The following is a 55,919-nucleotide window of genomic DNA, read 5'->3' on the forward strand; positions in this document are numbered from 1 at the left end:
AGGGGAACATCGTCGTGTCATTGTGGTCGAAGGCCTACCACCTCGACGTGATGGACCTGGTCTGTGATCAGCTACGGGCTCGGCTGCCCGAGGGGCATCGGATCAGTGCCGCCCCTGCCTTGTACGTGTTCCCAGGCGTCGAGCGAGCGTATGGTCCCGACATTCATGCCGCACACCGAAGGACCCGCCGGACCGCAAGCAATCGTCTGGACGGCGACGGTCTCTCCTTCGTCGCCGAACTCACCTCGCCCTCTACTCGCGACGACGACCTCACCGACAAAGTCGAGCGCTACGGGAAGTCAGGTGTGCCGGTCTACCTCCTTCTCGACATGCAGGAGGAACTCGCCACCGTTTACTGGTCGCCGACCGTCAAGGGGTACGCGTCCCATCTCACCGTTCCGTTCGGCGAGAAGCTCCGCATTCCGGCGCCGTTCGACTGCACCCTCGACACGACCGGATTCCAGGCACCCGCCGAGGATGACGAAGGCCCCGACGCCTGAGGGGAGCGACAGGCGGCGGACACAGGAGAGGGGCTCCTGGCGTGGTTCTCGCCGGGAGCCCCTCTTACCGCAGTACGGCCTATGCCGACTTCTGCTCCCCCGACCCCCGGCCCCGCGAATCCCGCGGGATCAGGGTCGGGTTGACGTTGGAGAGGACCACGTCGGCGGTGATGACGACGCGGGCGACGTCCTTGCGGGACGGGACCTCGTACATCACGCCCTGGAGGACCTCCTCCATGATGGCGCGCAGGCCGCGGGCGCCGGTCTGGCGGAGGATGGCCTGGTCGGCGATGGCCTCCAGGGCCTCGCGCTCGAAGTCCAGCTCCACGCCGTCGAGTTCGAAGAGGCGCTGGTACTGCTTGACCAGGGCGTTGCGGGGCTCGACGAGGATCTTCAGGAGCGCTTCGCGGTCCAGGTTGTGGACCGAGGTGATCACCGGGAGGCGGCCGATGAACTCCGGGATCATGCCGAACTTGACCAGGTCCTCCGGCATGACGTCCTCGAAGACGTCCTTGGACTCCAGCTCGCGCTTGGAGAGGATCGTGGCGCCGAAGCCGATGCCCTTGGCGCCGGCTCGGGCCTCGATGATCTTCTCCAGTCCGGCGAAGGCGCCGCCCACGATGAACAGGACGTTCGTCGTGTCGATCTGGATGAACTCCTGGTGCGGGTGCTTGCGGCCGCCCTGGGGCGGGACCGAGGCCGTGGTGCCTTCCAGGATCTTGAGCAGCGCCTGCTGGACGCCTTCGCCCGACACGTCGCGCGTGATCGAGGGGTTCTCGCTCTTGCGGGCCACCTTGTCGATCTCGTCGATGTAGATGATCCCGGTCTCGGCCTTCTTGACGTCGTAGTCGGCCGCCTGGATGAGCTTCAGGAGGATGTTCTCGACGTCCTCGCCCACGTAGCCCGCCTCGGTCAGCGCCGTGGCGTCGGCGATCGCGAAGGGGACGTTGAGCATGCGCGCCAGGGTCTGCGCGAGGAGGGTCTTGCCGGAGCCCGTCGGGCCCAGCAGGAGGATGTTGGACTTCGCCAGCTCGATGGCGTCGTCACGGCCGCTCGCGCCGCCGTTCTCGCCCGCCTGGACCCGCTTGTAGTGGTTGTACACCGCGACGGAGAGGGCCTTCTTCGCGGCCTCCTGGCCGACGACGTAGCCCTCCAGGAACTCGTAGATCTCGCGGGGCTTGGGCAGCTCCTCCCAGCGCACCTCGCTGGTCTCCGCGAGCTCCTCCTCGATGATCTCGTTGCAGAGATCGATGCACTCGTCGCAGATGTACACACCGGGCCCTGCGATGAGCTTCTTGACCTGCTTCTGGCTCTTGCCGCAGAACGAGCACTTGAGCAGATCGCCGCCGTCACCGATGCGTGCCACGGTGTGCTTCCCCTTCGCCTGGGAGACGACCGGACGCTTTCGAGTCCAGCGGCTCCTGGTGCTGCCTTATGTCGACGGTACCTTGCCGGGCCCCGTGTTCGGGCCCCCCTTGGCAGGGTTCACTTTGACGTGCACCGTGCCAAGAGGGGCTCAGAGTATGCCGCTCCGCGTCAGCGGACCGCTTCGTTGTTCAGCTTGCGGGTGGAGATGATCTGGTCGACGAGGCCGTATTCCAGCGCCTCCTCGGCCGTGAGGATCTTGTCGCGCTCGATGTCCTCGCGGATCTTCTCCAGCGGCTGGTTCGAGTGCTTGGCCAGCATGTTCTCCAGCTGCTCACGCATCCGGGTGAACTCGTTGGCGATGATCTCCAGGTCGGAGAGCTGGCCGCGGCCGGTGGAGCCCGCCGGCTGGTGGATCAGCACGCGCGAGTTCGGCAGCGCCATGCGCTTGCCGGGCGTTCCGGCGGCGAGCAGGATGGCCGCGGCGGAGGCCGCCTGGCCCATGCAGACCGTCTGGATGTCGGGCTTCACGAACTGCATCGTGTCGTAGATCGCCGTGAGGGCGGTCATGTCGCCGCCGGGGCTGTTGATGTAGATCGAGATGTCCCGGTCCGGGTCCATCGACTCCAGGCACAGCAGCTGCGCCATGACGTCGTTGGCGGAGGCGTCGTCGATCTGGACGCCCAGGAAGATCACGCGCTCCTCGAAGAGCTTCGCGTACGGGTCGTACTCGCGGATGCCCTGGGAGGTGCGCTCGACGAAGCGCGGGACGACGTAGCGGGCGTCGGGGCGGGGCCCTTCGTACATGCCGCTGGCGGCGCCGGGGAAGCCGGAGGAATTGGTCATGGGGTTCACCGTCCTGGTGGCGTTCTGGGGGCTGGGGTCTCGGCGGTGCGTGGCGTGGCCGGGCCGGTCAGGCACCGGTGCCGCCGCCTCCCGGAACACCCGAGGCGTTCGTGATGATCTCGTCAATGAGACCGTACTCCTTGGCCTCTTCCGGGGTGAACCAGCGGTCGCGGTCGGCGTCGCGGAGGATCGTCTCGACGCTCTGGCCGGAGTGCCGCGCGGTCAGCTCGGTCATCGTCTTCTTGGTGCGCAGCAGGTACTGGGCCTGGATCTTGATGTCCGAGACCGTACCGCCCAGGCCCGCGGAGCCCTGGTGCATCATGATGTCCGTGTGCGGCAGGGAGAACCGCTTGCCGGCGGTGCCGCCGGTGAGCAGGAACTGGCCCATCGAGGCGGCCATGCCCATGCCGATCGTGACCACGTCGTTCGGGATGTACTGCATGGTGTCGTAGATCGCCATGCCGGCCGTCACCGAGCCGCCGGGGCTGTTGATGTACAGGTAGATGTCCTTGTCCGGGTCGGCGGCAAGGAGCAGCAGCTGTGCGGTGATCTTGTTGGCGATGTCGTCGTCAACCTGCTGGCCGAGGAAGATGATCCGCTCGCCGAGCAGCCGGTTGTAGACCTGGTCGCCGAGGCCACCACCGATGGAAGGCTCGCCGGCGGCGGAGGGCATCAGATTCGTCACGTATCCACCTGCTCGTCTTACGACGGCGCCGGGCCGTCTCATTGTTCTGCCTTTCATGGACCCTAACGCGATGCTCCCTCCCGGGAATCCCGCAGATGACGGTGTTCGCCGGGGGCGTAGCGGCTCCGCCGGGTGCCGGGTGCCTCTCGCCGTCGGATGTGCGGTGCGTCGGCGGCTGCGGGTCCGTCGTGGCGTGTCGCGCCCTCGCGGCGGAGCCGCACATCGATGCAGCCCCGCGCCCCATGGGGCTGGTCAGTCCCCAGGTACGACGAACGGGCCCCCGGGGCGGAAGCCGTCCCAGGGGCCCGTCGTACGTGCCTTACAGGCGCCGCAGGGCCGGCTCAGCCCTCGGTCTTCTCCTCGGAGGTCTCCGACGCCTCGGCGGCCTCGGTCTCCGTCTCCTCGTCCTCGTCGTCCAGGTCGACGATCTCGCCGTTGGTGTCCTTCACCGTGGCGGCCTCGACCACGACGGCCAGGGCCTTGCCGCGGGCGACCTCGCCGACCAGGAGCGGCACCTGGCCACCCTCGACGACGGCCTGGGCGAACTGGTCGGGGGACATGCCGGAGGAGGCGGCGCGCCGCATGAGGTGCTCGGTGAGCTCCTCCTGGTTGACGTTCAGCTGCTCCTTCTTGACCAGCTCGTCGAGGACGAACTGGGTCTTGATGCCCTTGACCGCGGCCTCCCGGGTCTCGGTCTCGAACTCCTCGGCGGTCTTGCCCTGGATCTCCAGGTACTTCGCCAGGTCGAGGCCCATCTGGCCGAGCTGGTGGTGCTCCAGGTTGTGCTTGCGGGTGTTGACCTCGTCCTCGAGCAGCTTCTCGGGGACCGGGACCTCGACCAGCTCGAGGAGCTTCTCCAGGACGCGCTCCTGGGCCTGGGTGGCCTGGTCGAACTGCTTCATGTTGGCCAGGCGCTTGCGGCTGTCGGCCTTCAGCTCGTCCAGGGTGTCGAACTCGGAGGCGAGCTGCGCGAAGTCGTCGTCCAGCTCGGGGAGTTCGCGGGCGGCGACCTGGGTGACCTTGACGGTGACCTCGGACTCCTTGCCGGCCGCGGAGCCGCCCTTCAGCTCGGAGGTGAAGGTGGCCTCGCCACCGGCCTCCAGGCCCTTCACGGCGTCGTCGATGCCGTCGAGCAGCTCGCCGGAGCCGATGGTGTAGGAGACGCCGTTCGCGATGCCGTCCTCCAGCACCTCGCCGTCGACCTTGGCCTCCAGGTCGATGGTGACGACGTCGCCGTCCTCGGCGGCGCGCTCGACCGGGGAGGTGGAGGCGAAGCGCTCGCGGAGCTGCTCGACCGACTTCTCGACGTCCTCGTCGGTGACCTCGACGGCGTCGACCTCGACCTCGATGCCGGAGTAGTCCGGGATCTCCAGGGCGGGGCGGACGTCGACCTCGGCGGTGAAGTTCAGCGTCTCGCCGTCCTTCAGCTCCGTGATGTCGACCTCGGGCTGGCCCAGCGGGTCCAGCTCGGCCTCGTTGACCGCCTCGGTGTAGAACTTCGGGAGCGCGTCGTTGACGGCCTCCTCCAGCACCGCACCGCGGCCGAACCGCTGGTCGATGACCCGGGCCGGGATCTTGCCCTTGCGGAAGCCCTTCACCGTGACCTGCTGGTTGATCTTCTTGTACGCCGCGTCGAGGCTGTCCTTGAGCTCCTCGAAGGGCACCTCGACAGTGAGCCGAACCCGGGTCGGGTTCAGGGTCTCCACGGCGCTCTTCACGGTTCGGTCTCCTTGTGGCTGACTTCTTGGTTTCTGCCGGAGCCAGACAGGTCCGGCGGATTCGTCGCCCGGAGGAGTACGTAGGCCATGGGGCCGGGACACACGGGCGCGCAGCTTGCATAGTAACCGCAGCCGGTCAGCGCCCCAAAAGGCGATCATCGCGACGGATCGTCACGACGCCGTGAGCCGGTGGTCGGGGTGGCGGGATTTGAACCCACGGCCTTCCGCTCCCAAAGCGGACGCGCTACCAAGCTGCGCCACACCCCGTCTGGTGCGACACGTAGGGTACATGCCCCAGCCGCCCGCGTCGGCCGCATTCTCCGGGGCGGCGCACGGGAGGGCCCAGGGTGGCTCGCGCAGGGCCGGCGGAGCGCCGGAGCGGAAGCCGTTGGCCTCGGCGCCGGGCGACCCGCTACGATGCCTCCAGTGCCGAGGTCACCGACCTGCGGCGCACGCTTGCGGGCGTAGCTCAATGGTAGAGCCCTAGTCTTCCAAACTAGCTACGCGGGTTCGATTCCCGTCGCCCGCTCTGTATGCCGAAGGCCCAGGTGAGAGGACGTCCTCCTCTTCCCTGGGCCTTCGCTTGTCCCGGGGCCGCTCAGAACTTGATCGAGTTGATGGACTGCGCTATCGAGTCCAGGAACCGCGTGATGGAGGGGGCCATGCCGGTGGAGGCCAGGAAGAAGCCGAACAGTACGGCGACGATGGCGGGACCCGCCTTGATGTTGCCCCCGCGGATCAGCACCACCAGGACGACCGCCAACAGCAACACCACAGACAGTGAAATGGCCACAACTGATCACACCCTAGGTCGGTCCGCTCTCCCGGCCCGGAGGTACGGCCCGCACCCCCGCCAGAACCATCGTGCCACCAACCGGGGCACGCTATGCGGCCCATGACGGAACGTCGGGGATACATCAGGGGCGGGACGCCGGATACCGGACGGGTTCGAGCGAAGCGACGCCTGGCAATTAGGCCACCGCAACCGGAGCGACTCCCCCGGTAATTACGCCACTTCGTTTCCACCTCCACACATCCTGTGCGCAGGTAATTCGAATTGATCGCACAGAGCAGCAATATGCCCCATTTAGTGGGTATGAATGGGGACATCTCGGGTGAATCGGCGATCCAAGTGCATGTAAATCATGGGACATTCGAAGACATTAACGAGGAATGACCGGGCGGGTTTTACGAAATTCCGCGGCCGAGGCTAGGGTGCCTCAGATGTTCGACGCCGCTTCGCCTCTCGGTCACTTCCGCAGGGCACTTCCTCCGTCGCGCGTGCCGGCGGACGGGGTGCCCGGTCCGCGTACCCCGGCCGGTGCGCGGGAGCGGCAGCCTCCGGCCGGCAGACCGGGCGCATCGCGCGACGCGTTCTTCGACAACGTCAAGTACCTGGCGATCGTGCTGGTGGCCGCGGGCCACTGCTGGGCGCCGCTCAAGGGCGACAGCCGCGTCCTCGAAGGCCTCTACAACGTCGTGTACACCTTCCACATGCCGGCGTTCGTCATCATCTCCGGCTACTTCTCGCGCAGCTTCGACATGCGCCCCGACCGGCTGAAGCGCCTGGTCACCGGGATCGCCGTGCCGTATGTCGTGTTCCAGACGGCGTATCTGCTGTTCCGGCGCTTCGTCGGCCACTCCCCCGAGCCGTTCGACCTCGTCTCCCCCTGGTACCTGACGTGGTTCCTGTGCGCGCTGTTCGTCTGGCGCCTGAGCAGCCCCCTGTGGAAACTGGTGCGCCGGCCCGTGCCGGTCGCGCTCGGGATCGCCATGGTCGGCTCGGTCTCCATGGGCACCGGGGGCGCCCTGGACTTCGGGCGCGTCCTGCAGTTCCTGCCCTTCTTCGTGCTGGGCCTGAGGCTGGAACCCGAGCACTTCACCGTGCTGCGCCGCAGGTGGGTGCGGATCGCGTCGGTGCCGGTGGCCGCGGTGGCGCTGGCGGTCGGCTGGTGGAGCGCGCCGCGGCTGGACGACAACTGGTTCTACCGGGAGAGCGCCGCGCAGAAGCTGGGCGCGCCGTGGTGGACCGGCCCGCTCATGACGCTGGCGCTGTTCGCCTGTGCGCTGCTGCTGACCGCCGTCTTCTTCGCGTGGGTGCCACGGCGCAGGACGTGGTTCACCGCGCTCGGCGCGGGCACCCTGTACGGCTACCTGCTGCACGGCTTCGTGGTGAAGACCGCCACCTACGGCGGCTGGTTCGACCACGCCTGGCTGCACGGCCCGCTCGGCGAGATCCTCGTGACGCTGCTGGCGGGCGCCGTCGTCACGCTCCTGTGCACCAAGCCGGTCCAGCGGGTCTTCCGCTTCGCGATGGAGCCGAGGATGGGGTGGGCGTTCCGCCAGGACGCGGCAGAACTCGCCCGCGAGCTGGAGAAGAAGGCCGCGGTCCGGGAGTCGGTCACCGCCTAGCTGCCCGGCTCACGCTTCGCCTCCCTCTTCACCTCTCCCTTCGTCTCGCTCTTCGCCGAGGCCGAGCAGCGCGCGCATCCGCGCGTACTTCTCGGTCAGCCGGCTGCGGGTCGGCTCGGCCAGGACCGCGAGGCGTTCCGGGTCGGCGTTGTGCGCCAGGTCGGCCTCCTTCACCAGGCGTGCGCCCGGGGTGGCGAGAATCCGCCGCGCGTACGCCGCCGGCTCCTCCCCCGCCCGCTTGGTGAGGGCGTCGACGACTGCCTTGGTGCGCTCGGTCAGGGCGGCGGCCGCCAGCCACTCCCGGCTGAGCGCGTCGTCCTCGACGGCGTCGTGCAGCCAGGCCGCCGCGATCTGCTCCGCATCCCCGCCGCGGACGCGCACGCCCTCGGCGACGGCGGCGAGGTGCCCGGCGTACGGCCGTCCCGCCTTGTCGGTCTGCCCCGCGTGAGCGGCCCGCGCCAGAGCCTCCACCTCGGCGAGCGTCAGCAGGGGCGCGGGAGCGGGCGTCGGCTCGGGCACGGGCACGGGCACGGATGACGAGGAGGGCGTGGACTGTGTCATCGCCCCAGTGTGCCGCGTACCCGATGCGCACGGGCCCCTGCCCGATGCCCCGCGCTGCCGTCGAACGCGGTACCGGGTCACCCACGTGTCCGGAGCAGCCGTCCGCACGTCTCCCGCCCGACGTCCTCCGTGCCCCGCCGACGGGGGCACCCGGGCACAGGACGGATCAGTGGGACGGCGTCGGTGCCGAGGGTGTCGACTGGCGGCAGATCAGGAGCAGGGCCCGGTCGTCGTTGACGTCCTTGGCCACGGCTTCGATCAGATGCCAGGCGGCGCCGTGGAAGCCGCCGGCGACGTAGCGGTCGGCCTCGCCGGTGAGGCGGTCCATGCCCTCGACGATGTCCCGGTCGGAGGTCTCCACCAGGCCGTCGGTGAAGAGCATCAGGACGTCGCCCGGGCGCAGCGAGCCCTTCACGGGGTCGAACTGCGCGCCGTCGTACACCCCGAGCAGCGGGCCCTCGGCGGCCTTCTCCTCCCAGCGGCCGCTGCCCGCGCTGAGCTGGAGGCCAGGCGGATGGCCGGCGGTGTAGAGCTCGTAGTCCCCGGAGTCGAGGTCGAGGACGAGGTGGATGGAGGTGGCGAAGCCCTCGTCCCAGTCCTGGCGGAGGAGGTAGCCGTTCGCGGCGGGGAGGAAGGCGTGCGGGGGCAGGGAGCCGAGGAGGCCGCCGAAGGCGCCCGACAGGAGGAGGGCGCGCGAGCCCGCGTCCATGCCCTTGCCGGAGACGTCCGTGAGCACGACCTCCAGGGTGCGGCCGCCGTTCGTACGGGCCGCGACGACGAAGTCGCCGGAGAAGGACTGCCCGCCGGCCGGCCGCAGCGCCATCTCGTTGTGCCAGCCCTGCGGCAGCTTCGGCAGTTTGCTCTGTACCCGGATCCGCTCGCGCAGGTCGAACAGCATGGTGCCGCCGCGCCGCCAGGGCACGCCGACCCGGCTGCGGAACTGGGCCGTGAGCAGGCCGAAGAAGCCGCAGGCCGCGACCACCAGGACCACTCCCGGGGTGACACGTGACGGCCCCTCCGTGTACGGGCCCAGGCGGACCGACTCCACGATCAGGGCGGTCGCCCCGGCCGCGTAGAGTCCGAGCAGGCTCGCCGGGCGCAGCAGCAGGCCGCCCGCGACGATCGGCAGCACCAGCGTGGCCGGGGAGCACCACACCGAGTCGACCAGGGTCATGGCCATGAGGACCGGGATGGTCAGCAGCAGTCCGGCGAACGCGATCCAGTCCGAGCCGTCGCCGCGGAAGTAGTCCACGGCGCTTCTGCGCAGGCCGGTGCGGACCCGGTGCCACTGCATCTTCCACCGGGCCGTGAACGTCTCGGCCTTCGCGCGCCGCTGTCGTCCTGCTGCCATTAGTTCGCGACCCTATCCATCGGACCGGTTGCTTGGCACGGGAGGTCCCACTTGTCCCCCCTCCGGGGCTTCTCCGGGGCTCGTCCGGTGCTCTTCCGGGGCTCCTGCGCGCAGTTGGTCCTCACAGTGAACGGCACGCGCGGCCGCCGCGCTCCCACCCCGGGCAAATTCGCTGGCTCGGGCCGGGCCGCCTTGATAGGCATGGGCCATGGGGACAGAGCGGACAGATCGCGCGACCGAGTTGACGGTGCTGCGGCCGGAGGACTTCGACCGCTGGTGGGGCGGGCTGGTGCGGGCCTTCGGCGGCGTCGCCGCGGCCGAGGAGCGCGAACTGGACCGTTCCCTCACGGAGTTCGACCGCTCGCTGGCCGCCCTGGACGGGGACGAGATCGTCGGGACGGCCGGGGCGTTCAGCTTCCGGATGACCGTGCCGGGCGGCGCCCAGGTCCCGGCGGCCGGCGTGACCATGGTGAGCGTGGCGGCCACGCACCGGCGGCGCGGGGTGCTGACCTCGATGATGCGCCGGCAGCTGGAGGACGTGCGGGCGCTGGGCGAGCCCCTGGCGGTGCTGTTCGCGTCCGAACCGGCCATCTACGGCCGCTTCGGCTACGGCGCGGCGGCCTCCCAGCTGACGGCCGAGATCGACACGAGCCGGGTCTCGCTCGCGCTGCCCGCCGGCGCGGACGACGTGCGGGTGCGGTACGCGGAGCCCGCCGACGTGCTCGACGCGTGCGAGGCGGTGTACGCGGCCCTGGTGCCGGGCCGGCCCGGGATGCTGGCCCGGCAGCCGGGCTGGGAGCGGGTGGGTCTGCTGGACCCGGAGAGCGAGCGGGAGGGCGCGTCGGCGCTGGGGTGCGTGGTCGCGGAGCGGGACGGCGAGGTCACCGGATACGCCCGCTACCGCACCAAGCTCGGCTGGGGGCCGGACGGGCACGACGGCACGGTGAAGCTGGAGGACCTGGCCGCGCTGGATCCCGCGACGGACGCGGCGCTGTGGCGCTTCCTGTTCGGCATCGACCTGATGTCGACGCTGAGCCTGCACGGACGCCCCGTGGACGACGCCTGGCAGTACCTGGTGAGCGACATCCGCCGCTGCCGCCCGCGGCTGCGGGACTCCGGTCACGTCCGCCTGGTCGATGTCGCCGCGGCCCTCGCCGCCCGCACGTACCAGACCCCGGTGGACGTCGTGCTCGACGTCGAGGACGCCTTCTGCCCGTGGAACGCGGGCCGGCTGCGGCTCACCGGCGACCCGAAGGGCGCGTCCTGCGAGCGGACCACGGACGCGGCCGATCTCGCCCTGTCGGTACGGGAGTTGGGGGCGTCCTACCTCGGCGGGGTGAGCCTGCTGTCGCTCGCGCGCGCCGGGCGGGTGGCGGAGCTGCGGCCGGGGGCGCTCACGGAGGCGTCGGTGGCGTTCGGCTCACCGGTGCCGCCGTGGCTGCCGCACGGCTTCTGACGCCGCAGCCCGGTTCAGGGCTTCTGGCAGGTGGGGCACCAGAAGAGGTTGCGGGCGGCGAGGCCGGCCGTGCGGATCTCGTCGCCGCAGATGTGGCAGGCCTGGGTGGCGCGGCGGTAGACGTACACCTCGCCGCCGTGGTCGTCCACGCGCGGCGGGCGGCCCATGGCCTCGGGGGTGTGCTCGGGCCGGACGGTGTCGATGCGGTTGTTCCGCACGCCTTCGCGCATCAGCGCGACGAGGTCGCCCCAGACGGCGTCCCACTGCGCCGGGGTGATGTCCCGGCCCGCCCGGTACGGGTCGATGCCGTGCCGGAAGAGGACCTCGGCGCGGTAGACGTTGCCCACGCCCGCGACGATCTTCTGGTCCATGAGCAGGGCGGCGATCGTCGTGCGGCTGCGGGAGACGCGGCGGTACACCGCGCTCGGGTCGGCGTCCGCGCGCAGCGGGTCGGGGCCGAGGCGGTCGTGCACGGCGGCCTTCTCGGCGTCCGTGATCAGCGCACACGTGGTCGGCCCGCGCAGGTCGACGTAGGCGGTGTCGTTGACGAGCCGGAGCCGGACGGTGTCGGCCGGCGGGGGTGCGGGGGCGTCGCCGAAGCCGACCTTGCCGAAGAGTCCGAGGTGGATGTGGACCCAGTCGGTGTCCCGGAAGCGGAGGAAGAGGTGCTTGCCGTGGGCCTCGGTGGCCGTCAGCGTGGCTCTGTCCAGAAGGGCGGCGGCGTCGGAGAACTTGCCCTGGGGGCTGGTCACCCGCGGGGCGGTGCCCCGGAAACGCTCGGCGTAGTCCTGGGCCAGCCGGTGAATGGTGTGCCCTTCCGGCAAGGCTGAGCTGTCCTTTCAGGCAGGACGGAGGGCCGGGGGCGCGGAGCCCCCGGGGTCCCTACTGCTGGGGGTGGTGGGCCGGGATCGGGGGCAGGTCGCCGGTCGTCTCGTAGGCCGACAGCATGTCGATGCGGCGGATGTGGCGCTCGTCACCCGAGAAGGGGGTGCCGAGGAAGGTCTCGACGAACTTCGTCGCCTCGTCCTGCGTGTGCATGCGCGCGCCCACGGCCACCACGTTGGCGTTGTTGTGCTGGCGGCCCAGCGACGCGGTCTCCTCGCTCCAGGCCAGCGCCGCCCGCACGCCCTTGACCTTGTTCGCGGCGATCTGCTCACCGTTGCCGGAGCCGCCGATCACGATGCCGAGGGCCTCGGGGTCCGCGGCCGTACGCTCCGCGGCGCGGAGGCAGAAGGGCGGGTAGTCGTCCTGGGCGTCGTAGATGTGCGGCCCGCAGTCGACGGGCTCGTGCCCCGCCGCCTCGAGCCAGTCGACGAGGTGGTTCTTGAGTTCGTAGCCCGCATGGTCGGAGCCGAGGTACACGCGCATGCCACGAGTGTGACATGACCCATGCGACGCAGCAGCCCCGGGTGCCGGGGGCCCGACGGGCCCCGGAGGGGACCCGAACCCGACCGGATCGCGACCCCGACCCGACCTGAACCCGACCCCCGCTCAGTCCGAAATATGTGAGCGAAGCCATAGAACCTCAAGGGAACCTCAAGTAACGATCCCGTTTCGGAGGTTCCCGAATCCGTTCGCCTCCGATTCACTGGTCCGACTCGTACACCGCTCGTGCGAATTTGCTCCACACCTGGCGTAAAGGAAACCGTCCATGACCCCTGGTTCGGGACTCCAAGCAGGACTCAAGAACCGCCACCTGACGATGATCGCGATCGGTGGCGTCATCGGGGCCGGCCTCTTCGTCGGCTCCAGCTCCGGTATCGCGACCGCGGGACCCGGCATCCTCCTGTCGTACGCGCTCGTCGGCACCCTCGTCGTCCTCGTGATGCGGATGCTGGGCGAGATGTCCGCGGCGAACCCCACCTCCGGCTCCTTCTCCGCGCACGCCGACCGTGCGCTGGGCCGCTGGGCCGGCTTCTCCATCGGCTGGCTCTACTGGTTCTTCTGGGTCGTCGTGCTGGCCGTCGAGGGCACCGCGGGCGCCAAGATCCTCGCGGGCTGGGTGCCGGCCGTACCGCAGTGGGGCTGGGCGCTCATCGTGATGGCCGTGCTGACCGCGACCAACCTGGTCTCCGTCGGCTCCTACGGCGAGTTCGAGTTCTGGTTCGCCGGCATCAAGGTCGTGGCGATCGGCGCGTTCATCGTCATCGGCCTGCTGGCCGTGTTCGGCGTCCTGCCGGGCGTGCACACCGACAAGGCGTCCTTCGGGAACCTCACCAGCCACGGCGGCTTCCTGCCGCACGGCCCGGGCACGATCCTCACCGGTGTGCTGCTGGTCGTCTTCTCGTTCATGGGCAGCGAGATCGCCACCCTGGCGGCCGGGGAGTCGGAGAACCCGCAGCGCGCGGTCACCCAGGCCACCAACAGCATCATCTGGCGTATCGGCGTCTTCTACCTCGGCTCGATCCTCGTCGTGGTCTCGCTGCTGCCGTGGAACGACCCGTCCCTCGAGAAGCAGGGCTCGTACGTCGCCGCGCTGAACTCCCTCGGGATCGCGCACGCCGGCGAGATCATGAACGTCGTCGTGCTGACGGCGGTGCTGTCCTGTCTCAACTCCGGCCTGTACACCGCCTCCCGCATGGCGTTCTCGCTGGGCGAGCGCGGTGACGCGCCGAAGGCGTTCGCCCGCACCACCGCGCGCGGTGTGCCGATGGCGGCGATCCTGGCGTCGGTCGTCTTCGGCTTCGTGGCGGTCTTCTTCAACTACGCCTACCCGGACACCGTCTTCCTCTTCCTCGTCAACTCCTCGGGTGCGGTGGCCCTGTTCGTCTGGCTGGTCATCTGCTTCTCGCAGCTGCGGATGCGCAGGATCATCCAGCGGGAGGCGCCGGACAAGCTCGTCGTGAAGATGTGGCTGTATCCGTACCTGACCTGGGTGACGGCCGGCTTCATCGTCTTCGTCCTCGGCTACATGCTGACCGACACCAAGGGCGAGAGCAGCGGCCGTACCACCGTGCTGCTGTCGTTGGGCGTGGCGGCGCTCGTGGTCGTCATCGCCGTGGTGAAGCAGAAGGTCGAGGCGGGCCGCGTCCCGGCCGCCGCCGTCGAGGAGGCCGAGAAGGTCACCACCGGCTGACGCCCCGCGCGAGGATCCGGTACATGGCCGCATGACCTGACGCCACCTGTCAGGTCATGCGGCCACACCGCGTTCCATGACCAACACCGCCTCCGCCTTCCTCCGCCCCGGCGACCGGGGCTACGACGACGAACTCGCCGGTTTCCTGCTCGGTTTCGCCCAGCGGCCCGCGCTGATCGCCCCCGCCCGCTCGGCGGCCGACGTCGTGGCCGCCGTACGCCACGCGGCCGCGCACGGCATGCCCGTGGGCGTCCAGGCGACCGGGCACGGGCTGCCCGGCGGGTACGAGGGCGGGCCGCTGGTGACGACACGGCACATGGACGGGCTGACCGTCGACCCCGCGGCCCGTACCGTCCGGGTGCGGGCCGGGGTGCGCTGAGGGCAGGTGGTCACGGCGGCCGAACCGTACGGGCTGGCGCCGTTGGGGGCACCTCCCACGCTTCAGGCAGTGGGGGAGGGTCGGCGCCGAGCGTGGGCGCGGTGTCGTACACCCTCGGCGGCGGGCTCGGCATCCTGGCGCGGGAGTTCGGTTGCGCGGCCGGCCATGTGCGCCGGCTGGAGGTCGCCACCGCCGACGGCGAGGTGCGCCGGGTCACCCCTGAGGCTGACCCCGAGCTGTACCGGGCGCTGCTGGGCGCCGGGCAGAACCTCGGCATCGTCACCGAGCTGGAGATCGGGCTCGTCCCGGTGCGCGCCCTGTACGGCGGTTCGCTCGCCTTCGACGGCCGGGTGGTGGACCCGGCGGCCCCGCTGCGGGCGTACGAGGCCTGGACCCGGACGGTGCCGGACGGGCTGACCTCGTCCTTCGCCGCCGTGCCCTACCCGGATCTGCCCGTACTGCCCCCGCACCTGCGCGGGACGTACGTCGTCTCGGTCCGGGTGGCCCACACCGGCGCCGACGGGGACGCCCTGGTCGCCCCGCTGCGGGAGATCGGGCCGGCGCTGTCGGACACGCTGCGCACGATGCCGTACGCCGAGAGCCACACCATCCACAGCGACCCGGACTTCCCGCACGCCTCCTACGGCGACAGCACGGTGCTGCGGGACCTCGACGTCGAGCGGGCCGGGGAGTTGCTGCGGGCGACGGGGCCCGGGGCGCCCGCGATGTGTGTCGTGCAGGTCAACCATCTGGGCGGGGCGCCGGCCCGGCCGGCGCCGAACGCCGTGCCGTGGCGCGAGGGACGGTTCCTGGCGCGGCTGCTGAGGGCCGGCGAGCGGGCGCGGGCGCTGCTGGACCCGGTGTTCGCGCTGCCGGCCGAGCACACCCTGGGGCGCTCGCTCAACTTCGCCTTCGGGGCGGGCGACCGGGGCGCGGGACTGTACGAACCGGAGACGCGAAAGAGGCTCGCCCGGGTGAAGGAGGACTACGACCCGGCGAACCTCTTCCGCAGGAACTACGGCGTCAGCGCTGCTTGTTGACGACCTTCCAGGCGGTGGGCAGCGCGCCCATCGCCAGGGCGGCCTTGAGGGCGTCGCCGATCAGGAACGGGGTGAGGCCGGCGGCGACGGCCTGGGAGAGGGAGAGGTGGGCGGCCAGGGCCAGGTAGGGCACGCCGACGGCGTAGATGACCGCCTCGCCGAGGACCATCGTGCCCGCCATGCGCAGCGGGGAGCGGTCGGCGCCGCGCCGGGCCAGGGCGCCGACGGCGGCCGAGGCGAGCAGCATGCCGAGGACGTAGCCGAAGGAGACCATGCCGGCACCGGAGGCGCCGTCCGCGAACCACGGCACCCCGGCCACACCGGCGAGCGCGTAGAGAGCGAGGGAGAGGAAGCCGCGGCGGGCGCCGAGCGCGGTGCCGACGAGCAGCGCGGCGAAGGTCTGGCCGGTCACCGGCACCGGGGAGTGCGGCACCGGGACGGCCACCTGGGCGGCGATGCCGGTGAGGACGGCGCCGCCGACGACGAGGGCCGCGTCGCGGACACGGGACGCCGGAAGCAGGTCGGCGAGGACGGCGCCGGGGCGGGCGAGGGCGGTGGCGGTGCTCATGGGGACTCCGCGGGTGAGTGGGCGGGCAGGCGGGAACATCGTGACGCTATACCGCGCCGCTCGCGTCGATCACCGTCATCGGTCGACAAAGGCCCCCGCCGGGCGTTGGTGGGCTCCGTACAAAGGATGTGGGTTACACCGGGTACGGCGTGATGCCGGTCACTGAGGTGGAGACGCCCGGCTCACTTCCGCACGGCGGACCGGGACTGTGGGTTCCCGCCAAAGCCCCGGCCGATACGCCGAGTCCCCGAAGCACCCGCGGGGCCCGTCTCGCCCGTCGGTCGTGCTCTGGGCAGCGCGGGGGCGTTTTGCTAGCTTCGCTCACATGGTTGCCCAGGCCCGGTACTTCACGTCGCGTCGCTACGTCGACCTGCGACGCCAGGGCGCGGCCACCTGTCGCCGCCCGGGTTAGGGCCTGCTCGGCACGCCCCGCCCTCCCGCGACGTGTCGGCCCCCGTTCCCGAGGACGGTCCTCCATGCCCCGTACCGCGGTGTCCACCCTCGACTCGCCCGTTCCGCACTCGCCCGTCCCGCGGGCCGCCGACAGCGACCGGCGGCGTACCAGCGCCAGTGTCGTCCTGCGGTCCGTGCTGGAGCACGGACCGGTGGCGCGCAGCACCGTCGCCCGGCTGACCGGGTTGTCGCCGGCGTCGGTGACCGAGCACTGCGCCCGGCTCGCCGGCCTCGGCCTGATCCGGGAGTCCGCCGCGCCGCGCCGCTCGAACGGGGTCGGCCGGCCGCATGTCCCCGTCGATCTGGACGACACCGGGTTCCTGGTCGGCGGGGTGCACGTGGCCGTGCCGTACACCACGGTCGCCCTGCTGGACCTGCGCGGCCGCGTGGTGGCCCGGCGCGAGCTGAAGCACGAACGCACCGAGCCCGGCCCGGTGTTGGCGCGGGCCGCCGAGGGGCTCGCGGGGCTGCTGGCCGGGGTGCCGGGCCGGCGGGCGCTCGGGGTCGGGGTGGCCGTCGGCGGCTGGGTGGACCGGGCGACGGGCACGGTGGTGGAGCACGAGCTGCTGGGCTGGCGGGAGGTGCCGGTGCGGGAGCTGCTCGGCGCGCGTACCGGGCTCCCGGTCCATGTGGACGGGCACGCGCGGGCGTTGGTGAACGGGGAGCGGCTGTTCGGGCGGGCCCGAGGCAGCGGGAGCGTGCTGCATCTGTTCGTGGGCAACGTGGTCGACGCGGCCTTCGCCACCCATGACGAGGTGCACCACGGGCCGCGTTCGGCGGCCGGGGCGATCGCGCATCTGCCGCTGCCGGGCGGCACCGAGCCCTGCCCGTGCGGCCGCACCGGCTGCCTCCAGGTGGAGCTGAGCGAGCGGACGCTGTGCCGGCGGGCCCGGGTGGCCGGGGTGACCGACTCGGTGAACCCGATGCACGTGGTGGCCGCGGCGACGGCCGGGGACGCGGTGGCCCGGCGGCTGCTGGTGGAGCGGGCCCGGATGACGGGGCGGGCGGCCGGGCTGCTGCTGGACGTGCTCAATCCGGAGACGGTCGTCGTCACCGAGGTCGGGGTCATCCACTTCGAGGACTGCCTCGCCGCCCTCAGAGAAGCGGCCGGAATACGTCGTACGGCGGCCGTTCTGCCGACGAGTTTCCCGGATTCCGTACTGGCCGTGGCCGGCGGTTCGGTGGCGCTGGACGTGCTGTTCCGCGATCCGCTGGGCGCGTCACCTGAGGGTATTTAATTCAGAAACTCGGAATGTTGACAGGGGGCGATCGTGGCCGGGAACATGCTGGTCATGGACCCGCTCAGGAGCTGTCGCACCCTCTGTTGCTGACACATTGCCACGCATGAAGCGCGTGTTTCCCGCTGCGTGAGCTTTCCCGTTGCCTGAGTCTTTCCCGTTCCGGCCTGCCTGCCCGGAATTCCTGCTGCGTTTCCCCCTTTTCCCCTGGGAGTTCTCCCATGCACCGTCGTGTCTTCCTCTCCTCCTTGCTGGGTGCGTCCGCAGCCGTGGCAGGCCTCAGCGGCTGCGCCAAGGGCGATGCCTCCGCCGACACCGAGGGCGCCGCCACCAGGCCCCTCGCCGACAAGGTCCCGGCCGGGACCAGCCTGAAGATCAGCGACTATCTGGGCCAGCAGCGGCTCCAGGCCCGGTTGGCGAAGCTGCCCGCGCCGCCCTTCACGGTGTCGGAGTGGCTGAACATCGGCGCCGGTCCGGATGTCATCAACGCCTTCCGCGCGGGGTCCCTCGACCTCGCGAACAACGCGGGCATTCCGCCGATCCAGGCGCACTACCAGGGCTACGACGCGAAGATCGTGGCGATCGACATCACCCGCAAGCCGAACTACCTCTTCGCCACCGGGCCCGGCAGCGACATCCGCACCGTCCACGACTTCAAGGCCAAACGGCTCGCCTTCTCACAGGGCCAGGCACAGGGCGTCGTCCTGCTGCGCGCGCTGAAGCAGGCCGGCCTGGCGTACGGCGACGTGAAGCTGGTCCCGCTGACCAGCAACCAGTTCTTCACCGCCCTGCAGTCCGGGCAGGTCGACGTGGCCCCGCTCGCCATCAGCCAGGCCCCCGCCTACCTGAAGCGGTACGGGCCCAAGGGCGCCCGCGCCGTCGACACGGACGTCGTCGACCTGCTGAACCTGCTGTGGGCCCCGCAGTCCGTGCTCAACGACCCCGCGAAGGCCGCCGCGGTCGCCGCCTACATCCCGCGGTGGGCCCAGGGCCAGGTGTGGACGTACGAGCACCCCGACGCGTGGAACGAGGAGTTCTACGTCAGGACCCAGAACCTGACCCTCCAGCAGGCGCAGGGCATCACCAGGCTGGCCAACAAGCCGCTGTTTCCGCCCCGTTGGGACGAGGCGATCAGGTGGGAGCAGGAGACCGCCGACCTGCTCGCCGAGGGCGGGTTCGTGAAGAAGTTCGACGTCTCCTCGCTCTTCGACCACCGCTTCGAGTCGATCGCCGCCAAGGCCGTACCCGAGGAGTACCGGAAATGACCGCCGTGACCACGACGACCGCCGTCCCGGCGGCCCAGGCCCAGGAACTCCCCCAGGTCCGGCGGCGCCGCCGGCTCTCCCCCGGCCGCCGGCTGCCCGCCGCCCGGCTGGTCGGCCCCCTGCTCGTCCTGGTGCTCTGGGCCGCCGCCTCCGCCGCCGGAACCCTCGACACGAGCGCCGTACCAGCGCCCTGGACGGTGCTGAGGACCGCCGGTCGTCTGTGGACCGACGGCACGCTGTCCACCGACGTCCTGACCTCCCTGAAGCGTGCCGCGTACGGCTTCGCGATCGGGCTCGCGGCGGGCGTGCTGCTCGCGCTCGCCGCCGGGCTCAGCCGGACCGGAGAAGCGCTGATCGACGGGACGGTGCAGCTCAACCGGGCGATCCCGACCCTCGGGCTGATCCCGCTGTTCATCCTCTGGCTGGGCATCGGAGAGACCTTCAAGGTCGCGATCATCGCGATCGTCGTCTACGTCCCGGTCTATCTGAACACGCATGCCGCGCTGGCCGGCATCGACAGCCGGTACGTCGAACTCGCCGAGGTGCAGGGCCTGTCGAGGCTCGCCTTCGTCCGCCAGGTGGTGATCCCCGGCGCGCTGCCCGGATTCTTCGTGGGACTCCGGCTCGGGGTGACCGGCTCCTGGCTGGGCCTGGTGGTGCTGGAGCAGATCAACGCCACCAGCGGCCTCGGCTACCTGATGTTCCAGGCGCAGAACTACGGCCAGACCGACGTGATCCTGGTCGGGCTCCTGATCTACGGCGTCTTCGGCCTGGTCTCCGACAGCGCGGTCCGACTCGTCGAACGGAGGGTGCTGTCATGGCGCCGCACACTGAGCAGCTGACCCGTCCCGCCGTACGGCTCGCGGGCCTGACCCGGTCGTTCGGCGGGCGCACCGTCCTCGACGGCATCGATCTCGAACTGCCCGCCGGACAGTTCACGGCCCTGCTCGGGCACAGCGGCTCGGGCAAGTCCACGCTGCTGCGGGCGATCGCGGGGCTGGACCACGGGGTCGCGGGCGGCGGGCGGCTCACGGCGCCGGAGCGGGTGTCGGTCGTCTTCCAGGACTCCCGGCTGCTGCCCTGGCGCCGGGTGCTGGACAACGTGCTGCTGGGCACCGACGGCAAGGACGCCGCCGAGCGGGGCCGGGCCGCCCTCGCGGAGGTCGGGCTGAAGGGGCGCGAGCGGGCCTGGCCGGGCGAGCTGTCCGGCGGCGAGTCCCAGCGGGCCGCGCTCGCCCGCTCCCTGGTCCGCGAGCCCGAACTGCTCCTGGCCGACGAGCCGTTCGGCGCGCTGGACGCGCTGACCCGGATCAGGATGCACGCCCTGCTGCGCGACCTGTGGCAGCGGCACCGGCCGTCCGTGCTGCTGGTCACCCACGACGTGGACGAGGCGATCGTGCTCGCCGACCGGGTCCTCGTCCTCGACCGGGGCCGCATCGGCCTCGACCTGACCATCGACCGCCCCCATCCGCGCTCGTACCGCGAGCCGGTCCTGGGCGAGTACCGCGAGCGGCTGCTGGCCGCCCTGGGCGTCACGGAGGACCACCAGTGACAGACAGAAGGCTCCACCTGAACGCGTTCCTGATGAACACCGGGCACCACGAGGCGTCGTGGCGGCTGCCGGAGAGCGACCCGTACGCACACGTCGACCTCCGGCACTACGTACGGCTCGCGCAGATCGCCGAGCGCGGCACCTTCGACTCGCTCTTCCTCGCCGACGGCCCCCAGCTGTGGGGCAATCTCGCGCAGCGCCCGGCCGGCGCCCTGGAACCGCTGACGCTGCTGACCGCGCTGGCGACGGCGACCGAACACATCGGCCTGATCGCCACCGCCTCCACCTCCTACAACTCCCCCTACAACCTGGCCCGGAAGTTCGCCTCGCTGGACATCGTCAGCGGCGGCCGGGCCGGGTGGAACATCGTCACCACGGCCGGAGCGGAGGCCGCGCGCAACTTCGGGCTCGACGCGGAGCCCGCGCACGCCGAGCGGTACGCCCGCGCCGCCGAGTTCCTCGACGTGGCGCTGAAGTTGTGGGACAGCTGGGAGGACGACGCGATCGTCGCCGACAAGGCGGCCGGCGTCTGGGGCGACGACAGCAAGATCCATCCGCCCGCGCACCAGGGCCCGTACTTCAGCGTCGCCGGCGCCCTCAACGTCCCGCGCTCGCCCCAGGGTTACCCCCTGCTCGTGCAGGCGGGGTCGAGCGAGGACGGCAAGGCGTTCGCGGCCCGGTACGCGGAGGCGGTCTTCACCGCGCAGCAGACCCTCGCCGACGCGCAGGCCTTCTACGCCGACCTCAAGTCCCGGACGGAGCGGGCGGGCCGCGACCCCGGACACATCAAGGTGCTGCCCGGGATCGTGCCCGTCCTCGGCCCGACGGAGGCGCAGGCGCGGGCGGCCGAGCGGCTGCTGGAGGACCACATCGTGTACGACCACGGGGTGGCCCGGCTGGAGAACCTGCTGGGACTCCCCGCCGGGGCGCTGGAGCTGGATGCCGGACTCCCCGCCGATCTGCCGCCCGAGTCGGCCATCGAGGGTGCCAGGAGCCGCTACACGCTCGTGGTCGAACTGGCCCGGCGCGAGCGGCTCACCGTCCGGCAGCTGATCGGACGGCTCGGCGGCGGGCGCGGGCACCTCACCTTCGCCGGCACGCCCGAGCAGGTCGCCGACCGGATCGAGACCTGGTTCACGCAGGGCGCCGCCGACGGCTTCAACATCATGCCCCCGGTGCTGCCCTCCGGCCTGGACGCCTTCGTCGAGCACGTCGTACCGATCCTGCGCGCCCGAGGTCTGTTCCGCGGCGAATACGGCCCCCGGCAGACCCTCCGTGAGCGCTACGGCCTGCCCCGCCCCGCCAATCAGTACCTGACCCCCGCCCCCGCCCTCGCCTGACATCCGAAAGGAACCGTCCATGTCCCTCCAGATCACCAAGGTCACCGCCCGCGTCGGCGCCCGTGTCTCGGGCGTCGACATCACCCGACCCCTCGCCCCGGAGGAGGTCACCGCGATCCGCGAGGCCCTGAACGCCCACAAGGCGCTCGTCTTCGACGCGGGCGACCTCGACGACGCCGGCCAGCAGGCCTTCGCCCGGTACTTCGGGGACCTGACCACCGCCCACCCGACGGTCGGCGCGGTCGACGGCGCGCCCAACGTGCTGCCCGTGGACAGCGAGCAGGGCCGGGCCAACCACTGGCACACCGACGTCACCTTCGTCCTCAACCCGCCGCAGGCCAGCACCCTGCGCTCGATCACGATCCCCCCGTACGGCGGCGAGACCCTGATCGCGAACGCGGCGGCCGCCTACCGCGACCTGCCCGAGCCGCTGCGCCGCCTCGCCGACACCCTGTGGGCCGAGCACACCAACGACTACGACTACGCGGTGCCGGACGAGGAGATCGACGCGGAGCAGGCGGCCCAGCGCGCCCGGTTCACGTCCATCACGTACCGCACCGCGCACCCGGTGGTCCGCGTGCACCCGCTGACCGGCGAGCGCGGCCTGTTCGTCGGCGGGTTCGCGCAGCGGATCGTGGGCCTGTCCGTCGGCGAGTCCCGCAAGGTGCTCGACCTGCTCCAGGCCTACGTCACCCGCCCGGAGAACGTGCTGCGCCACCGCTGGGCGGAGAACGAGCTGGTCCTGTTCGACAACCGGATCACCCAGCACTACGCCATCGACAACTACGACGGCCTGCCGCGCCGGCTGCACCGGGTGACCGTCGCCGGTGACGTCCCGGTCGGTGTCGAGGGGAAGGAGAGCTACTCGATCGAGGGCGACGCCTCGCACTACACACCGGTGCCCGCGGCGGCGTGACCGTCCGGACACCCTCCGTGCGGAGGGTGTCCGGATACTGGGCGGCTCCTTCGCGTCAGCGGACGGGCCGCCCAGACTGGCGGGGTTTTTGCCCGCCCATTGCCCTGCCCGGGAGAGCCGCGCCCATGCCCAGCAGCACGACCACCGAGACGCCGCCACAGCAACAGGACGGCGCCTCCCTCTCGCACGGCCTCAAGCAGCGCCATCTGTCGATGATCGCCCTGGGCGGCGTCATCGGCGCGGGCCTGTTCGTCGGCTCCGGTGCGGGCATCGCCGCCGCCGGACCGTCCATCGTCATCGCCTACACGGTCTCGGGGCTGCTGGTGATGCTGGTGATGCGGATGCTGGGCGAGATGTCGGCCGCCTACCCGTCCTCGGGCTCCTTCTCGGCGCACGCCGAGCGGGCGATCGGCCCGTGGGCGGGCTTCGCCGCCGGCTGGTCCTTCTGGATCCTGCTGTGCACGGCCGTCGGCCTGGAGGGCATCGGCGCGGCCCACATCGTCTCCGGCTGGCTGCCCGGCACGCCCGAGTGGCTGTGGGTGGCGCTGTTCATGGTCGTCTTCTGCGGGACGAACCTGGCCGCCGTGAAGAACTTCGGCGAGTTCGAGTTCTGGTTCGCCACGCTGAAGGTCGGCGCGATCTCCCTCTTCCTGGTCCTCGGCGTGCTGGCCATCGCGGGCGTGCTGCCCGGCACGGACGCGCCCGGCACCGCGAACCTGTCCGACTTCTTCCCGCACGGCAGCAACGGCCTGATCATCGGCCTGCTCGCGTCCGTCTTCGCCTACGGCGGCCTGGAGACGGTCACCATCGCGGCGGCCGAGTCGGAGGACCCGGTGCGGGGCGTGGCGTCCGCCGTCCGTACGGCGATGTGGCGCATCGCGCTGTTCTACATCGGCTCGATGGCGGTCGTGGTCACCCTGGTCCCGTGGAACTCCGGGGCGGTCGTCTCCGAGGGCCCCTACGTCGCCACGCTCGACCACCTGGGCATCCCCGGCGCGGGCCGGCTGATGAACGTGGTCGTCCTGGTCGCCCTGCTCTCCGCGATGAACGCCAACATCTACGGCGCCTCGCGCATCGCCTACTCGCTGGTCGACCGCGGCCAGGGGCCGAAGGTGCTGGCGAGGCTGTCCGGCGGCGTCCCGCGCGTCGCGGTGCTGACCTCCTCCGTGCTGGGCTTCGTGTGCGTGCTGCTCAGTTACTGGCGGCCGAACGACATCTTCAAGTGGCTGCTGAACATGATCGGCGCGGTCATTCTGGTCGTCTGGATCTTCATCGCCGTCTCCCAGCTGCTGCTGCGCCGCCGCGTCGAGAGCGAGACCCCCGAGAAGCTGGTCGTCCGCATGTGGGCGTTCCCCGTCCTCACCTGGGTCGCCCTGGCCGGCATGGCCGCGATCTTCGTCCTGATGGCCCGCGAGGCGGACACCCGCGTCCAGCTGTACTTCACCGGCGGCATGACGGCGGTGCTGGCGGCCGTGGGCTACGGCCGGCAGAAGCTACGGGCCAGGACCGGCTGATCGCCTCCGCCCGCCCGTGAAGGCCCCCGCGTCCGACACGCGGGGGCCTTTCTGTTGCCCCGACACTCTTGTTGCTAGCCTGCACTTGCAAGTACTTTGCAATAAGGTTCCGGAGGGGATCACCCATGCCCGTCTACACGCTGCCCGACCTGCCGTACGACTACTCCGCGCTCGCCCCCGTGATCAGCCCGGAGATCATCGAGCTGCACCACGACAAGCACCACGCGGCCTATGTGAAGGGCGCCAACGACACGCTGGAGCAACTGGCCGAGGCACGGGACAAGGAGAGCTGGGGCTCGGTCAACGGGCTGGAGAAGAACCTGGCCTTCCACCTCTCCGGGCACATCCTGCACAGCATCTACTGGCAGAACATGACCGGCCCGAAGGACGGCGGCGGCGAGCCGCTCGCGGCCGACGGCGTGGGCGAGCTGGCCGAGGCGATCAAGGAGTCGTTCGGCTCCTTCGCCGCGTTCAGGACCCAGCTGTCCAAGGCCGCGGCCACCACCCAGGGCTCCGGCTGGGGCGTGCTGGCGTACGAGCCGCTGAGCGGGCGGCTGGTCGTCGAGCAGGTCTACGACCACCAGGGCAACGTCGGCCAGGGCTCGACCCCGGTCCTGGTCTTCGACGCCTGGGAGCACGCCTTCTACCTCCAGTACCGCAACCAGAAGGTCGACTTCGTCGAGGCCATGTGGGCCGTCGTCAACTGGCAGGACGTGGCCCGCCGTTACGAGGCCGCGAAGTCCCGCGCGAACGTGCTGCTGCTCGCCCCCTGAGGCCCCCGAGCGTCCTGCCTCGTGATCGTCTTCTCACCCTTCACGGCGGCAGGCGGAAAGAGGAAGACCCCCGCGAGGACGTGACTCGCGGGGGTCTTCCGTCGTGGCCTACAGGTTGCTGAAGTCCGGGCCCTTGGTGCGGGTCCGCTTGATCTCGTAGAAGCCCGGCACCGACGCGACGGCGACCGTGCCGTCCCACAGCCGGGCCGCCTCCTCGCCCTTCGGGGCCGGGGTGACGACCGGGCCGAAGAAGGCGATCTGCTCGCCGTCGGGGCCCGGGACCGCGATGACCGGGGTGCCGACGTCCTGGCCGACCTTGTCGATGCCCTCCTTGTGGGAGGCGCGCAGCTCGGCCTCGTAGGGGGTCGAGTCCCAGTGGTCCATGAGGGAGTCGGGCAGCCCGACGTCCTTCAGGGCGGCCGCCACGGTCGACTTCTCCGCCCCCTCCTCCCGGTTGTGGATGCGGGTGCCGAGCGCGGTGTAGAGGTCGCCGAGCACCTCCGGGCCGTGCTCCTGCTGGGCCGCGATGACGACGCGGACCGGGCCCCACGCCTTGGTCTCCAGCAGCTCCCGGTACTCCTCGGGCAGCTCGTCGAGCCTGTTCTCGTTGAGGACGCCGAGGCTCATCAGGTGCCAGCGGACCTCGATGTCCCGGACCTTCTCCACCTCCAGCACCCAACGGGAGGTCATCCAGGCCCAGGGGCACAGCGGGTCGAACCAGAAGTCGACAGGAGTCTTGTCCGACATGTCTCTCCTCATGAGGAACCTTTTCCGCGTGAACGCCACCGGTCGCGCCGCCATTCCCTGCTGACCCGGTCAGGAGCGCATGGCAGGATCGCCCTGTCCACATACCGAACACCAGCCAAGGAGTGCCGCCCGTGCCCGGTGAGAATCTGTCCCGCGACGAGGCCCGGGAGCGGGCCGCCCTGCTGTCGGTCGACGGGTACGACGTGTCCCTGGACCTGCGGTCCGCCGTCGGGGACGGAGGGTCCGAGGGCGGAGCGCCGCGCACGTTCCGCTCGGTGACCACGATCCGCTTCCGCTGCACCGAGCCGGGCGCCGCGAGCTTCGCCGACCTGATCGCGCCGGACGTGACGTCGGTGTCGCTCAACGGGCGCGACCTGGACCCGGGCGAGGTCTTCGACGGCGCGCGGATCCTGCTGGAGGACCTGGCGGCGGAGAACGAGCTGGTGGTGGACGCCCGGTGCGCCTACTCCCGCACCGGCGAGGGCCTGCACCGCTTCGTCGACCCCGAGGACGGCGAGGTCTACCTCTACACGCAGTACGAGCCGGCCGACTCCCGCCGGGTGTTCGCGAACTTCGAGCAGCCGGACCTGAAGGCGCCGTACCGCTTCGAGGTCCGGGCCCCCGAGGGCTGGACGGTGTGGAGCAACGGCGCGGGCGAACTGACCGACGGCGTCTGGAAGTTCGCGGAGACCAAGCCGATCCCGACGTACATCACCTGCGTGGTGGCGGGGCCGTACCACTACGTGACCGACTCCTACACCCGCACCCTCGAGGACGGCTCCAAGCTGGAGATCCCGCTCGGCGCGATGTGCCGCAAGGGGCTCGCCCCGCACTTCGACGCCGACGACGTCTTCCTGGTCACCAAGCAGGGCCTGGACTTCTTCCACGACCACTTCGACTACCCGTACCCGTTCGGGAAGTACGACCAGGCGTTCGTGCCCGAGTACAACCTGGGCGCGATGGAGAACCCGGGTCTGGTGACCTTCCGCGAGGAGTACATCTTCCGCGGCAAGGTGACGCAGGCGTCGTACGAGGCCCGGGCCAACGTCATCCTGCACGAGATGGCCCACATGTGGTTCGGCGACCTGGTCACCATGGAGTGGTGGGACGACCTGTGGCTGAAGGAGTCCTTCGCGGACTTCATGGGCTCGTTCGGGAACGTCGGCGCGACCCGTTTCACCGGCGCCTGGATCACCTTCGCCAACCGCCGCAAGGCGTGGGCCTACCGCGCGGACCAGCTGCCCTCCACGCACCCGATCACGGCGGACATCCGCGACCTGGAGGACGCCAAGCTGAACTTCGACGGCATCACGTACGCCAAGGGCGCCTCGGTGCTCAAGCAGCTGGTGGCGTACGTCGGCCAGGACGCGTTCCTGGAGGGCGCCCGGCGCTACTTCAAGCGGCACGCGTACGGCAACACGCGCCTCGGCGACCTGCTGTCGGCGCTCGGCGAGACCAGCGGCCGGGACATGTCGGCCTGGGCGCGCTCCTGGCTCCAGACGGCCGGGGTCAACTCGCTGACCCCGCAGGTGCTGCTCGAAGACTCCCGCGTCCGTGAGCTCGCGGTGGTGCAGGAGGCACCCGGGACCCACCCCGAGCTGCGGCCGCACCGGGTCGCGGTGGGGCTGTACCGGCGTACGGCCGAGGGCGCGCTGGAGCGGTACGCGCGCGTGGAGACCGACGTGGAGGGCCCGCGCACGGTCGTCGCGGAGCTGGCGGGCGCCGACGCGCCGGACCTGGTCCTGGTCAACGACGACGACCTGACGTACTGCAAGATCCGCTTCGACGCGGCCTCGCTGGACACCCTGCGCGGCCACCTGGGCGAGCTGACGGACCCGCTGGCGCGCGCGCTGTGCTGGTCGGCGCTGTGGAACATGACGCGGGACGCGCTGCTGCCGGCCCGGGACTTCATCGCGCTGGTGCTGAGGTTCGCGGGCCGGGAGTCCGATATCGGCGTGCTCCAGATGCTGCACGCGTGGGCGGAGTCGGCGGCGGTGCACTACACCGCGACCGGGCGGCGCGCGGAGGCCGGGCGGGAGCTGTGCCGGGGCGCCTCGGCCGAGCTGCACGCCGCCGAGCCGGGCAGTGAGCACCAGCTGGCGTGGGCGCGGTTCTACGCGCGCGTGGCCGACGCGCCGGAGGCGTTCGAGCTGCTGACCGGGCTGCTGGACGGCACGACGACGATCGACGGCCTGGAGGTGGACCAGGAGCTGCGCTGGGCGTTCCTGGAGCCGCTGGCCGCGCACGGCGTGGCGGACGAGTCGGCGCTGGCCGCCGAACTGGCCCGCGACGACACGGCGTCCGGCAAGCGCCACCAGGTCCGCTGCCTCGCGGCCCGCCCCTCGGCGGCGGTCAAGGCGCAGGCGTGGGCGCAGGTCGTGGAGTCCGACGCGCTGTCGAACGCGCTGGTGGAGGCGACGATCGCGGGCTTCGACCGGGCCTCGCAGCGGGAGCTGACCGCGCCGTACGCCGAGAAGTACTTCGCGGCGATCGAGCGGGTGTGGCGGGAGCGGTCGATCCAGATCGGCATGGACGTCGTACGGGGTCTGTTCCCGGCGCTCCAGGACCGTCCGGAGACGCTGGCGGCGACGGACGCGTGGCTTCGGGAGCACCGCGACGCGGCCCCGGCGCTGCGCCGGCTCGTCCTGGAGGCGCGGGACGACCTGGCGCGGGCGCTGCGCGCACAGGAGTGCGACGCGGAGGCCGGCACCCGCTGAGCCTTGGCCTGAGCCTGCCCCGTAGGTGACCGTTACGAAATTCGGTCAACCGCAGCCGTAACCCCTGGTCCGCCCCCAATCGGACCAGGGGTTTTCGCTGCCTATTCGGCAACCGAACACCTGACCTTTAGTCCCGGCTTGTCCGCATTCTTCAACGGCCGTGTAACAGCGGTTAAAGGGGGGACGAGACGCGGGAATCCCGACGCCATGACGCACAACACCCCGCTCTCCCCCCGCCCCCTCCGCCATCTCTCCCAGGCCCACCGCCGCGTCATGACGGCGGGCCGGCTGCGCGCCCACGGCGTGACGACGGCCGAGCTGAACGAGCAATGCCGCCCCGGCGGTCCCTGGCAACAACTGCTCCCGCACGTGGTCCTGCTCCACCCCGGCCCGCCCACGGGCGAGGAGTGGCTGCACGGCGCCCTGCTGTACGCGGCCCGCGAGAACGCGCCCGAGAAGACGCCGGCCGTCCCGTCCCAGCCGACGGCGGACGACGCCCACCGCCCGGCCTACCCCGACGTGATGATCACCGGTCTCGCCGCGCTGGCCCTGTACGGCTTCTCGGCCACTCCGCCGCTGACCTCCCTGGACCACGTGCAGGTCCTCGTCCCGCGCCGGCGCCGGCTGCGCTCCGCGGGCTACGTCCGCGTCCTGCGCACCCCCGCCCTGCCCACGCCCCGCACGGTGACGGGCCTGCCGGTGGCGCCGGTGCCCCGGGCGCTGGCGGACGCGGTCACGGAGCTGACCGACGGGCAGACGGTACGGCGGCTGCTGACCGAGGCGGTGCGCGGCGGCCACTGCGAACCGGCGTCGGTGGTACGGGAGTTGACCAAGGCGAAGCTGCTGAACCTCCCCCATGTGATCGACGCCGTGGACTCCCTGCTGGCGGAGGGACGTTCGATCGCCGAGGACCGCCTGTACCGGATGGTCCGCGACCACGCCCTGCCCGACCCGGTCTGGAACGTCGACCTGCGCCTGCCCGGCGGCCCGCACCTCGGCGGCCTGGACGCGTACTGGCCCGACCAGGCGGTGGCGGTCGAGCTGGACACCAGGGCGCCCCGCCAGGACGACGACGCACTCTGGTCGGAGTACACGCGCAAGCGCGAGCACCTGGAACGCCTCGGGATCACGGTCGTGTACGTCACGCCGAGGAAGCTCCGCGAGTCGCCGGAGCAGCAGGCGACGGTGATCCGTACGGCCCTGATGGCGTCCGCGGACCGCGACCCGGCCGCGTATGTCGTGGTGCTCCCCCGGTAGTGACGGACCGAAGGAGCACCGACGGGGGACGCAGGAGGGGAGAGGAGGGGCCGCCGGACGGATTCCGGTGGCCCCTCCTCGGTGTCTCGTGACGCTCCGCTCTCACCCGACCGGCCGAGGCCGGCGGGCGGTGCCGGCCTCGGCCGCGGTACACCGGGACGTATGCGACACACCCGGATGGCCGCATGCTGCTCCGCCCTCGTGCTCGCCACGGCCTGCCCCGCCACCGCCCCCGCCTCGGCGTGGGGCGCGGCCCGGACGCCGGCCCCGGGCTACGTGGCCCTCGGCGACTCCTACTCCTCCGGCGTCGGCGCCGGCGACTACCTCCCCGGCCGCAGGGAGTGCAAGCGCAGCAGCCGGTCGTACCCGATGCTGTGGGCGGCGGCGCACCACGCGGCGGCCTTCGCCTTCCCCGCGTGCAACGGCGCCAGGGTGGGCGACGTCCTCGGCGGACAGCTCGGCGCGCTCGGCCCGCGCACCCGGCTGGTCACACTCACCGTCGGCGGCAGCGACGTGGGCTTCGGCTCGGCGATGGCGATCTGCGCACTGGGCGGACCCGTCCCCTGTCTCGCGGCCGTCTCCCAGGCGCGCACCGTCATGGCGCGCGAACTCCCGCGCAGCCTGGACCGGCTCTACTCGGCCATCAGGGACCGGGCTCCCGCCGCACACGTCGTGGTGCTCGGCTATCCGCACCTGTACCACCTCGAGGGCACCTGCCGCAGCGGCCTGAAGGACACCGAGCGCGCCGCCATCGACAGCGCCGTGGACCGTCTCGACGCCGTGATCGCCGGGCGCGCGACCGGCCACGGGTTCTCCTTCGCCGACGTCAGGGCCGCCTTCGCCGGCCACGAGATCTGCTCCCGCGACCCCTGGCTGCACAGCGTCGACCCGTTCGCGCCGACCGAGTCGTACCACCCGACGGCACCGGGCCAGGCGCACGGCTACTTCCCGGCCCTCGACCGGGCTTCCTGAGCCGCAGCCGGGCGGGCTACAGCTCGTCCGGTACCTCTTCGCCCACAGTGTGCTGTGCGACGATCCGCCGGCCGCCGACGTGTGAGGCGTACACCTCGTCCAGCAGCGTGGCATAGGCCGCGATCATCCTCGTCCGGCTGAAGCGCTCCCGGCTCAGGTCCAGCGCCGCCCCGAGCTCCGCGCGGGACGCGATCGCGGCGGACCAGGCCAGGGCGATCGCGGCCGGGTCCGGCGCCGTGACGAAGCCGAGGCCCTCGACGATCGACGCGCTGTCGCCGACATCGGTCGTCACCGGGACCGCGCCGCACATCATGCCCTCGATCAGGCACAGCGGAGCCGCCTCGCCCGAGACGGAGGTCAGGGCGACGGCGTCGGCACCGGCGTACACGGCCTGCATGTCGTGCCGGACACCGAGGAGCCCGATCCGCTCCGCCAGGTGCCGGTCCCCGCCGAACGCGACCTCGATGTCGGCCCGCAGGGCGGGGTTCTCGCCGGTCATGCCCGCCCCGCACATCAGCACGTGGCCCTCGGGTTCGCGGGCCAGCCAGGTGCGGGCGGCGGCGAGGAGGAGCGGGACGTTCTTCATCGGGGCGTACCGGGCCGCGAAGACGACCACCGGGGCCTGGCCGCCGATCCCCAGGGACGCCCGGAAGGCGAGGCGCGCCGCCGGGTCCGGGCGGAAGCGGAGCAGGTCCACCCCGTTGGGGATCACGTGCAGCAGGGCGGCCGGGACGCCCGCCGCCTCGTAGGCCGCCCGGGTCGACTCGGCGCAGCACACGCACGCCACGACCGTGCCGTCCGCGATGGCGGCCCTCAGCTCGTCCAGCGCGGGCCCCTGGTTCTCCGGGTCGGAGCGGTGCAGGCCGACCACGACGGGGCGGCGGGGCAGACCGGCCTGGTTCACCAGCGCCAGCGGCTGCTCCTTCAGGGAGAGGACGACGTCCGCGCCCGCCATCGCACGAGCCGTTTCGGCCAGCTCCGGGCCGCTGAAAACGTTCGCCGCCAGCGCCCCGTCCACCAGCCCGGCGCTGCGGCCGAGCGAGGTGACGCCGACCCCGGCGGCGGTCAGCGCCCGGTAGCAGGTGTCGTCCTCCATGCGCTGCCGGGTGGCCTCGCGGCGGACCTCGCCATGGATGCTCAGCACCCGGTGGGACTGGCCGCCCTCGGCCAGTCCCAGTACGACGTCGCTGTGCACGATCCGGGCGCCTCCGGAGAAGAAGCCCTCGTAGACCGACAGCACCCGCAGTCCGTGTGTCGAGCGCACACGACCACCCGCCTTGCATCAAACGATCGAGAAGATCGAGCCATCCCCGTGAACAGCGGGTTAGCCGATATGAGGCGGTACGGACATTGCGTCCGCGTTAACACGGAAGGACGGGAATGAAACGTTGGCTAACAGAATTCCCCTCGGACGACCGCTCCCGTGTCGCCGGTCCAGTCGCCGTTGAGGTTGACCGCCACGGAGTGCCGGCCGTTCTCGCTCGTGGCCGCCTCGGACGCCGAGCCGTGGATGCCGCCGGTGTGTCCCCAGACGTGGACGCCGCAGGTCAGCCTGGTGTCCATGAGGCCGAGCCCGTAGCGGATGTTGGGAGCGATCCGGCTGGCGACGGTGGTCTTCATCTCCTTCAGCTGCCGGGGCGGGAGGAGTTCCCCGCCGAGCAGGGCGCCGTAGAAGCGGTCCAGGTCGGCGGAGTCGGAGATCATCTCGCCGGCGGAGGAGGCGATGGACGGGTTGAGCTCCGTGACGTCGTACGTGGGGCCGCTCGGGTTCGCGAACTTCGAGTACGCCCGGCTGCTCGGCCGCGGCAGGGTGGTCCTCGTGCCGGGTACGGAGGTCGCGGTCAGCCGCAGCGGCCGGATGACGCGGTGCTCGATCTCGGTGGCGTAGGAGTGGCCGGTGACCTTCTCGATCACCAGGCCGGCCACGACGTAGTTGGTGTTGGAGTAGTTCCAGGAGGTGCCCGGCGCGAAGTCCGGCTGGTGCCGCATCGCGATCGCCACCAGGTCGTGCGCGGTGACGGTGTCGTGGCGGTGCGCGTAGAAGCCGTCCGGGGTGAAGTAGGCGCGCCGGAAACCGGTGTCGGCGAGGTAGTCGGGGATGCCGCTGGTGTGGTTCAGCAGTTGGCGGACGGTGACGCGGCTGCCGTCGTTGCCGTTCCCGTGGACGAGGCCCGGCAGCCATTTCGCCACCGTGTCGTCCAGGGACAGCCGGTGCTCCGCCTCCAGCTGGAGCAGCACGGTGGCGACGAAGGTCTTGGTGATGCTGGCGACGCGGTAGCGGTCGGCCGCCGAGCGCGGCTCGCCCGTGCGCAGGTCGCCCACGCCCGCCGTGGTGGACCAGGTGCCGTGGGTGTCCCTCGCGGTGGCGGTCGCGCCGGGCACCCCGGCCGTGACGGCGGCCTCGACGGCCTTGCGGGTGGCGGCGTGCCCGCCGCCCGCGAGGCCGTCACCCCCGATGCCGCCGGCGGCGGACGCCGGAGCGGCCAGGACGGCCGAGACGAGCAGGGCGGCGGCCCCCACCAGAGTCGTACGTACACGCATGTCTTCCCCCAGCATGTGATGAACGATGCGGTCGGAGGATGAAACGGGTGCCGGATGCGTGAAGGTTGCTCGGCGTTAGGCCAGTTGGGTGAGTTTCAGCTCTTTCTTGAGCACCAGCTCGGTGTTCCGGTCCGCCGCGGTGCCGCCGAGGCTCGTGTCGGCGCCGGGGGCGTTGTGGGCCAGCTCGCGGTAGAGGGCGGCGAGGCCGGTCTGGGAGAGGTCGGAGAAGTCGGTGCGGTGCGGGGCGGCGGACTCGATCAGGGTGGTGAAGACCGAGATCGTGCCGTCCTTGTTGTCGGCCAGCTCGATGACCCGGGCGAGGTGCGGGAAGTCGATGTGGGAGGCGGTGGAGATCTCCCGGAAGGAGTGGCCGCCGGAGCCGTGGTGCGGGGTGACGACGTTCTTGTGGACATGGCCGTTCACCCAGGCCAGGACGTTCGCGTGGGCGGACAGCAGCGAGAGCACCTCGGCGCCGGTGTGCCGCTGCTCGCCGGGGCGGGCCGGGTCGGGGCGGGTGTTGTTCGTCGTCGTGCTGGTGTGGTGGCTGAAGACGACGACGTGGGAGTCCCTGTTGTCCTTGAGCGTTGGAGTCGACGGGGAGCGGATCGCGCGTGGCCGGGAGCCGGTCACTCGTCGTTCATCTGCCGGGGCAGGGGCCCTGCCGCCGAGGGCCCGTGGGACGGCCGCCCATGGGGCGGGCGCTCGTGCCACAGTCCGAGGGCGATGTCGACGAGGGGTACGCGGTTGAGTCCGGGTACGGCGTCCAGCGGCTGCCAGGCGGCGAGGTCGGTGGATCCGCCGACCTCGTACCGGAGTTCGCCGCCGGTGACCTCGCCGGCGTAGACGATCCGGACCCCGTGGTGGTCCATGCGCCGGCCGACGCGCGGATGGTCGACCAGCCGGAGGGAGTGGATGCCGAGGAGGTCGGTGACCCGGATCCGGTAGCCGGTCTCCTCGGCGACCTCACGGCGGACGGTGTCGTACGGATCCTCGCCGTGCTCCATGCCGCCGCCGGGCAGCACCCACTCCGGCGTGCCGTCCGGGCCCGGCGAGCGGGCGAGCAGGAGCCGGCCGTCGCGGACGCACACGGCGTAGGCCGCCACCCTCAAGTTCCTTCGCATGCGCGGACGTTAGCGCGCGATGTCCGGATTCGCCGGTGAATATTCGGGGGCGGACCAGCGCAGCGGCAGGGCGCCCGGGGTCCACCGGGCAGCGGTGAGCGCGAAGCGCACGGTACGCCCGCCGTCGGCCGTGAACCCGGTGTGCGCCTCGCCGGTGAGCTGGAGGGTGTCGCCGGTGGTCCAGTCGAGGAAGAGCAGCCCGGCGCGCGGGTCGGCGCGCAGGTTGCCGAGGGTGAGGAACATGGCGTTGCCGGGGTAGTCGGGCCAGGTGAGTTCGCGCGGTGAGACGACCCGGACGAAGCCGGGGTTGCCGCCGCGGTGACTGGCGTCGGCGCCGCCGCCGTGCACGGTGGCGAGGAAGAAGGTGTCGGCCCGGCGGACGAACTCCTGCTGCTCCTGGCCCAGTTCGGCGAGGAGCCGCGGGGTGCCGGGCGTGCGGTCGGCGACCGAGTCGTACGACTCCCGGCGCTGGATGTACTTGGGGCAGTTGGAGAAGACCTGGTCCGCCTCGACGGCGAAGCCCCGCGCCGTGGGCCGCAGCCGGCCGTTCAGGCGCATACGGCGGCGGGTGCGGGGATCGAGGGCGATGGTGCCGATGCGGGTGCCGGGGGTGCGCAGGGCCGGGGCGAGCGGGGCGCCCGGGAGGCCGGCCGGGTGCGGGTCCCCGGCGGTGGCGACCGACATCTGCCGGGGGCCCGTCGCCCGGACGAACCCCGGCGCCCCCGTCAGCGCCGACGCCCACACCCGCCCGGTCCCCGGGTCTGCCGCGCCGACGACGAGCAGGGGCTGGAGCTCCAGGAAGGCCGCCGCCACCGGCTTGATGTCCTGGCCGAGGGAGCGGCCGACGTGGTCGGCGCGGTCACGGACGCCCAGCAGCTCCTGCACGGCGAGCGAGCCCGCGTGGTAGGCGCCCATGGCTAGAAGAATCCGCAGGTCGGAGCGGCCTCATAGGGGGCGGGGGCGCCCTCGGGGCCGAGCGGTGCGGAGATCTCCACGCGGATGCCGTCCGGGTCGTGGAAGAAGATCCCGCCCGAGGCGCCGCCCTCCCGGTGGGCGACGACGCCCTCGTGGGCGAAGTCGGTCCCGGCGGCCCGCAGCGCGTCCTCGTAGGCGCGGACCTGGTCGACGGTGTCGACGCCGAGGGCCAGGTGGTGCAGTCCGGGCCGGCCGCTGTCGTACGTCCCCTGCGCCTGCTGCCAGAGGGTGACGAGCGGAGGGCCGCCGCTCTCCCCCAGCAGCGCCCAGCGCCGGTCGTCCTCCTTGCCCTCGGCGAGCACGGCGAAGCCGAGGAGGTCGCGGTAGAGGGCGAGGGAGCGGTCGAGGTCGGTGACGTTCAGGCCGGTGTGCGCGAGGCGTGGGGCCATGACTGTTCTCCTTCGGGATGGCTAACCTTCTTCAGCAACGTTAGAAGGTTAGGTACGCGAGAGTCAACCGGTCACGTACGATTGAGGGGTTAGAGGAGAAGGAGAGTCCGATGTCCGCCGCCCCCGATCCCCGCCCGCTCACCGGCGAGCCCCTCGCCCTCGACCTGCTCAACACCCGGTGGAACCGGGAGGGCGAGACCCAGGACCTGCTCGACACCCCCGAGGGGCTCGCGGTGTGGCTCGCGGGCAACGGGCTGGCCGGCGCGTACCCGGCGGGCGCGGACACACTGCGCCATCTGCGCGAGGCCCGCGAGGCGCTCAGGGCCGCCGTGCACGGCTCACCGGGGCAGGCGGCGCCGCTCGTGGACGCCGTCCTCGCGCACGGCCGGATCCGGGCCCGGCTGACCGCCGAGGGCCCCGCCGAGGAGCCCGAGTTCGCCGACCCGGCCTGGGGCCCGGCCTGGCTCACCGCCCGGAACTACCTGGAGCTGCTCACCCGGGCCCCGGAGCGGATCCGCACCTGCTCCGGCGGCGGCTGCATCCTGCACTTCTTCGACACGTCGCGCAACGGCACCCGCCGCTGGTGCTCGATGGCCGCGTGCGGCAACCGCGCGAAGGCGTCCCGGCACTACGCGCGCTCGAAGGAGAGCTGACCGGCCCGCGCCGACGCGCCGTACCGCCTCGCCGTCGGCCCGCTACCGCCCCGCCCCGGAGGGCTCGCCCGACGGGCAGGCGAGGTGCCGGGAGGCGGGCAGCGACGCGGTGATCCAGGCCCGGCCGACGGCCACGCGGGCGTCTCCGACGGCCCACAGGTGCGCGCCCCGCTCACCCGCGAGGACCGTGACGAGCACGTGCTGCCCCGGGCGCGGGGCCGGCCGCGCGCCGCCGTCCAGCAGGAAGCCGACCTCGGCCGGGCCGTGGGCGGGCTTGTAGGAGCGGGTCACGGTGAGCGTGACCCGCTTCCAGGAGGACGCCTCCTCCGGCGCCACCCGGGCCACGGTGCCCTCCACCACCAGCCGGGAGCAGGCGAGTTCGCGCTCCGGGTCGGCCGGCCGGCCCTGGTCCGGCCCGCGGACCGGCCGGCTCCTGGCGTCGGACGCCGTACTCGCGACGCCGGTCCGACCGGAGTCGTGCGTCACCAGCCAGCCGAAGCCGGCGACGGTCGCGAGGGCCGCGGCACCGGCGAGCGAGCCGAGCACGAAGCGGCGGGCCCGGCGGCGGGCGGGACGGCCGGGGCGGACAGGCCGGGCGAGGCGGTGGCCGGGGCGTGGCGGCCGTACCGGACGAACCGGACGGACAGGATGTCCCGGACGTGCGGCGACCGCTCTCCCCCCTTCTCCCTCCCCGCCCGCTTCCGCCTCCGTTTCCGACCCCGTTCCCGTCTCCCCGGCCAACGCCTCGCCCAGCCGGGCGAGTTGCTCCCTCAGCACGGCCACGTCGGCCTCGGCCGCGCGGTGCTCGGCGACGAAGGCGGGATCCCGGCGGGCCTCCTCCGGCAGCGGTTCCCCGGTGATGGCGGCCATCAACGCGTCCACTCCGTCGTACTCCCGGCCGTTCCCGCCGCTGCCCGCACCCGGCGTACCCCCGCGCTCGGCGGTCATCTCACACCACCCCGTCCTCATGGACCTCGTGCAGCCGGTCGCGCAGGGCGCGGACCGCCGTGTGCAGCCTGCTCTTGACGGTGCCCTCCGGGATGCCCAGCTCCCCGGCGATGTCCCGCACGGGCAGATCGGCGAAGAAGCGCAGCACGAGCACCTGCCGCTGGGCGGCGGGCAGTTCGTCGAGGCCCCGGGCCACGGCGAGGGAGAGCAGGCTGGCCTCCTCGCCGGAGGGATGCGCGGGTTCGCGCAGCGCGGCCAGCCGCTCGCCCAGCCGGTCCTGGCGCCGCCTGGCCCGGTGCCAGTCCATGGCGAGGCGGGAGGCGACGACCGCCGCCCACGCCGACACGTCCCGCGGCGCCTCCTGGCCGCTCGCGGTCCGCTCCAGCAGCCGCAGCCGGACCTGCTGCACCCCGTCCGGCAGGTCCGACTGCGGCACCCCGCCGAGCGCGAGCACCGCTCGCACCCGGCGTTCCTGGGCCGCGTCCAGAGGATCGCCCTGATCGTCCCCGTGGACACGGCGGGCCGTTCCGCGCAGCACCCAGCCACCCCCTCACCGCGTTTCCTCTACGACGCGGCCGCGCACGGAAACGTTCGACCGGGTTTCCGGAATGCGCGCCGAGGCGTACCTCACACCGGCGCGCGGACCTGCACGGCTTGCGGCGAAGGGCGAGCCTCAGGCGAATTTCTCCAGCTCAGAAGGGGTGCGACGGGAGTTCCGGAACCGGCCGTCGCGCTCCGGTGTCCCAGTACTCGGGCATGACACGCAAAGAATTGGACAGGCGGACCGGGGTCGGCCGCATGATGGAAAAGCCGCGTACACGCAGAGAACACCGAGAAGGAGTCGCCGTGAGGGTCGGAATCGTCGGAGCCACCGGTCAGGTCGGCACGGTCATGCGCAGGATCCTCGCGGAGCGGAACTTCCCGGTCACGCAGCTGCGCCTGTTCGCCTCGGCCCGTTCGGCGGGGACCGTGCTGGACGGCGTCACGGTGGAGGACGCGGCGACCGCCGACTACACCGGCCTCGACATCGTGCTCTTCTCCGCCGGCGGCACGACCTCCAAGGCGCTCGCCGAGAAGGTCGCCGCCCAGGGCGCCGTCGTGATCGACAACTCCTCCGCCTGGCGCCGGGACCCGGACGTCCCCCTGGTGGTCTCCGAGGTGAACCCGCACGCGATCGCCGACCGCCCCAAGGGCATCATCGCCAACCCGAACTGCACGACGATGGCCGCGATGCCGGTCCTGAAGCCGCTGCACGAGGAGGCCGGTCTGGAGGCGGTCGTCGTCGCCACCTACCAGGCGGTGTCCGGCTCGGGCCTCGCGGGCGTCGCCGAGCTGCACGGCCAGGTGCAGAAGGTCGCGGCCGACGCCGACAAGCTCACCCACGACGGTGCGGCGGTCGACTTCCCCGAGCCGAACGTCTACACGCGCACCATCGCCTTCAACGTGCTCCCCTTCGCCGGCAACCTCGTCGAGGACGGTCTGAACGAGACCGACGAGGAGCAGAAGCTGCGCAACGAGTCCCGCAAGATCCTGGAGATCCCCGGGCTGCTGGTCTCCGGCACCTGCGTGCGCGTCCCGGTCTTCTCCGGCCACTCCCTCCAGGTCAACGCCCGCTTCGCCCGCCCGATCTCCCCGGAGCGCGCGACCGAGCTGCTCGCCGCGGCCCCGGGCGTCGCCCTCTCCGACATCCCGACCCCGCTCCAGGCGGCCGGCCAGGACCCGTCGTACGTCGGCCGCATCCGCCGCGACGAGACGGTGGACAACGGCCTCGCGCTGTTCGTCTCCAACGACAACCTCCGCAAGGGCGCCGCGCTGAACGCGGTCCAGATCGCGGAGCTGGTGGCGGCGGAGCTGTCCGCCGAGTAGGACACCCGGCACGGCACCGGGGCGGTCACGTACGCGCGGCCGCCCCCGCCGTCCGCCGGGACTGGCCGGCGGCCGGCTGGCGGACGGGCCGGGCCTGACCGCCGTACCGGTCGCGGGGGGAGACGCCGCTGATCCCGGGACACCGAGTGAGGGCGCCCGGCACGGAGTCCGGGCGCCCTCACTCGGTGTCGTACTACTTGCCCGCCGCCGCGTCCGCCGCCTGGGCCTTCAGCGCGCGCTCCACGCCCGAGCGGGACTCGGAGACGAGGCGGCGCAGGGCCGCGTTCGGCTCGGCCGCGGAGAGCCAGGTGTCCGTCTTGGCCAGGGTCTGCTCGGAGACCTGGACCGACGGGTACAGGCCGACGGCGATCTGCTGGGCGATCTCGTGCGAGCGGGAGTCCCAGACGCCCTTGAGGGCCTCGAAGTACCGGTCCGTGTACGGCGCCAGCAGCTCGCGCTGGTCGGTCTGCACGAAGCCGCCGATCACGGCCTCCTGCACGGCGTTCGGCAGCTTGTCGGAGTCGACGACCGAGGCCCAGGCCTCCGCCTTCGCCTCCGGCGTCGGCCGGGCCGCCCGGGCCGTCGCCGCGTGCCGTTCGCCGGCCGCGGTCTTGTCCCGCTCGTACTCGGCCGCGATCTCCGCCTCGTCGAAGCGGCCGACCGCCGCGAGGCGCTGCACGAACGCCCAGCGCAGCTCGGTGTCCACGGCCAGGCCCTCGACGGTGTGGGTGCCCTCCAGCAGGCTCTCCAGCAGGTCCAGCTGCTCCGGCGTACGGGCCGTCGCCGCGAAGGCGCGGGCCCAGGCCAGCTGGTGGTCGCTCGCGGGCTCGGCCGCGCGCAGGTGCGCGAGCGTCGCGTCGGTCCAGCGGGTCAGCAGGGACTCGCGGGCGGCCGGGTCGGCGTACAGGTCGATGGCGAGCTTGACCTGGCGGTGCAGCGACTGCACGACGCCGATGTCGGACTCCTTGCCGATGCCCGACAGGACCAGGGAGAGGTAGTCACGGGCGGCCAGTTCGGCGTCCCGCGTCATGTCCCAGGCCGACGCCCAGCACAGCGCGCGCGGCAGGGAGGCGTCGAAGTCGCCGAGGTGCTCGGTGACGAACGCCAGCGACTCCTCGTCCAGGCGGACCTTGGCGTACGACAGGTCGTCGTCGTTGAGCAGCACGACCGCCGGGCGGCGCCTGCCGCTCAGCTGCGGTACGGCCGTCAGCTCGCCGTCGACGTCCAGCTCGACGCGCTCGGTGCGCACCAGCTTGCCGCTCGCGGCGTCGAGGTCGTACAGGCCGATCGCGATGCGGTGCGGGCGCAGCACCGGCTCGCCCTGGGCGCCGGCGGGCAGCGCCGGGGCCTCCTGGCGGACGGCGAAGGAGGTGATGACGCCGTCGGCGCCGGTGGCGAGCTCCGGGCGCAGGACGTTGATGCCCGCGGTCTCCAGCCACTTCTTCGACCAGGTCTTCAGGTCCCGGCCGGAGGTCTCCTCCAGCGCGCCGAGCAGGTCGGACAGGCGGGTGTTGCCGAAGGCGTGCCGCTTGAAGTACGCCTGCACGCCCTTGAAGAACTCGTCCTCGCCGACGTACGCGACGAGTTGCTTCAGCACGCTCGCGCCCTTGGCGTACGTGATGCCGTCGAAGTTGACGAGCACGTCGTCCAGGTCGCGGATGTCCGCCATGATCGGGTGCGTGGACGGCAGCTGGTCCTGCCGGTACGCCCAGGTCTTCATGGAGTTGGCGAACGTGGTCCACGAGTGCGGCCAGCGCGAGCCGGGGGCGGCGGCCTGGCAGGCGATGGAGGTGTAGGTGGCGAACGACTCGTTCAGCCACAGGTCGTTCCACCACTCCATGGTGACGAGGTCGCCGAACCACATGTGGGCCAGCTCGTGCAGGATCGTCTCGGCCCGGGTCTCGTACGCCGCGTCGGTCACCTTGGACCGGAAGACGTACTGGTCGCGGATGGTGACGGCACCGGCGTTCTCCATCGCGCCCGCGTTGAACTCCGGCACGAACAGCTGGTCGTACTTGGCGAAGGGGTACGCGTAGTCGAACTTCTCCTGGAACCAGTCGAAGCCCTGCCGGGTCACCTCGAAGATCGCGTCCGAGTCCAGGAACTCGGCGAGCGAGGGGCGGCAGTAGATGCCGAGCGGCACGGACTGCCCGTCCTTCTCGTACACGCTGTGCACGGAGTGGTACGGGCCGACGATCAGCGCGGTGATGTACGACGAGATGCGCGGGGTCGGTCCGAAGACCCAGACGTTGTCCTTCGGCTCGGGCGTCGGCGAGTTCGAGACGACCGTCCAGCCGTCGGGCGCCGTCACGGTGAACTGGAAGGTGGCCTTGAGGTCGGGCTGCTCGAACGAGGCGAAGACCCGGCGGGCGTCCGGCACCTCGAACTGGGTGTAGAGGTACGCCTGCTCGTCGACCGGGTCGACGAAGCGGTGCAGCCCCTCGCCGGTGTTGGTGTACGCGCAGTCGGCGACGACCCGCAGGACGTTGCGGCCCGCGAGCAGGCCCGGCAGCGCGATCCGCGAGTCCGCGAAGACCTCGGCGGGGTCGAGCGCGTCGCCGTTCAGGGTCACCTCGTGGACGGCGGGCGCCACCAGGTCGATGAAGGACTCGGACCCGCCGCGGGCGACGTCGAAGCGCACCGTGGTCACGGACCGGTAGGTGCCGCCGTCCTGCGCGCCGGAGAGGTCGAGCTCGATCTCGTACGAGTCAACGGTGAGCAGCTCGGCCCGCGCTTGCGCCTCTTCGCGAGTCAGGTTTGTGCCAGGCACGCGGTCATCTCCTCGTTATGTGTCGGTCGCGTCATCCTTCCATGGGATCCACACGAAACGCGATGTCCGGTTCCCGCCGGTGACCGCGGTGGCCGGAACGGACGCTTGAGGCATGACGACGACAACGGCACACACGGCACGTCCGATCGCTCCCGAGGTCCTTCGGTCCCTGCGCGTCACCGACGACGCGGGCCGCCGCACGGTCCCCTTCACCGACGACGAGGGCGGCGCCCCGCTGCGCTGCTGCCTGCGCAGGAGTGTCCCCGGCGAGCCGATCGCCCTGGTCTCGTACGCCCCGCTGCGCCGCTGGGCGGCGGAGACGGGCGCCCACCCCGGCGCCTACGACGAACAGGGCCCGGTCTTCGTCCACGCCGAGGACTGCGCGGGCCCGGCCGACCCCGCCGCCCTGCCCTTCACCGACGCCCCCCGCGTGCTGCGCCGCTACTCCCGCGAGGGGCACATCCTCGGCGGCCGCCTGGTGACCGACGCCTTCCCGGACGCCCTCACGGAGGCCTTCACCGACCCGGAGGTGACGCTGGTGCAGGTGCGGGCGGTGGAGTACGGGTGCTTTCTGTACGAGGTGCGGCGGGGCCAGAGCCCGGCTGCGCGCGCCCTGACGGGGTTTCGGGGCCCCGAATGGCCGGGCCCCGAATGGCTTTCCCGATGAGCGCCGCGGCGGGCGGCGGCCTAGCCTCCGAGAAGAGCGCAATGTGGATCTTTCTGATGGTGCGCTCGATCCGTCCCGAGGAGGAAAAATGCGCCTGATATCCAAGCTCGCCGTCACGGCCGCCGTCATCACCGGTGTCGGTGTGATGGGTGCCGGTCCCGCCCTTGCCACGCCCGCGGTGCAGATGCACGGCGGTGGTGGATGCCGGACCCACAACCTGAATGTCGACATTCTGGGTGAGGTGGGCATCCTCAACGGGCTGGCCGGCAACCTGCTGAACGGCGAGGGAAACCCTGGTGCACAGTCCACCGACATGGGTACCGACTGCGATCGCTGACAGTCCGTCCGGCCTGCGGTGAGCCGCATGTGTTGGTCTCCGAGTGGATGCAGAAGGCCTCGTACCGTGACCGGTACGGGGCCTTCGCGTCGGGCGGCGCCGAGGCGGCGGGCAGCCGTCAGAGCCCGGCCGCCGCCGCGTCCCGCAGGGCCTCCAGCACGCGGCACACCGCCCGCCCCGACTCGCCGCCCCTGCGGACCGCCGCCGTGACATGCCGGACCGGGCCGTCCGGGCCGAGGTCGCGCAGCACCACCCCGTCCCGTCGGCCCGCGGCCATCCGGGGGACCAGCGCCACGCCCATGCCCGCCTCGACCATGGCGAGGATCGCGGTCCAACCGGAGGCGGAGTGGCCCTGGTAGGGGCTGAATCCAGCCGCCTCGCAGGCGCGACGGGTGATGTCCGACCAGGGGCCGCTGCCGCCGAAGATCCAGGGTTCGGACGACAGGTCGGTCAGGGTCAGGGCGGGGGCCTGCGCCAGGGGGTGATCGGGGGGCAGGGCCACGTCCAACGGGTCGGCCAGCAGCGGGACTTGGGTGAGACGGGGATCGGCCGCGCTCGGGGCCTCGGCCGCCAGGGACAGGGCGAGGTCGACGTCACCGGCGGTCAGCAGCTCGTAGGCCTCGGCCGCCTCCGCCTCCCGCACGCGGACGCTCACCCCGGGGTGGGCGTCCCGCAGGGCCCGTACGGCCGGTACGACCAGGGCGGGCACCGAGGTGGCGAAGGCGCCCACCCGGACCTCCCCCGCCTCCCCCTCGGCGTACGCCGCCAACGCCGCCTCCGCGCGCTCCAGTTGCTCGAAGACCGGCTCCGTCTGCGCCAGCACCAGCCGGGCCCCGTCGGTCAGCCGCACCCGGCGGCCCCGCGCCTCCAGCAGGGGCACACCGAGCTGCCGGGCGAGATTGGCGAGCTGCTGGGAGACCGCGGAGGGGGTCATGTGCAGGGCCTCCGCCGCCGCGGTCACCGTCCCGCGCTCCCGCAGGGCACGCAGGACCTGCAGCTTGCGGATGTCCCACTCGACCATGCGCGCACGCTACACGCCCGCATCCCTGCGGCCCCGGACACCGCCGCCCCCTCACCGTCACCGTCACCGGCGGGATCCCGCGCCCAGGACGACCCCGCCCAGGATCAGGGCCATCGACAGCAGTTGCGGCCATCCGGTCGTCTCGCCGAGGAGGGCCCAGGACAGCAGGGCCACGCAGAGGGGCTGAAGGTAGTAGACGATGCCCGCACGGGTCGCGCCGATCAGGGCGATGGCCTTGTTCCAGGCGAAGAAGGCCACCGCCGAGGAGGCCACGCCCACGTAGAGGAGCGGCAGGACCGTGCCGGGGGTCGGGGTGAAGCCGCCCTGGACGGCCACGCTCGCCGCCTGGACGGGCAGGAGCAGGAGGGCGCCGATGACGAACGTCGCGAACAGGAAGGCGGTGCCGCCGAGCCCGGCCGGCCTGCGGCGCAGCAGCGCGCTGTAGCCCGCGAAGCAGCAGGCGGCCGCGATCATCCACAGGTCGCCTGCCGAGAAGCGCGCGGCGCCGCCCACGAGCAGGGCCACGCCCGCGCAGGCGATCAGCAGCCCGGTGGCGCGCCGGGCGCCGAGCCGTACGCCGCCGAGGCGTTCGAAGACCGCCATGAGCACCGGCGAGGCGGCCATGATCATGCCCATCGTGGCGGCCGGGGTGGTCAGTCCTGCCTGGTTGACGAGGGTGTTGTAGACGGCCACGCCGAGGAGCGAGGTGAGGAACACGTAGCGGGCGTGGCGGCGGAACAGGGCCCGCCTGCGCCAGGCCTGCCGGGCACCGAACGGTGCCACGGCGAGCAGGGCGATCACCCAGCGCCAGAAGGCGTGCTGGATCGGCGGGACGCTGTCGTGCAGACCGCGGGAGGCGACGAAGCTGCCGGACCAGACGACCGTCGCGAGGGCGGCGCAGGCGAGGCCGAGGACGGAAACGGCGGAGGTGGAGGTGGAGGTGGAGGTCGTGGGGGTCCGGGGGAGGACGGCGGTCACGGGGGTCCTTTCGGCGAGGCGGCAGCGGGTCCGTGCCCCTCACCGTCGCAAGGACCGACCTGTCAGGTCCATCGAAACTTTACGACGGTTCTTTTCAGCAGAACTGAACGATCGACCGCCTCCGGAGCCTCGGCTCCCCCGAGCTGTCCCGCCAGTGTCGCCCCGAACGCCAATGCCATGGCCGGCCCGCTGAGGGAGTTGCCGACGGGGACGCGGGAGGGCGACCACCAGGGTCCGGGGGCCGCTCCCTCCTGTACGCCGGTCAGCCGCCGACGTGCGCGGCGATCGCCGCCCGTGTCCGCTCGGGGTCGGCGCCGTCCGCGGCCCAGGCCGCGTAGCCGTCGGGCCGCACCAGCACGGTCGTACGGCGGTCGCTCGCCCAGTGGGCCACGGTGAGCCGGCCGGTGCGGCCGGGGTCCGCCGCACAGGGCTCCGGGGCGATCAGGACGAACCGGCCGCCGCGCAGGGCCTCGTAGAGCCGGCCGCCGCCGGCCAGGGCGACGTCCGGGACCCGGGTGCCGGTGAGGCGGTGGGCGCCGCGGGGCGCGGGGTAGCGGTAGCCGATGCCGGTGACCTGGGCGGCGAGGGCACGCCGGGCGGGGCCCACGGCGTTCAGGAACAGGGTGGACACGGAGCGCGCCGCGAGCGTCCAGGGGCGCTTGGCCATCGCCAGGCGGATGATCCCGCCGCTGCTGCGCAGCACCGCCCTGCCGACCGGGTGCCGTTCGGCCTGGTAGGTGTCGAGCAGCGCGGGGTCCGCGTGCCCGGCGACGACCGCGGCCAGCTTCCAGCTCAGGTTGGCCGCGTCCTGGAGCCCGGTGTTCATGCCCTGGCCGCCGGCCGGGGTGTGCACGTGCGCGGCGTCGCCGGCCAGGAAGACCCGGCCCACCCGGTAGGCCGGCGCCTGCCGTTCGTCGCTGTGGAAGCGGGACATCCAGCGGGCGTCGTGCATCCCGAAGTCCCGGCCGAGGGCGAGCCGGGTGATCTCCTTGACCTCGGCCAGGTCGACGGGCTCGTGGTCGGGCAGGTCGCGGCCGCGGCGCCAGCCGATCACCCGGTAGTAGCCGTCGCCGAACGGCGCGAGGAAGGCGAAGGCGTCGCCGGCGGCGTGCACCGTGAGCAGGGCCGGCGGCTCCTCGGCGAGCCGGACGTCCGCGAGGACGACGGACCGGAGCACCGACCTGCCCGGGAACGGCAGCCCGACCGCCTGCCGCACGGCACTGCGCATCCCGTCCGCGCCGACCACGTACCCGGCGCGGAGCGTCTGCGTACGCCCCTCGGGTCCGCGGACCTCGACGGTGACGCCGTCCGCGTCCTGCGCGAGCCCGGTCACCTCGGTGTCGTACCGGAACGCCGCCCCCGCCTCGACGGCCCGCTCCGCCAGGGCCTTCTCGATCTCGTACTGCGGGAGGACGAGGACGTGTCGGAAGCGGGAGGGGAGGGAGCCGAGGTCGAGGTCGAGCCGGCCGAAGGCGAGGAGGTGGTCGAGAGGCCGGCCGATGGCCTCCAGGTCGTCGGCGAGGCTCCGCGAATGAGGTGCGCGCGATGCGCGTCCGTCGAGGGTGGTGGTGGGCGACGGGCGGGCGTCGAGCTGTTCGAGGGTGCGGGCATGCAGGACGAAGGCGCGGGAGAGGTTGCTGATCTCGTGGGGGCGCTTTTCGAGGACGGTGACCGGGACGCCGGCGGCGGCGAGATCACCGGCGAGCAGCAGGCCGGTGGGGCCGGAGCCGACGATGGCGACGTGTCCGGTGGTGCCGTTCATGGTGGCCTCCTGGGGGTGACAACACCTGTTGGCCAACATCTGTGGGCCAACGCTTGTAGGCAACGATAGGACCGCGCCGCCGGGCGCGTCAACGCTTGTTGGCCTACGGCTGTTGGCATACGCTCGTCGGTATGAACGGCAGCGCACAGAAGAACCAGGACGCGGCTCAGGTCACGGGCGGCCCGGCGCGGCGCTCCGACGCCACGCGGTCGGCCATCCTCGACGCCGCCCGCGAACGGTTCGCCACCGACGGCTACGAGCGGGCCACCATCCGGGCCATCGCCAAGGACGCGCGGATCGACCCGTCGATGGTGATGCGCTACTTCGGCAGCAAGGAGGGGCTGTTCGCGGCGGCCGTCACGCTGAACCTGCGGCTGCCCGACCTCGATCAGGTGCCGCGGGACGAGGTGGGCCGGACGCTGGTCGGCCACTTCCTCGACCTGTGGGAGCAGAACGAGGAGCTGACGGCGGTCCTCAGGGTCGGCGCCACCAATCAGGCCGGCGCCGAACGGATGCAGACGATCTTCCGGGAACAGCTGCTGCCGGTGGCCCGCCAGGCGTGCCCCGACCCCGAGCAGTTCCCGGCGCGGGCCGCGCTGTGCGCCGCGCAGTTGCTCGGGCTGGCCTTCACCCGCTACGTCCTGCGCCTGCCGCCGGCCGTCGAGCTGACCCGCGCGGAGCTGCTGGCGTGGCTCGGACCGACCGTGCAGCGGTATCTGACGGCTCCGAACCCCTGAGCGGAGCCCGGCGGGCCGCGATCAGGCGTGGGCCGGGGTCTGCGCGCAGGCGAGGCACGGCTCGGCGGCCGCCTCCGGCCGACACCCCGAGGGCACCGACTCCGGTCGGGCGTCCGCGGCGGCAGCGGTGTCCGCGGCGTCCAGGCGCGACATGGCCTCCTCGTCCGGCGTGCCGGGGGCTGCCTGGTAGACCACCATCCGCTGACCGCCCGTCCGGGCCAGTCGCATGACCTCGTAGGTCAGCGTCATCGGGCCGGCCTTCGGGTGCTGGAAGGTCTTCTGCCCGCCGCCGCGCTCGCAGACATCGTACCGTTCCCAGAGCCGCGCGAACTCGGGTGACTTCAGCACCAGTTCGCCGACGAGCGCGGTCAGCTCGGGATCGTCCGGGTCGGCCCCCGCGACCGCCCGCAGGTGCGCCACCGACAGGGCGACGTTCTCCTCCCACGGGTCGTAGAGCGTCCGGCCGACCGGGTGGAGGAAGAGATAGCGAGTCAGGTTGCGCTGGTCCTCCGGCCAGTCCCAGAGCCCGGGCAGCAGCCGCCGGCCCGGCGGGTTCGCGGCCAGTACGCGGTTGTGGCGGCTCACCACGTAGGCCGGCAGCGGGCGCACCGACTCCAGCATGCGCAGTACCGACTCGCGGACGGTGTGGTCCGAGCAGGCGGGCAGCTCCGAGACCCGGCCCGCGGCGAGCTCGGCGAGCTCGTGCAGGCGCTCGTAACCATCGCCGCGCAGCCGCAGAGCACGGCCGAGGGCGTCCACGACGGCGGGGGAAGGGTTGGCCTCCCGGCCGCGCTCCAGGCGGATGTAGTAGTCGACGCTCACCCCGGCCAGCGCGGCCAGCTCCTCCCGGCGCAGTCCGGGGGTGCGGCGCACGCCCGCGCCGGCCGGGAGGCCGACCTCCTCCGGGCGCACCTGCGCCCTGCGGGCCTTCAGATATCTGCCCAGCTCGGTGCCCCGGGTGTCCGCTGATGCTGCTGCCATCCGGCCATTGTCGCAGGCGGGCCGGGAACGTGGGGGGCCCTGTCAGGGCCTGGAACGCCGCACCCCCGGCACAGCGCGGTCTGCCGGACGGCCGTGCGCGGAGCCACAGTTGTTCCTGGAGCGGGCGGCCCGGCCGCCGGGGCCCAGGGGGTGCACGACACCGGTCCGCGGCCCCGGCAGGCTGCCGCCGCCCGCCCCTTCACCGCTGACGAGTCGTCAATCAGGCCTGCGCCAAAGGGAGTCACCGTGCCCATCACCCCGCCCCGGTCCACCGCCGCCACCGCCGCTCACAGGCCCGCCCCCGAGGCACCGGCCCCCGCTCCGGCGTCATCGGCGCTCACGGTCCGGCGACGACAGCCGGACCGGGCCCGGCCGGCCGCGCCGGCCGACCGGCCCGCGCCACCCACCGACGGAACCATCTCGCCCCCGAGGAGCGGTCTCGCGCTGGTCGCGTCGCTGCTCGGGTTCACCGTGATCACCATCGACGTCTCGGCCGTGAACATCGCCCTGCCCGCGATCCGGAGCTCCTTCAGCGGCGGGATGACCGGGCTGCAGTGGGTGGTGGACGCGTACACCCTGATGTTCGCGGCCCTGATGCTCTCCGCCGGCGCCCTCGCCGACCGCACCGGCGCCCGCCGCGCCTACGCCTGGGGCGTCGCCCTGTTCACCCTCGCCTCCCTCGGCTGCGCGCTCGCGCCCGGCATCGGCACGCTCGTCGGCGCACGCGTGGCGCAGGGGGCCGCCGCCGCGGTCGTGATGCCGGCCTCGCTGGCGCTGATCCGGCAGGCGTACGACGACGTCCGGGCGCGCGCCCGAGCCATCGCGCTGTGGACGGTCGGCGGCTCGGTGGCGATGGCCGCGGGCCCGGTGCTCGGCGGACTGCTCACCGACTCGGCCGGCTGGCGGGCGGTCTTCCTGCTCAACCTCCCGGTGGGCGCGGTGATCCTGGGCCTGCTGGTCCGGGTGCCGCGCTCCCCGCGCCGGCCCGCCGCGCTGGACGGCGTCGGGCAGCTCACCGCCGTACTGGCCCTGGCCGGGCTGGCCTTCGCGGTGATCGAGGGCGGCCACCAGGGCTGGACCAGCGGCCCCGTCCTGGCCGCCGCCGCGCTCGCCGTCGCCTCCGGTTGCGCCTTCTACGCGGCGGAGACCCGCCACCGCCAGCCGATGGTCCCCCTGGGCATGCTGAGGAACCGCCAGGTGGCCGTCCCGCTCGCGGTCGGTTTCGCCGTCAACGCCGCCTTCTACGGCGGGATCTTCCTGCTCGGGCTGTACTACCAGCAGCTGCGCGGGATGTCGGGAACGGCGGCCGGGCTGATGTTCGTCCCGATGTCGGCGGTGGTGACGGCGACCAACCTGGTCTCGCCGCGCATGGCGGAGCGGATCGGACGGCGTCCGGTGATCGTCGCCGGTCAGCTGATCTTCGCGGGGGCGATGCTGGCCATGCTGCCGCTGGCCGCGCACACCCCGGTGTGGCTGGTCCTGGTCCTGCTGCTGCCGCTGAGCATCGGCGGGGCGCTCGCGGTGCCCGCGCTGACCGCGCTGCTGATGGACGCGGTGCCCCGGGAGCGCGCGGGGACCGCGTCGGGGCTGCTCAACTCCTTCCGCCAGACCGGCGGCGCGCTCGCCGTCGCCCTCTTCGGCAGCCTGCTCTCGGGCCCCGGCGGCGACTTCTCCCTCCCCGGGATGCGCCTCGGCCTCCTCGCCGTCGCCGCGCTCCTCGTCCTCACCGCCGCCCTCTCCCGTCTCCTGCTGCGGCGTGGCTGAGCCCGGTCAGGAGCGCGAAAACGCCGAGGGCGCCGCCCCCACCCAGATACGGCGATGCGCGCGTACCGGCGGGAAGGCGGGCGCCCCCGGCGGAGGAACCGGTGTGCGGTCAGGCCTTGGCGTCGGCCCCGGACTTCACGGCGGCCTTGGAGGAGGGCTTGACGGTCCGGATCTTGGACTTGTCGAGCGCCATCACCAGACCGGCGATGACGGCGAACAGGGCCAGCGGGATCAGCACGTAGAGGCCCAGCGTCTGGACGACGCTCAGGCCATGGCCGGGGTCGTCACCGTCGTCGCGGGTCAGCGCGAGCGCGGGGGACGACATGAGCAGCATCATCAGCGTCGTACCGGAGGCCAGGGCGCCGGCGCGCAGGGCGTTCTTCTTGTCCACGTTCTCAAGTTAGCGAATCACCCTCACAGGCGCGCGTCCGGGGTCCCGTACACGCTGTTCACTCGCCCCTGACCTGGGTGAATACATCGAGTAACGCCCGCAGTCGGGGCGCGGCCGTCAGTTCCTCCAGCGGGAGGGGGCGGCCGTCGCGGTCCGCGATCGGCAGCCGCCAGTTCGGGTACTGGTCCCAGGTGCCCGGCAGGTTCTGGGGACGGCGGTCGCCGATGCCGTCCGGGAGCCAGACGCCGATCAGCCGGGCCGGGGTGCGCAGCAGGAAGCGGTGGACGGCGCGGATCTCCTCCTCCTCGTCGGAGCCGGGCGGTCCGGCGGCCGGCCGGTCCATGAGGCCCAGGCTGCCGAGCAGGGCCAGCCACTCGGCGGTGTCGGCGTCGGCCTCGGCGCGCTCCTCGGCCGCCGGGCGGGTGAGGAGGCCGAGGCGGTCGCGCAGGCCGACGTGGTCGCCGGTGAGCCGGGCGGCGGTGGGCGGCAGGTCGTGGGTGGTGGCGGTGGCCAGGCAGTCGGCGCGCCAGCGCTCGGGCGGCAGCGGGCGGCCGTCGCCCTCCCAGTCCCGTTCGAACCACAGGACCGAGGTGCCGAGCACCCCGCGCCGCTGGAGCGCCTCGCGCACGCCCGGCTCGACGGTGCCCAGGTCCTCGCCGATGACGACCGCCCCGGCGCGGTGCGCCTCCAGGGCGAGGATCGCGAGCATGGCGTCGGCGTCGTAGCGGACGTACGTGCCCTCGGTCGGGGCGCGTCCGCTCGGCACCCACCACAGCCGGAACAGGCCCATGACGTGGTCGATGCGCAGGGCTCCGGCGTAGCGGAAGAGGGCGCGCAGCAGCTCGCGGTACGGGGCGTGGCCGCAGGCCGCGAGCCGGTCGGGGCGCCAGGGCGGCAGGCCCCAGTCCTGGCCGCGGGCGTTGAAGGCGTCGGGCGGGGCGCCGACCGACATGCCGGCGGCGAACACGTCCTGCTGGGCCCAGGCGTCGGCGCCCTGCGGATGCACGCCGACGGCGAGGTCGTGCACGATCCCGACGGACATCCCGGCCTGCGCCGCGACCCGCTGGGCGGCGCGCAGCTGGCCGTCGGTGAGCCAGGCGAGGCGGGTGTGGAACTCGACGCGGCCGGCGAGGTCGGCGCGGGCCCGTGCGGTGGCGGCCGAGCGGGGGTCGCGCAGTTCCTCGGGCCAGCCGTGCCAGTCGGCGCCGTGGGTCTCGGCGAGGGCGTACCAGGTGGCGTGGTCGGTGAGGGCCCGGCCGTGGGCGGCGCGGAAGGCGTCGTACGCCGCCTGCCGCCCCGGTCCGAGCGGTACGGCGAGGACGATCTCCAGGGCCTCGCGCTTCAGCTCCCACACGGCGTCCCGGTCGATGAGCTCGCCCTTGTCGAGGACGGCGGCGCGCAGCCGGGCCGCCCGCTCCCGCAGCGCGCCGAGCCGTTCCCGCCCCTCCGCCTCCTCGACGTACGCGTACTCGGGGACGTCCTCGATCCGCAGATGGACCGGGTCCGGGAAGCGGCGGGAGGACGGGCGGTACGGCGAGGGATCGGTCGGGGCGCCGGGTACGGCCGAGTGCAACGGGTTGACCTGCACGAATCCGGCGCCGGTCGTACGCCCGGCCCAGCCGGCCAGCTCGGCGAGGTCACCGAGGTCGCCCATGCCCCAGGAGCGGCGCGAGAGCAGCGAGTACAGCTGGACGAGCAGCCCGTGGGAGCGGCCCGCCGGGGCGGGCAGCCGGTCGGGGGCGACGACGAGATGTGCGCGGCCGGTCCGCCCGTCGGGCGCGACGGCGCTCAACTGGTGGACCCCGAGCGGCAGTTCCCCGCCCCCGTCCCACTCGCGGTCCGCCGCCGCGCCCTCGGTGGTGACGGTCAGCCGGGTGCCGGAGGGCAGGGCGGCGAGGGCCGCGGGCCGCCGCGGATCACCGGCCCAGCGCACGACGGTCGGCGGCAGCAGTCGCTCGCGCAGCTCGCGTTCCCGGGCGGCGAGCGCGGTGCGGACGGCGTCGGGGCCGGCCGCGTCGACACCGAGGGCGGCCAGGGCGGCGGCCACGGCGGCGGCGGGCACGGCGACCGTACGGTCCGGGGCGGGGCGGTAGGAGGTGGCGACCCCGTGCAGCTCGGCGAGCCGGGCCAGGTCCGCGTCCGCGAGCGCCGCGGTCACCTACACCCCCGCGGCGAAGGCGTCGGACTCACTGGTCAGCGGGGCGGTCTCGGCGAGCGGCGGCTCACTGGTCAGGGGTTCGGCGTCGGGCAGGGGCGGCTCGCTGGTCAGCGGGGCCTGGGTACAGGCGCTCTCCGCGCAGAAGACGGACACGGGGGCCTCCTTTCGGGTACGGCGACCTTGTGGGTTACCGCAGCCCCTACCCCGTGAGCGCGACGGCAGACGTACGGCATGGAACAACATGCCATTCGTCACATTCGACTCAGCGCAACGACGCGGTGAACTCCGTCCAGGTCTGCGGCGCGAGGCGGAGTACGGGGCCGTCGGGGGTCTTGGAGTCGCGGACGGCGACGGTCGCGGGGACGTTGCGGGCGACTTCGACGCAGTTCCCTCCGGTGTTGCTGTAGCTGGACTTCACGAAGTGGAATTCGGGCACGGCTCAGGTCTCCTGGCAGATGCTGTTGATCAGTTGGGCGGAGTCGTGCTGGGCGAGGCTGAGCCGGGCCGTACGGTCGAAGAAGGCGCCGTGTTCCGCGCTCTCGCCCTCGTTCTCCACCCACACAGTAGACATGACGGTGTCTGCGTGAACCACGTCCAGAGCCTCGCTCTCGGCAAACGAGATGATGGTGAACGGCCCTGTGATGCAAGGGTGTCCACCCGCACGGAACGGCAGCACCTGAAGTCGGACGTTCGGAAGCTTGGCCACCTTCAGCAGATGCTCCAGCTGCGCGCGCATGATGTCGGGGCCACCGATCAACTGCCGGAGTGCCGCTTCCCAGACAACCGCGTACACCTCAAGCGGATGCTCTCCGTGCAGTCGCTCCTGGCGGCGCATGCGGATCTCGACCAGGCGCTCGATCTCGTCGGGGTCCTCCCACACCCCTGCGCCTTCACTCACCGCAAGCGCACGCGCGTACTCGGCGGTCTGGAACAGGCCGGGAATCAGCGAGAGTTCCCAGGCCCGCACCCGGCTGGCGACGTCCTCAAGCGCGATGTACTCGGAGAAGGTGCCCGGGTGGGGCGAGTCCTGCCACCAACCCTTCGCCTTACGGCGTTCACGGTCCAGGCGGGCCAGGTTCAGCAGTCGCGTGTGGGCCTTGGGGTCGTCCAAGCCGTAGAACTCGCACAGAGCGCGGATGTCGACGTCACGCATGGGCACCAGCCCCCGCTCCATCTTCACGATCTTCGAGTTGGTGGCGTCGAGGACATCGGCGGCTTGTTGCTGGGTCCTTCCCGCGGCGTCGCGCAGGCGCAACAGCTCTCCACCAAGCCTGCGGCCCAGGACAGTTGACGCTCGGCTACCCATTGGTGCGGATCGGTTCACGGGATCAGTCTCGCGCCTTCACGGCTTCCACGTCACACGTCTGAGCCAATTGTCTTCAAGCCGCTTGCACTCAAGAAAACATCCCCAATACGTTCGGCACTCAACCGCTCACACATCGGAGTCGCTCGGAGGCACGCCCCATGCCCGACCCCAGCCCCGCCCCCACCCCCCTCCCCCACGAAGACCAGCTCGACTACACCCCCGTCCCCCGCAGCGTCGCCCTCGCCCGCCACCGCGCGGCGCGCCTCGTCACCGAGTGGGGATACGAACACCTCGCCGGAGACGTCGCCCTCGTCGTCAGCGAGCTGATGACCAACGCCCTGCTGCACGGCAGCCTGCGCGACCGGCTCGTCCGGCTGCGGCTCCTCACCACACCCGCCGCACTCCGCGTCGAGATCAGCGACCCGCGCGGCGAACGGCTCCCGTGCCCGCGCGACGTGACCGCCGAGGATCAGTTCGGGCGCGGGCTGACGCTCGTCGAGGCGCTGGCCGACGACTGGGGTGTGGGGCCACGGGCCGGGGTGGGGAAGACGGTGTGGGCGGAGTGGAGCCTCGGACTCGCCCTCTGCACGCGGGAGGGACGGAAATGGCGCTAGCGTGGGCCCGTGCCGGAAGGACGCTGGACGAGCGGAAGGGGCAGCCGATGACCATGCCGTACGTGGACGGGAACGGCCCGCTGATCCCCAAGCCCGAGCTGACACTGCCGGCGCTTCGGCAGGCCGTGGCGACCGTCGTTCCCTCGCGCCTGCCCGAGTTCTTCGAAGACCTGCAGAAGGCGTTCATCCGGGCCGGGGACGAGGACAGCGTCGTACCGATCCGGATGTTCTACCGCCAGTGGGGCGTCGTGGTCGAGATCGAGCGGCACCCCGAGACCGCCCGTCGGCTGCACGCCGCCGAGCAGGCCATCAGCAGCCCTGACCCGGACGTGCGCGAGCGCGCCGTCCGCGAGGCCGGGGAGATCGTGCGCGCCGCCCACCGCGAGGTCGCGGGTGGCTGACTGGCACTGGGAGCCGTTCCAGGTCGATCTCCTCGACGGGCTCCCGGACGCGGCGCGCGCCGAGACCGAGCGACTGGCCGACGAGATCGCCGTACGCGAATCCATGGTCTTCCTGGAGGGAGCGCCTACACCGGACCGGGTCCCGGAGTGCGCACAGAATCCCGGGGGCTGCTGATGCTGACGTATCTGACGGACGTGCGCGGCGAGCGGATCGTGATCGTGCAGGTCAGCTGGTTCGGCTGAGCGGGACCGGCCTCCCCCGGGCCGCATGCCGACGGCATGCGGCCCGCAACGTACGCAGAAGCCCGGATCGTCAGGCTGAGATGCCGTCGATCCGGGCCAGGGCGTCGTCCGCGCCGTACGGCTGCAAATAGGGCAACCAGCGCGGGTCCCTATGGCCCGTGCCGATGATGCGCCAGGCCAGGCCCGTCGGCGGGGCCGGCTTGTGGCGCAGGCGCCAGCCCAGTTCGACGAGGTGGCGGTCGGCCTTGACGTGGTTGCAGCGGCGACAGGACGCCACCACGTTGTCCCAGACGTGCTTGCCCCCGCGGCTGCGCGGGATGACGTGGTCGACGCTGGTTGCGACGCCACCGCAGTACATGCACCGGCCGCCGTCGCGGGCGAAGAGCGCGCGGCGGGTGAGAGGAACGGGCCCCCGGTAGGGAACCCGGACGAATCGCTTGAGCCGGACCACGCTGGGTGCGGGGACTGTGACGGTCGCGCTGTGCATATAGGCGCCGGATTCCTCGAGGGAGACGGCCTTGTTCTCCAGGACGAGGATGAGCGCGCGGCGGAGCGGTACGACGCCGAGCGGCTCGTACGACGCGTTGAGGACCAG

At 72.2% G+C, this 55,919-nt stretch carries 52 protein-coding genes, 2 tRNA genes and 3 pseudogenes (2 of these 57 cut by a window edge); 26 read left to right on the top strand and 31 right to left on the bottom strand.

Going from position 1 to position 55,919, the window contains the following annotated elements; translation table 11 throughout:
- On the top strand, positions 1-500 hold the 3' portion of the coding sequence (locus tag BIV23_RS33675; RefSeq protein WP_071384869.1) for a Uma2 family endonuclease. Its footprint begins 118 nt before the window's first position; the window shows 500 of its 618 coding nt (coding positions 119-618); its start codon lies off the left edge, out of view; it ends in the stop codon at positions 498-500.
- Between the two features lie 79 nt (positions 501-579).
- On the opposite strand, the gene clpX is transcribed toward BIV23_RS33675, so the two are convergent.
- From clpX to BIV23_RS33700, 5 genes are all read right to left on the bottom strand, one after another.
- Positions 580-1,866 carry an ATP-dependent Clp protease ATP-binding subunit ClpX gene (clpX, locus tag BIV23_RS33680; protein ID WP_071374342.1) on the bottom strand — a complete coding sequence of 429 codons (1,287 nt, stop codon included), beginning with the start codon at positions 1,864-1,866 and terminating at the stop codon, positions 580-582.
- 170 nt (positions 1,867-2,036) lie between these two features.
- The gene (locus tag BIV23_RS33685) at positions 2,037-2,711 is read right to left on the bottom strand and encodes an ATP-dependent Clp protease proteolytic subunit (protein ID WP_071384871.1); all 675 of its coding nucleotides are present in this window, start codon (positions 2,709-2,711) and stop codon (positions 2,037-2,039) included.
- Positions 2,712-2,778: 67 nt separating this feature from the next.
- Complete coding sequence (locus tag BIV23_RS33690; RefSeq protein ID WP_071384870.1) at positions 2,779-3,384, bottom strand: ATP-dependent Clp protease proteolytic subunit; 606 nt, start codon at positions 3,382-3,384, stop codon at positions 2,779-2,781.
- Positions 3,385-3,737: 353 nt separating this feature from the next.
- Complete coding sequence (gene tig / locus BIV23_RS33695; protein ID WP_071384782.1) at positions 3,738-5,114, bottom strand: trigger factor; 1,377 nt, start codon at positions 5,112-5,114, stop codon at positions 3,738-3,740.
- 190 nt (positions 5,115-5,304) lie between these two features.
- Positions 5,305-5,381, bottom strand: a tRNA-Pro gene (locus tag BIV23_RS33700).
- 191 nt (positions 5,382-5,572) lie between these two features.
- On the opposite strand from BIV23_RS33700, the gene BIV23_RS33705 reads away from it, so the two are divergent.
- Positions 5,573-5,643 (top strand) — tRNA-Gly (locus tag BIV23_RS33705).
- Positions 5,644-5,712: 69 nt separating this feature from the next.
- Here BIV23_RS33705 and BIV23_RS33710 read toward each other — a convergent pair.
- Positions 5,713-5,907 (bottom strand): hypothetical protein, encoded by a 195-nt coding sequence (locus BIV23_RS33710; protein WP_071384783.1) that lies wholly within the window; start codon positions 5,905-5,907, stop codon positions 5,713-5,715.
- Between the two features lie 431 nt (positions 5,908-6,338).
- Here BIV23_RS33710 and BIV23_RS33715 point away from each other — a divergent pair, with 431 nt between their 5' ends.
- Complete coding sequence (locus tag BIV23_RS33715; RefSeq protein WP_107471347.1) at positions 6,339-7,526, top strand: acyltransferase family protein; 1,188 nt, start codon at positions 6,339-6,341, stop codon at positions 7,524-7,526.
- Positions 7,527-7,535: 9 nt separating this feature from the next.
- Here BIV23_RS33715 and BIV23_RS33720 read toward each other — a convergent pair whose 3' ends face one another.
- Positions 7,536-8,087: an HD domain-containing protein gene (locus BIV23_RS33720; protein WP_079173579.1), complete on the bottom strand. Its 552-nt coding sequence runs from the start codon at positions 8,085-8,087 to the stop codon at positions 7,536-7,538.
- Between the two features lie 166 nt (positions 8,088-8,253).
- Positions 8,254-9,438, bottom strand: coding sequence for a PP2C family protein-serine/threonine phosphatase (locus tag BIV23_RS33725; RefSeq protein WP_071384784.1), 1,185 nt, complete (start codon positions 9,436-9,438; stop codon positions 8,254-8,256).
- A gap of 208 nt (positions 9,439-9,646) precedes the next feature.
- Between BIV23_RS33725 and BIV23_RS33730 the strand changes: the two genes are divergently transcribed.
- Positions 9,647-10,894 carry a GNAT family N-acetyltransferase gene (locus tag BIV23_RS33730; protein ID WP_071384785.1) on the top strand — a complete coding sequence of 416 codons (1,248 nt, stop codon included), beginning with the start codon at positions 9,647-9,649 and terminating at the stop codon, positions 10,892-10,894.
- 14 nt (positions 10,895-10,908) lie between these two features.
- Here the strand turns inward: BIV23_RS33730 and BIV23_RS33735 are convergent, their stop codons facing one another.
- A complete protein-coding gene (locus tag BIV23_RS33735; RefSeq protein ID WP_071384786.1) occupies positions 10,909-11,718 on the bottom strand; it encodes an Fpg/Nei family DNA glycosylase in 810 nt (269 codons plus the stop codon).
- 58 nt (positions 11,719-11,776) lie between these two features.
- Positions 11,777-12,262 carry a ribose-5-phosphate isomerase gene (locus BIV23_RS33740; RefSeq protein WP_071384787.1) on the bottom strand — a complete coding sequence of 162 codons (486 nt, stop codon included), beginning with the start codon at positions 12,260-12,262 and terminating at the stop codon, positions 11,777-11,779.
- A 283-nt stretch (positions 12,263-12,545) separates the two neighbouring features.
- On the opposite strand from BIV23_RS33740, the gene BIV23_RS33745 reads away from it, so the two are divergent.
- On the top strand, positions 12,546-13,970 hold the full coding sequence (locus tag BIV23_RS33745; RefSeq protein ID WP_071384788.1) for an amino acid permease: 1,425 nt from the start codon (positions 12,546-12,548) through the stop codon (positions 13,968-13,970).
- A 76-nt stretch (positions 13,971-14,046) separates the two neighbouring features.
- Positions 14,047-15,389 (top strand): annotated as a pseudogene (locus BIV23_RS33750) (FAD-binding oxidoreductase).
- On the opposite strand, the gene BIV23_RS33755 reads toward BIV23_RS33750, so the two are convergent.
- Positions 15,373-15,957, bottom strand: a complete 585-nt coding sequence (locus BIV23_RS33755; RefSeq protein WP_071384789.1) for a biotin transporter BioY — start codon at positions 15,955-15,957, stop codon at positions 15,373-15,375. The pseudogene BIV23_RS33750 and the gene BIV23_RS33755 sit on opposite strands and share 17 nt — an antisense overlap.
- 476 nt (positions 15,958-16,433) lie before the next feature.
- Between BIV23_RS33755 and BIV23_RS33760 the strand changes: the two genes are divergently transcribed.
- The 8 genes from BIV23_RS33760 (at position 16,434) to BIV23_RS33795 (ending at position 25,008) form a co-directional block, all read left to right on the top strand.
- Positions 16,434-17,648 (top strand): ROK family protein, encoded by a 1,215-nt coding sequence (locus BIV23_RS33760; RefSeq protein ID WP_071384790.1) that lies wholly within the window; start codon positions 16,434-16,436, stop codon positions 17,646-17,648.
- A gap of 221 nt (positions 17,649-17,869) precedes the next feature.
- A complete protein-coding gene (locus BIV23_RS33765; RefSeq protein ID WP_071384791.1) occupies positions 17,870-18,913 on the top strand; it encodes an ABC transporter substrate-binding protein in 1,044 nt (347 codons plus the stop codon).
- Positions 18,910-19,755 carry an ABC transporter permease gene (locus tag BIV23_RS33770; protein ID WP_071384792.1) on the top strand — a complete coding sequence of 282 codons (846 nt, stop codon included), beginning with the start codon at positions 18,910-18,912 and terminating at the stop codon, positions 19,753-19,755. The genes BIV23_RS33765 and BIV23_RS33770 overlap by 4 nt, the downstream gene beginning before the upstream one ends.
- Entirely contained in the window at positions 19,731-20,465 is a 735-nt protein-coding gene (locus BIV23_RS33775) for an ABC transporter ATP-binding protein (protein WP_071384793.1), read from the top strand. The genes BIV23_RS33770 and BIV23_RS33775 overlap by 25 nt, the downstream gene beginning before the upstream one ends.
- Positions 20,462-21,805: an LLM class flavin-dependent oxidoreductase gene (locus tag BIV23_RS33780; protein WP_107471348.1), complete on the top strand. Its 1,344-nt coding sequence runs from the start codon at positions 20,462-20,464 to the stop codon at positions 21,803-21,805. Before BIV23_RS33775 ends, BIV23_RS33780 begins: the two co-directional genes overlap by 4 nt.
- Positions 21,806-21,824: 19 nt before the next feature.
- Complete coding sequence (locus tag BIV23_RS33785; RefSeq protein WP_071384794.1) at positions 21,825-22,721, top strand: TauD/TfdA dioxygenase family protein; 897 nt, start codon at positions 21,825-21,827, stop codon at positions 22,719-22,721.
- Between the two features lie 125 nt (positions 22,722-22,846).
- Positions 22,847-24,235, top strand: a complete 1,389-nt coding sequence (locus BIV23_RS33790) for an amino acid permease (RefSeq protein WP_071384795.1) — start codon at positions 22,847-22,849, stop codon at positions 24,233-24,235.
- 125 nt (positions 24,236-24,360) lie between these two features.
- Positions 24,361-25,008 (top strand): superoxide dismutase, encoded by a 648-nt coding sequence (locus BIV23_RS33795; RefSeq protein ID WP_071384796.1) that lies wholly within the window; start codon positions 24,361-24,363, stop codon positions 25,006-25,008.
- A 108-nt stretch (positions 25,009-25,116) separates the two neighbouring features.
- Here the strand turns inward: BIV23_RS33795 and BIV23_RS33800 are convergent, their stop codons facing one another.
- On the bottom strand, positions 25,117-25,755 hold the full coding sequence (locus BIV23_RS33800; protein ID WP_071384797.1) for a mycothiol-dependent nitroreductase Rv2466c family protein: 639 nt from the start codon (positions 25,753-25,755) through the stop codon (positions 25,117-25,119).
- Positions 25,756-25,886: 131 nt separating this feature from the next.
- Here BIV23_RS33800 and pepN (BIV23_RS33805) point away from each other — a divergent pair, with 131 nt between their 5' ends.
- The 3 genes from pepN (BIV23_RS33805) to BIV23_RS33815 all read left to right on the top strand — a co-directional run bounded on the left by pepN (BIV23_RS33805) (position 25,887) and on the right by BIV23_RS33815 (position 30,701).
- Entirely contained in the window at positions 25,887-28,472 is a 2,586-nt protein-coding gene (gene pepN / locus BIV23_RS33805) for an aminopeptidase N (RefSeq protein WP_071384798.1), read from the top strand.
- A 207-nt stretch (positions 28,473-28,679) separates the two neighbouring features.
- The gene (locus tag BIV23_RS33810) at positions 28,680-29,729 is read left to right on the top strand and encodes a hypothetical protein (protein WP_071384799.1); all 1,050 of its coding nucleotides are present in this window, start codon (positions 28,680-28,682) and stop codon (positions 29,727-29,729) included.
- A gap of 162 nt (positions 29,730-29,891) precedes the next feature.
- On the top strand, positions 29,892-30,701 hold the full coding sequence (locus tag BIV23_RS33815; protein WP_071384800.1) for an SGNH/GDSL hydrolase family protein: 810 nt from the start codon (positions 29,892-29,894) through the stop codon (positions 30,699-30,701).
- Between the two features lie 16 nt (positions 30,702-30,717).
- Here BIV23_RS33815 and BIV23_RS33820 read toward each other — a convergent pair whose 3' ends face one another.
- The 6 genes and pseudogenes from BIV23_RS33820 to BIV23_RS33845 form a co-directional block, all read right to left on the bottom strand.
- Positions 30,718-31,941, bottom strand: a complete 1,224-nt coding sequence (locus BIV23_RS33820; RefSeq protein ID WP_071384801.1) for a glycosyltransferase — start codon at positions 31,939-31,941, stop codon at positions 30,718-30,720.
- A 152-nt stretch (positions 31,942-32,093) separates the two neighbouring features.
- A complete protein-coding gene (locus BIV23_RS33825; RefSeq protein ID WP_177240131.1) occupies positions 32,094-33,242 on the bottom strand; it encodes a serine hydrolase domain-containing protein in 1,149 nt (382 codons plus the stop codon).
- Positions 33,243-33,317: 75 nt separating this feature from the next.
- A pseudogene (locus tag BIV23_RS33830) lies at positions 33,318-33,827 on the bottom strand (TIGR03767 family metallophosphoesterase); the annotation flags it as partial.
- Between the two features lie 41 nt (positions 33,828-33,868).
- Positions 33,869-34,363 carry an NUDIX hydrolase gene (locus BIV23_RS33835; protein WP_177240132.1) on the bottom strand — a complete coding sequence of 165 codons (495 nt, stop codon included), beginning with the start codon at positions 34,361-34,363 and terminating at the stop codon, positions 33,869-33,871.
- A 9-nt stretch (positions 34,364-34,372) separates the two neighbouring features.
- Positions 34,373-35,278, bottom strand: coding sequence for a pyridoxamine 5'-phosphate oxidase family protein (locus BIV23_RS33840; RefSeq protein WP_071384805.1), 906 nt, complete (start codon positions 35,276-35,278; stop codon positions 34,373-34,375).
- A gap of 2 nt (positions 35,279-35,280) precedes the next feature.
- Positions 35,281-35,727: a VOC family protein gene (locus BIV23_RS33845; RefSeq protein ID WP_071384806.1), complete on the bottom strand. Its 447-nt coding sequence runs from the start codon at positions 35,725-35,727 to the stop codon at positions 35,281-35,283.
- Between the two features lie 110 nt (positions 35,728-35,837).
- Here BIV23_RS33845 and BIV23_RS33850 point away from each other — a divergent pair, with 110 nt between their 5' ends.
- Entirely contained in the window at positions 35,838-36,380 is a 543-nt protein-coding gene (locus BIV23_RS33850; protein WP_071384807.1) for a CGNR zinc finger domain-containing protein, read from the top strand.
- A gap of 42 nt (positions 36,381-36,422) precedes the next feature.
- Here the strand turns inward: BIV23_RS33850 and BIV23_RS33855 are convergent, their stop codons facing one another.
- The gene (locus BIV23_RS33855) at positions 36,423-37,328 is read right to left on the bottom strand and encodes a hypothetical protein (protein ID WP_071384808.1); all 906 of its coding nucleotides are present in this window, start codon (positions 37,326-37,328) and stop codon (positions 36,423-36,425) included.
- A 1-nt stretch (position 37,329) separates the two neighbouring features.
- On the bottom strand, positions 37,330-37,866 hold the full coding sequence (locus BIV23_RS33860) for an RNA polymerase sigma factor (RefSeq protein ID WP_071384809.1): 537 nt from the start codon (positions 37,864-37,866) through the stop codon (positions 37,330-37,332).
- Positions 37,867-38,174: 308 nt separating this feature from the next.
- Between BIV23_RS33860 and BIV23_RS33865 the strand changes: the two genes are divergently transcribed.
- Entirely contained in the window at positions 38,175-39,194 is a 1,020-nt protein-coding gene (locus BIV23_RS33865; protein ID WP_071384810.1) for an aspartate-semialdehyde dehydrogenase, read from the top strand.
- Between the two features lie 193 nt (positions 39,195-39,387).
- Here BIV23_RS33865 and pepN (BIV23_RS33870) read toward each other — a convergent pair whose 3' ends face one another.
- On the bottom strand, positions 39,388-41,964 hold the full coding sequence (gene pepN, locus BIV23_RS33870) for an aminopeptidase N (RefSeq protein WP_071384811.1): 2,577 nt from the start codon (positions 41,962-41,964) through the stop codon (positions 39,388-39,390).
- A gap of 112 nt (positions 41,965-42,076) precedes the next feature.
- Between pepN (BIV23_RS33870) and BIV23_RS33875 the strand changes: the two are divergent.
- Both BIV23_RS33875 and BIV23_RS33880 read left to right on the top strand, forming a co-directional pair.
- Positions 42,077-42,553: pseudogene (locus BIV23_RS33875) on the top strand (DUF1203 domain-containing protein); the annotation flags it as partial.
- Positions 42,554-42,719: 166 nt separating this feature from the next.
- Positions 42,720-42,968: a hypothetical protein gene (locus tag BIV23_RS33880; RefSeq protein ID WP_071384812.1), complete on the top strand. Its 249-nt coding sequence runs from the start codon at positions 42,720-42,722 to the stop codon at positions 42,966-42,968.
- 118 nt (positions 42,969-43,086) lie between these two features.
- On the opposite strand, the gene BIV23_RS33885 is transcribed toward BIV23_RS33880, so the two are convergent.
- The 3 genes from BIV23_RS33885 to BIV23_RS33895 form a co-directional block, all read right to left on the bottom strand.
- The gene (locus BIV23_RS33885; RefSeq protein ID WP_071384813.1) at positions 43,087-43,989 is read right to left on the bottom strand and encodes a LysR family transcriptional regulator; all 903 of its coding nucleotides are present in this window, start codon (positions 43,987-43,989) and stop codon (positions 43,087-43,089) included.
- 63 nt (positions 43,990-44,052) lie between these two features.
- Positions 44,053-44,967, bottom strand: a complete 915-nt coding sequence (locus BIV23_RS33890) for a DMT family transporter (protein ID WP_071384814.1) — start codon at positions 44,965-44,967, stop codon at positions 44,053-44,055.
- 262 nt (positions 44,968-45,229) lie between these two features.
- On the bottom strand, positions 45,230-46,729 hold the full coding sequence (locus BIV23_RS33895; RefSeq protein WP_071384815.1) for an FAD-dependent monooxygenase: 1,500 nt from the start codon (positions 46,727-46,729) through the stop codon (positions 45,230-45,232).
- A gap of 131 nt (positions 46,730-46,860) precedes the next feature.
- On the opposite strand from BIV23_RS33895, the gene BIV23_RS33900 reads away from it, so the two are divergent.
- Positions 46,861-47,466 carry a TetR/AcrR family transcriptional regulator gene (locus tag BIV23_RS33900; protein ID WP_071384816.1) on the top strand — a complete coding sequence of 202 codons (606 nt, stop codon included), beginning with the start codon at positions 46,861-46,863 and terminating at the stop codon, positions 47,464-47,466.
- A gap of 21 nt (positions 47,467-47,487) precedes the next feature.
- Here BIV23_RS33900 and BIV23_RS33905 read toward each other — a convergent pair whose 3' ends face one another.
- Positions 47,488-48,447: a helix-turn-helix domain-containing protein gene (locus tag BIV23_RS33905; RefSeq protein WP_245790773.1), complete on the bottom strand. Its 960-nt coding sequence runs from the start codon at positions 48,445-48,447 to the stop codon at positions 47,488-47,490.
- Positions 48,448-48,864: 417 nt separating this feature from the next.
- Here BIV23_RS33905 and BIV23_RS33910 point away from each other — a divergent pair, with 417 nt between their 5' ends.
- The gene (locus BIV23_RS33910; protein WP_071384875.1) at positions 48,865-50,211 is read left to right on the top strand and encodes an MFS transporter; all 1,347 of its coding nucleotides are present in this window, start codon (positions 48,865-48,867) and stop codon (positions 50,209-50,211) included.
- Between the two features lie 109 nt (positions 50,212-50,320).
- Here the strand turns inward: BIV23_RS33910 and BIV23_RS33915 are convergent, their stop codons facing one another.
- The 5 genes from BIV23_RS33915 to BIV23_RS33935 form a co-directional block, all read right to left on the bottom strand.
- A complete protein-coding gene (locus BIV23_RS33915; RefSeq protein ID WP_071384818.1) occupies positions 50,321-50,602 on the bottom strand; it encodes a hypothetical protein in 282 nt (93 codons plus the stop codon).
- Positions 50,603-50,660: 58 nt separating this feature from the next.
- Positions 50,661-52,760, bottom strand: a complete 2,100-nt coding sequence (gene malQ / locus BIV23_RS33920) for a 4-alpha-glucanotransferase (RefSeq protein WP_071384819.1) — start codon at positions 52,758-52,760, stop codon at positions 50,661-50,663.
- The gene (locus tag BIV23_RS49130) at positions 52,761-52,913 is read right to left on the bottom strand and encodes a hypothetical protein (protein WP_245790775.1); all 153 of its coding nucleotides are present in this window, start codon (positions 52,911-52,913) and stop codon (positions 52,761-52,763) included.
- Between the two features lie 109 nt (positions 52,914-53,022).
- Positions 53,023-53,196 (bottom strand): DUF397 domain-containing protein, encoded by a 174-nt coding sequence (locus BIV23_RS33930; RefSeq protein WP_071384820.1) that lies wholly within the window; start codon positions 53,194-53,196, stop codon positions 53,023-53,025.
- 3 nt (positions 53,197-53,199) lie between these two features.
- The gene (locus BIV23_RS33935) at positions 53,200-54,066 is read right to left on the bottom strand and encodes a helix-turn-helix domain-containing protein (RefSeq protein ID WP_107471350.1); all 867 of its coding nucleotides are present in this window, start codon (positions 54,064-54,066) and stop codon (positions 53,200-53,202) included.
- A gap of 158 nt (positions 54,067-54,224) precedes the next feature.
- Between BIV23_RS33935 and BIV23_RS33940 the strand changes: the two genes are divergently transcribed.
- Genes BIV23_RS33940 through BIV23_RS33950 form a run of 3 tightly spaced genes read left to right on the top strand, consistent with a single transcriptional unit; the run spans position 54,225 to position 55,256 of the window.
- Positions 54,225-54,680, top strand: a complete 456-nt coding sequence (locus BIV23_RS33940; protein ID WP_071384822.1) for an ATP-binding protein — start codon at positions 54,225-54,227, stop codon at positions 54,678-54,680.
- A gap of 47 nt (positions 54,681-54,727) precedes the next feature.
- The gene (locus BIV23_RS33945; protein ID WP_071384823.1) at positions 54,728-55,081 is read left to right on the top strand and encodes a hypothetical protein; all 354 of its coding nucleotides are present in this window, start codon (positions 54,728-54,730) and stop codon (positions 55,079-55,081) included.
- Positions 55,074-55,256: a hypothetical protein gene (locus tag BIV23_RS33950; RefSeq protein ID WP_071384824.1), complete on the top strand. Its 183-nt coding sequence runs from the start codon at positions 55,074-55,076 to the stop codon at positions 55,254-55,256. The genes BIV23_RS33945 and BIV23_RS33950 overlap by 8 nt, the downstream gene beginning before the upstream one ends.
- 138 nt (positions 55,257-55,394) lie before the next feature.
- Here BIV23_RS33950 and BIV23_RS33955 read toward each other — a convergent pair whose 3' ends face one another.
- Positions 55,395-55,919, bottom strand: partial view of an HNH endonuclease gene (locus BIV23_RS33955; protein WP_071377809.1) — the 3' portion only. Its footprint extends 12 nt past the window's final position; the window shows 525 of its 537 coding nt (coding positions 13-537); the start codon falls outside the window, past its right edge; the stop codon is at positions 55,395-55,397.

It is taken from the genome of Streptomyces monashensis, assembly GCF_001866665.1.
GTDB lineage: Bacteria > Actinomycetota > Actinomycetes > Streptomycetales > Streptomycetaceae > Streptomyces > Streptomyces monashensis.

Excerpts from the sequence above, each read along its gene's own strand:
- BIV23_RS33685 (WP_071384871.1), bottom strand. The coding sequence starts at position 2,711 with ATGACCAATTCCTCCGGCTTCCCCGGCGCCGCCAGCGGCATGTACGAA.
- BIV23_RS33690 (WP_071384870.1), bottom strand. The coding sequence starts at position 3,384 with ATGCCCTCCGCCGCCGGCGAGCCTTCCATCGGTGGTGGCCTCGGCGAC.
- BIV23_RS33715 (WP_107471347.1), top strand. The coding sequence starts at position 6,339 with ATGTTCGACGCCGCTTCGCCTCTCGGTCACTTCCGCAGGGCACTTCCT.
- BIV23_RS33720 (WP_079173579.1), bottom strand. The coding sequence starts at position 8,087 with ATGACACAGTCCACGCCCTCCTCGTCATCCGTGCCCGTGCCCGTGCCC.
- BIV23_RS33725 (WP_071384784.1), bottom strand. The coding sequence starts at position 9,438 with ATGGCAGCAGGACGACAGCGGCGCGCGAAGGCCGAGACGTTCACGGCC.
- BIV23_RS33730 (WP_071384785.1), top strand. The coding sequence starts at position 9,647 with ATGGGGACAGAGCGGACAGATCGCGCGACCGAGTTGACGGTGCTGCGG.
- BIV23_RS33740 (WP_071384787.1), bottom strand. The coding sequence starts at position 12,262 with ATGCGCGTGTACCTCGGCTCCGACCATGCGGGCTACGAACTCAAGAAC.
- BIV23_RS33745 (WP_071384788.1), top strand. The coding sequence starts at position 12,546 with ATGACCCCTGGTTCGGGACTCCAAGCAGGACTCAAGAACCGCCACCTG.
- BIV23_RS33755 (WP_071384789.1), bottom strand. The coding sequence starts at position 15,957 with ATGAGCACCGCCACCGCCCTCGCCCGCCCCGGCGCCGTCCTCGCCGAC.
- BIV23_RS33760 (WP_071384790.1), top strand. The coding sequence starts at position 16,434 with ATGCCCCGTACCGCGGTGTCCACCCTCGACTCGCCCGTTCCGCACTCG.
- BIV23_RS33765 (WP_071384791.1), top strand. The coding sequence starts at position 17,870 with ATGCACCGTCGTGTCTTCCTCTCCTCCTTGCTGGGTGCGTCCGCAGCC.
- BIV23_RS33770 (WP_071384792.1), top strand. The coding sequence starts at position 18,910 with ATGACCGCCGTGACCACGACGACCGCCGTCCCGGCGGCCCAGGCCCAG.
- BIV23_RS33775 (WP_071384793.1), top strand. The coding sequence starts at position 19,731 with ATGGCGCCGCACACTGAGCAGCTGACCCGTCCCGCCGTACGGCTCGCG.
- BIV23_RS33785 (WP_071384794.1), top strand. The coding sequence starts at position 21,825 with ATGTCCCTCCAGATCACCAAGGTCACCGCCCGCGTCGGCGCCCGTGTC.
- BIV23_RS33790 (WP_071384795.1), top strand. The coding sequence starts at position 22,847 with ATGCCCAGCAGCACGACCACCGAGACGCCGCCACAGCAACAGGACGGC.
- BIV23_RS33795 (WP_071384796.1), top strand. The coding sequence starts at position 24,361 with ATGCCCGTCTACACGCTGCCCGACCTGCCGTACGACTACTCCGCGCTC.
- BIV23_RS33800 (WP_071384797.1), bottom strand. The coding sequence starts at position 25,755 with ATGTCGGACAAGACTCCTGTCGACTTCTGGTTCGACCCGCTGTGCCCC.
- BIV23_RS33810 (WP_071384799.1), top strand. The coding sequence starts at position 28,680 with ATGACGCACAACACCCCGCTCTCCCCCCGCCCCCTCCGCCATCTCTCC.
- BIV23_RS33815 (WP_071384800.1), top strand. The coding sequence starts at position 29,892 with ATGCGACACACCCGGATGGCCGCATGCTGCTCCGCCCTCGTGCTCGCC.
- BIV23_RS33825 (WP_177240131.1), bottom strand. The coding sequence starts at position 33,242 with ATGCGTGTACGTACGACTCTGGTGGGGGCCGCCGCCCTGCTCGTCTCG.
- BIV23_RS33835 (WP_177240132.1), bottom strand. The coding sequence starts at position 34,363 with ATGCGAAGGAACTTGAGGGTGGCGGCCTACGCCGTGTGCGTCCGCGAC.
- BIV23_RS33840 (WP_071384805.1), bottom strand. The coding sequence starts at position 35,278 with ATGGGCGCCTACCACGCGGGCTCGCTCGCCGTGCAGGAGCTGCTGGGC.
- BIV23_RS33845 (WP_071384806.1), bottom strand. The coding sequence starts at position 35,727 with ATGGCCCCACGCCTCGCGCACACCGGCCTGAACGTCACCGACCTCGAC.
- BIV23_RS33850 (WP_071384807.1), top strand. The coding sequence starts at position 35,838 with ATGTCCGCCGCCCCCGATCCCCGCCCGCTCACCGGCGAGCCCCTCGCC.
- BIV23_RS33855 (WP_071384808.1), bottom strand. The coding sequence starts at position 37,328 with ATGACCGCCGAGCGCGGGGGTACGCCGGGTGCGGGCAGCGGCGGGAAC.
- BIV23_RS33880 (WP_071384812.1), top strand. The coding sequence starts at position 42,720 with ATGCGCCTGATATCCAAGCTCGCCGTCACGGCCGCCGTCATCACCGGT.
- BIV23_RS33885 (WP_071384813.1), bottom strand. The coding sequence starts at position 43,989 with ATGGTCGAGTGGGACATCCGCAAGCTGCAGGTCCTGCGTGCCCTGCGG.
- BIV23_RS33895 (WP_071384815.1), bottom strand. The coding sequence starts at position 46,729 with ATGAACGGCACCACCGGACACGTCGCCATCGTCGGCTCCGGCCCCACC.
- BIV23_RS33900 (WP_071384816.1), top strand. The coding sequence starts at position 46,861 with ATGAACGGCAGCGCACAGAAGAACCAGGACGCGGCTCAGGTCACGGGC.
- BIV23_RS33905 (WP_245790773.1), bottom strand. The coding sequence starts at position 48,447 with ATGGCAGCAGCATCAGCGGACACCCGGGGCACCGAGCTGGGCAGATAT.
- BIV23_RS33935 (WP_107471350.1), bottom strand. The coding sequence starts at position 54,066 with ATGGGTAGCCGAGCGTCAACTGTCCTGGGCCGCAGGCTTGGTGGAGAG.
- BIV23_RS33940 (WP_071384822.1), top strand. The coding sequence starts at position 54,225 with ATGCCCGACCCCAGCCCCGCCCCCACCCCCCTCCCCCACGAAGACCAG.
- BIV23_RS33945 (WP_071384823.1), top strand. The coding sequence starts at position 54,728 with ATGACCATGCCGTACGTGGACGGGAACGGCCCGCTGATCCCCAAGCCC.